This window comes from Variovorax sp. SPNA7 (assembly GCF_033807855.1).
GTDB lineage: Bacteria > Pseudomonadota > Gammaproteobacteria > Burkholderiales > Burkholderiaceae_C > Variovorax > Variovorax beijingensis.
The window spans coordinates 676,833-731,185 of the sequence record NZ_CP138514.1; the positions used below are offsets into that span (position 1 = coordinate 676,833).

The window sequence follows — 54,353 nt, forward strand, 5'->3', positions numbered from 1 at the left end:
CAACGACAACAACCTGCGCTACTGCGAGCACATCGAGGCGACCAACCCCTGCGGCGAGCAGCCGCTGCCGCCCTACGGATGCTGCGACCTCGGGCCGATCGTGCTGACGCGCTTCGTGGACCATCCCTTCGGCATCGGCGGTGCGGCGCACTTCGATCTCGCGCGCTTCGGCGAAGCCGTGGCGCTGCAGGTGCGTGCGCTCGACAACGTGCTGGACCTCACCTTCTGGCCCCTGCCCCAGCAGCGCGCCGAGGCCATGGCCAAGCGCCGCATCGGCGTGGGCTTCACGGGACTGGGCGACACGCTCACCATGCTGTGCCTGCGCTACGACCAGCCCGAGGGCCGGGCCATGGCGGTGCGCATCGCGCGCTGCCTGCGGGATGCCGCCTATGCCGCCTCGGTGGCGCTGGCGCGCGAGAAAGGCGCGTTCCCGCTGTTCGACGCGGAGCGCTACCTGGCGCACGGCACCTTCGCGAGCCGCCTGGACCCTGCGCTGCAGGAGCAGATCCGCATGCACGGCATCCGCAACAGCCACCTGGTCTCGATCGCGCCCACGGGCACGGTGAGCCTGGCCTTCGCCGACAACGCCTCCAACGGCATCGAGCCCGCGTTCTCGTGGAGCTACCGGCGCAAGAAGCGCGAGGCCGACGGCAGCACCACCGAGTACGACGTGGAGGACCACGCCTGGCGCCTGTACCGCTTCCTGGGCGGCGACACCGACCGGCTGCCGCCGTACTTCGTCTCGGCCCTGTCGATGCCCGCGGCCGGGCACCTGGCGATGATGGAAGCGGTGCAGCCCTTCGTCGACACCGCCATCTCGAAGACAGTGAACGTGCCCGCCGACTATCCCTACGAGGACTTCAAGGGCCTCTACCTGCAGGCCTGGACCGCCCGCCTCAAGGGCCTGGCCACCTACCGGCCCAACGGCATCCTGGGCGCCGTGCTGGAGGTCGCGCCGGCGGTGCAGCCGGAGACCCGCATCGCCGCCGATCCGATGCGCGCGATGATCGAGAGCCGCCCGAAGGGCGCGCTGGATGCCGTCGCCGAGAAGATCGAGTACTGGACGCAGCAGGGCCGGCAGACGCTCTACCTGGTGGTGTCCTTCCTGCCGCTGGCCGACGGCCGCGAGCGGGCGGTGGAATTCTTCATGCCGGTGGGCCAGAGCGGCGAGTCGCAGCAATGGATCACCGCGAGCATGCGGCTGCTGTCGCTGGCCGCGCGCGGCGGTTTTCTCGAACGCGCGCTCGCCGACATGCGCAAGGTCGCCTGGGACCGCGGGCCGGTGCGCCTGGGCCACCACCTGAAGGCCGACGGCACCCAGGTGCCGATGTGGCACGACTCCGAAGTGGGCGCCATCGCCTATGCGATCCAGCAGCTGATCGCGCGCCGCGCGGGCCAGGCGCCCGCGGCACCGGACGTGCCGGCAGCGCCGGTGGCCGCGGCGGCCCCGATGGCGGGCGCCAAGTGCCCCGAATGCGGCGCCCACGCCATGATCCGCAAGGACGGCTGCGACTACTGCACGCAGTGCGGACACCTCGGGAGCTGCGGATGAATGCGGTGGCCCATGCTGCGGCCGAGCCGCCCGCGAGCGCGCGGCAACTGGCCGCGCTGATGGAGGCGCGCCGCACCGTGCTGCCCAAACGGCTCGGCGCGCCGGGGCCCGATCGTGCCGAGTTCGAACAGATCCTCGGCTCAGCAGCCTCGGCGCCGGACCACGGCGGCCTGGTGCCCTGGCGCTTCGTCGTCGTGCCGCCGCCGCAGCGCGGGCGCCTCGCCGATGTGTTCGCGCAGGCGCTGCTGCAGCGCGACGACGCCGCCACGCCCGAGCAGCAGGGCCAGGCGCGCGAGAAGGCCTTCCGCGCGCCGCTGCTGATGCTCGCGATCGTTCGGATGGGCCCCGGCAGCGAGGAGATCCCGGCCACCGAGCGCATCCTGTCGGCCGGATGCGCCATCCAGAACATGCTGCTGGCCGCGACCGCCCTGGGCTACGGCTCGGCGCTGACCAGCGGCAAGGCGCTGCAGTCGGACGCGCTGCGCGCCCTGTTCGCACTGGACCGGCACGACGAGCCGCTGTGCTTCGTCAGCGTGGGTTCGGTGACGGCGCCGAAGGCCGGTCCTGCGCGGCCCGCGCCCAGCCGCTACACGCGCGAACTGGGCGGCGCGCCGGAGCTTTCGCCATGCGGCTGATGCCTGCCGTGCGCGGTGCACTCAACACGCTGCTGCTCGGCCTGAACACGCTGCTCGCGTTCGCGCTGATGGTGCCGCCGGCGCTGGTCAAGCTGCTGGTGCCGGCCGACCGCGTGCGCGCCGGCTGCGACCGGTTGCTGAACGGGCTGGCCGGCGGCTGGGTCGCGGTCAACAACGCATGGATCGCGAGCGCGTGCCCCACGCCATGGCAGGTGCGCGGCGTCGAGGGCCTGAACCCGCGCGGCTGGTACCTGGTGTCGAGCAACCACCAGAGCTGGGTCGACATCCTGGTGCTGCAGCGCATCTTCCACGGGCGCATTCCCTTCCTCAAGTTCTTCCTCAAGCGCGAGCTCGTCTGGGTGCCGGTCATCGGGCTGGCGTGGTGGGCGCTCGACTTTCCTTTCATGAAGCGCGGCCGCGGCACCGGTCGCAGCGACCTTGCGACCACGCGGCGTTCGTGCGAGAAGTTCAAGCGCGTGCCGACGGCCGTCATCAACTTCGTCGAGGGCACGCGCTTCACCGCAGCCAAGCATGCCGCGCAGAACAGCAGCTACCGCCATCTGCTCGAGCCCCGGACGGGCGGCCTTGGCGTGGCGCTGGCCACCATGGGCGGGCAGTTCGAGGCGATGCTCGACGTGACCATCGTCTACCCCGAAGGGACGCCGAGCTTCTGGGCGCTCTTGTGCGGCGACGTGCGGGCCGTGGCGGTCGATGTCCGCCAGCGCGCCATACCACCCCATCTGCTAGGCACGGATCCGCCGGGCGACAAGGCGCGCCGCGCGCACACCCGCAAGTGGATCGAAGCCCAGTGGCAGGACAAGGACCGCCTGATCCAGGAGCGGCTGGCGGCGCGCCGCGGCGTTCGAAAGTAGCCGGGGCGCCTCAGCCGAACCGCACCGCCCGGCCCTCGGTGTCGAGCGCGAGATAGCCGCCGAAGGACCCGCTTCGCACGCCCTCGACCATCGCCTCGAGCGCGCTGTCGATGCGTTCGGCCGAAGGCGGCTGGCCGTTGGCGCCGGACAGGCCGGCCGCGAACATCACGCGCCAGGGCAGGCTGGCGCGGCGCGATTCGGCCACCAGCGCGGCAAAGCTGCTGAGCTCCGGCAGGCTTTTTTCCACGCAGGCCACGGGCGTCAGCGCGCCGCCCTCCCCCGCCTCGAAACGCGCGCGCTGCACCGCATCGGCATCGCCGGGCAATTCGGCTTCGGCGAACACGAACAGCAGGCGCTGCGGCTCGGGCTGGGCCGCCGCGGCCTGCAGCAGCTGATCGAAAAGAGAGGATGAAGAAGAGGAAGGCATGCCGCGAGCGTCGCCGCTGCCTTCGCTCTTGTTGTTGATGCAGATCAAGCGGTGCCGCACGCGCCTTCCTAGCATAGGTGCATTCGAAATACACCTTTCAGATCCCTTCGCTCCCACCGAGGAAAACCCATGAAATCCGCACCCTCCTCCGTCATCGATGTCCGCAGGCTCGAGCCGCGCTTTCGCCACGCGCACATCTTCTCCACCTTTGCCGCCCTCGACGTCGGCAGCGCCATCGAACTGGTGAACGACCACGATCCCCGGCCGCTGTATGCGCAGTTCCAGTCGCAATGGCCCGACCGGTTCGCATGGAACTACCTCGAGGAGGGCCCCTCGGTCTGGCGCGTGGCCATCACCAAGGTGCCGGCTTTCGACGCGCACGCGAGCGGCGGCTGCTGCGGTGGATGCGGCGGCGCCGAGCGCCGCTGATGCTGCCTCATTGAATCAAGGACATGTCATGAGCAACAACAACCGGCTGTGGCGCTGGCTCGCCTTCATCTTCGTGCTGTCGTTCGGCGCGCTCGGCTACCTGGGCGTGCAGATCTACCTGACCGCGCCGCCGATTCCGAGCGCGGTCATCAGCTCCGACGGCGAGCCGATCTTCACCGGCGAGCAGATCCGGCGCGGCCAGCAGGTCTGGCTTTCCACCGGCGGGCAGCAGCTGGGCTCTGTGTGGGGCCACGGCAGCTACGTGGCGCCCGACTGGTCCGCCGACTGGCTGCACCGCGAGGCCGTGGCACTGCGCAACCGCCACGCCCAGGCCTTTCGCAAGGACTTCGACTCGCTGAGCCCGGCGGACCGCGGCGCGCTCGCGGCCACGGTGGTCGAGCAGATGCGGCGCAACACCTACGACGCCGCCAGCGGCGTGATCACCGTGCCGGCCGACCGCGCGCAAGCGATCCGGGAAGTGGCGGCGCACTACGACGCGCTGTTCGGCGACAGCAGCTCGCACGCCACGCTGCGCGGCCAGTACGCGATGACGCCGGGCACGCTGCCCGACCGCGCCGACCGCCAGGCGCTCACCGCCTTCTTCTTCTGGACCTCCTGGGCCGCGGCCACCGACCGGCCCGGGGAAACGGGCCTCAGCTACACCAGCAACTGGCCGCACGAGCCGCTGGTGGGCAACACCATGACCAGCTCGGCCGCGGTCTGGTCGATGGTCAGCATCTGCCTGCTGCTGGCGGCCATTGCGGCCATGCTGTGGCTGCACGGCAGCCGCAAGCACGAAGCCGAGGCGCAGCCGCCCCAGGCAGACCCGCTGCTGGGCGCCGTGGCAACGCCCTCGATGAAGGCCACGCGCAAGTACTTCTTTGCGGTGATCGGCCTCATGCTGCTGCAGATCGCGATGGGCATCGTCACGGCGCACTACGCGGTCGAGGGCGATTCGTTCTTCGGCCTTCCGCTGGCCGAGCTGCTGCCCTACGTGGTGAGCCGCACGGTGCACACGCAGGTCGGCATCTTCTGGATCGCCACCGCATGGCTGGCCACGGGCCTGTACATCGCGCCGCTGCTGTCCGGCCGCGAGCCCCGGCTGCAGAAGCTCGGGGTCGACGTGCTGTTCTGGGCGCTGATCGCCATCGTGGTCGGCTCCACGCTGACCGGCTGGCTCGGCACCTTGCAGCACCGCGGCGTCGACTTCAGCTTCTGGCTCGGCAACCAGGGCCTCGAATACACCAGCATGGGCCGCGTCTGGCAGGTGCTGCTGTTCGTGGGCCTGCTGTTCTGGGTCTTCCTGCTGGGCCGCGCGCTGTGGCCCGCGCTGGTCAAGCCTTCGGCCTCGCGCGGCCTGATCGCGATGGTGTTCCTGTCGGCCACCTGCATCGGCGGCTTCTATTCGACCTCGCTGGTCTGGGGGCAGCACACGCACTACTCGATGATCGAGTATTGGCGCTGGTGGCTGGTGCACCTCTGGGTGGAAGGCTTCTTCGAGGTGTTCGCCACCGCCGTGGTCGCGCTGATCTTCACGCGCCTGGGCCTGGTGCGCACCGAAAGCGCCAACCGCGCCATCATCGCCGAGACCATCGTGTTCCTGTTCGGCGGCATCCTGGGCACGCTGCACCACCTCTACTTCACGGGCACGCCGACCTCGGTGATCGCCGTGGGCGCGGTGTTCTCGGCGCTCGAAGTGGTGCCGCTCACGCTGATCGGGCTGGAGGCTCTGCAGACCTGGCGCCGCTCGCAGGCCATGCCCTGGCTCGGCGCCTACAAGTGGATCGTCATGTGCTTCGTGGCCGTCGGCTTCTGGAACACGATCGGCGCCGGCGTGCTCGGCTTCGCGATCAATCCGCCGGCCTCGCTCTACTACGTGCAGGGGCTCAACATGACGGCCGCACACGGCCATGCCGCACTCTTCGGCGTCTACGGCATGCTGGGCATCGGGCTGATGCTGTTCTGCCTGCGCGGCCTCTACGAGCGCCAGCTGCATGCTGACCGGCTGCTCAGGCCGGCGTTCTGGAGCCTCAACATCGGCCTGGCGATGATGGTGTTCCTGTCGCTGCTGCCCGCGGGCATCTACCAGGCCTGGGCCAGCGTCACGCAGGGGCTGTGGTTCGCGCGCTCGGCCGAGGTCGTGCATTCCCGCGTGATGGAGGCGCTGGTGTGGATGCGGGTGCCGGGCGACATCGTCTTTGCGCTGGGCGCGGTGCTGCTCGCGGCCTATGCGCTGCGCCTGCTGCGCCGCCCGGCCGCACAAGCGGCAACGCAAGCCCGGCCGCACGCCAAGGGCCGCCACGGCCTTGCGGTCCAGGCCGGCCATGTGGCCGAGCAGTGACGCGGCGCGATCAAAGCCATGAAGCTCACCGCCTTCACCGACTACAGCCTGCGCGTGCTGATCTACCTGGCCGCGCAGCCGGAGCGCCGCGCCACCATCGGCGAGATCGCCGCCTCCTTCGCGGTGTCGGAGCATCACCTGACGAAGGTGGTGCACTTCCTCGGCAAGCAGGGCTGGCTGGCCAACGTCCGCGGCAAGGGCGGCGGCCTGGCGCTCGCAAAGCCGCCCGAGGCCATCAACATCGGCGACGTGGTGCAGCGCACCGAGGGCGGCGCCCTCGTGGAATGCTTTGGAGAAGGCGGCGGCGCCTGCCGCATCACGGGCCTCTGCCGGCTGCAGGGCATCCTGGGTGAAGCGGTGGCGGCGTTCCATGCGGTGCTGCAGCGCTACACGCTGGCCGACCTCGTGCGCAACCGCGAGGCGCTGGCCACGGTGTTCCTGGCAGGGCGCATCGGCGCGGCGCACACCGAACGGGAGGAAGCGTGAGCTCGCCCGCGGACACGGCCGCCTTCCCGTACGAAGGGCCCGAGCCGCTGCGCGAGCCGCTGGCAGCAGCGCTCGCGCGCGTGGTCGATCCGGAAATCTCGATGAACATCGTCGACGTGGGCCTGGTCTACGGCGTCACGGTGGATGCCGCCACGGCGCATGTGCGGCTCACGATGACCTCCGCGGCCTGCCCGGTGATCGATCTCATCATGGACGAGGCGGAAGCCGAACTCGACAAGGTGGTGCCGCCCGAGCTCGTGATCCGCCTCGAGCTGGTGTGGGAGCCGCCCTGGAGCCCGGAGCGCATGAGTGCCGGCGCCAGAAAGTTCATGGGATGGTAGGCACTGCAAGCCCCGTCGCCCGCAGGGGACGGCCAGCGAGCACATCGCCGGTGCGCGGCCGGGTTCTCGCGCGTGTGCTGTTCGGCGCGCTGGCCGGCGCGTCGCTGGTGGGCGGCATCGCGGGCGGGCTCTGGCGGCTCGGCGTCGCGCTGCCGGACCCGCTCTCGTTCGCCGCGGCGAGCCAGCTGCTGCTGGCGCATGCCGCATTGATGATCTGCGGTTTCCTGGGCACGGCCATCGGCATCGAGCGCGCCGTGGCCGTCAAGCATCGCTGGGCATTCGCGGCGCCGCTGGCATCGGGCACCGGCGCGCTGTGCCTGGCCTTCGGGCAGCAGGCCGCCGGCGCGTGGCTCGGCGTGGCGGCGGCGGTGTTCTTCCTGGCGGTCAACGCGGTGGTCGTGTGGCGCCAGCGCGCGGCGCACACGCTGCTGCTCGCGGCCGCCGCGGCGGCGTGGGTGGCCGGCAATCTGTTGTTCGCGTTCGGCCGCGACGGCGGCGCCGTGTTCCCGTGGTGGTTCGCCTTCCTGGTCATGACGATCGCGGCCGAGCGGCTCGAGATGACGCGGCTCATGCGCCGGCGTCCTGCGGCCAGCCTGACGCTGCAGGCGGTGCTGGCGCTGCTGCTGGCCGGCGCCGCATGGTCGGGCACGGCCCCGCGCGCCGGCGGACTGGTCTACGGCGCGGCGCTCGTGCTGCTGGCCGCGTGGCTCGCGGTGTTCGACATCGCGCGGCGCACGGTGGCCACGCACGGCATCAGCCGCTACATGGCGGTCTGCCTGCTGGGCGGCTATGCCTGGCTCGGCGTCGCCGGCGTGGCCTGGGCCGCGGCCGCGCTCGGCGGGCCGACCCGCGACATCGCGCTGCACGCGCTGGGGCTGGGCTTCGTCGTCAGCATGGTGATGGGGCATGCGCCCGTCGTGCTGCCGGCCATCGCGCGCATCAAGCTGCGCTTCGGCGCCTTCTTCTACCTGCCGCTGGCCGCGCTGCACCTGTCGCTGGTCGTGCGGCTGGTGCTGGGGAGCTTCAGCGATCCGCTGCGCGCCGCCGGCGCTTCGCTCAATGCGGCCGCGATCGTCTTCTTTGCCGTCACGGTGGCCGGCGCGGCCGTCGCGTGGCGCATCCAACATGGCGCCGAGGGCGCCCGAAAGGCCTGACCGTGGCATCCTTCATTCCGCTCGAACCTGCACAGCCTCCATCCACGCGGGCGCCGGCGTTTGCGCTGTGGCAGCTCGGCTTTCGCCCCTTCTACCTGCTGGCCAGCGGCTTCGCCGCGCTGTCCATCGCGCTGTGGGCGATGCAGTTCGCCGGCTGGCTGCCCACCGCCTACCTGCAGGGGCCGATGTGGCATGCGCACGAGATGCTGTTCGGCTTCACGCTGGCGGTGATCGTCGGCTTCCTCTTCACCGCGGGGCGCAACTGGTCGGGCCAGCCCACGCCCACGGGCCTGCCGCTGGCGGCGCTGGCGGTGCTCTGGGTGGCGGGCCGCGTGCTCGTGCTCACGCCCTTCGCGTGGACCGCCGCGGTGGCCAACGCGGCGTTCCCGCTGGCCTGCGCGCTGGCGCTGGCGCGCCCGCTGGTGGCCGCGCGCAACCGGCGCAACTACTTCTTCGTCGGCCTGCTGCTGCTGCTCTCGGGCGCCGCATTCGCCTTTCACCTGTCGGCGCTCGGCGTGATCGAGGTGCCGGCATGGCTGGGCATCCAGCTGGCGCTGGACGTGCTGCTGTTCATCATGGCCGTGATGGCGGGCCGGGTGGTGCCGATGTTCACCAACAACGGCATCTCGGGCGCCGGTGCCACGCGGCACGCCCTGGTCGAAAAGGCCGCGCTGGGGCTGGTGCTCGCGCTGCTGCTGGCCGACGCCGCGGGCCTGCCACCGATGGCCGGGACGGCCGTCGCGCTGGCGGCGGCACTTGCGCATCTCGCGCGCTGGCTGCTCTGGCGGCCCTGGAAGGCGCCCGCCAACACGCTGGTGCTGGTGCTGCACGTGGCCTATGCGTGGATTCCGGTGCACCTGGCGCTGCGGGCGCTCGCGCTGCACGGCGCGGTGGCGGCATCGCTCGCCACCCATGCGCTGACCGTGGGCGCCGCAGGCGGGCTCATCATCGGCATGATGGTGCGCACGGCGCGCGGCCACACCGGCCGGGTGCTGCGCGCCGACCAGTTCGACACCGCCTGCTTCGTGCTGGTGCTGCTCGCCGCGCTGGTGCGGATTCTCGTGCCGCTGGCAGCGCCGGCCCACACGGTCGCCGCAGTCCTTTTTTCTGCCGCATTCTGGAGCCTGGGCTTCGGCCTGTTTGCCGTGCGCTACTGGCCCGTGCTGACCCGGGCACGGGCGGACGGCAAGCCCGGCTGAGCACGCCGTCGAGGCGGGCGCTTGATCCATCGCAATGCGGCCCGCCCGCCTCGCGTGCAGGATGCCTGCCGTGGCGCTCCAGCCAGGAGAGAGAACCGGATGTCGAACAACCTTGGAATCCTCGACCGCACCCTGCGCATCGCATCGGGCATGCTGCTGCTTTCGCTTGCCGCGCCGGGCACCATCGGGTCCTGGGGCTACGTGGGGGTGCTGGGATTGCTCACGGGAGTGGCCGGCGGCTGCCCGCTCTATTCGCTGCTCGGCCTGGACACCCGTTGACACGGCCGGCAAGCGCGTCCGCCGGACGCGTGGTGAACGCTCGACCCGCCGTCCAAGAAAGCCGGCGGAGCGACGGCTTCGCTGCGAGTCAGGTCTTCGCGCGCCAGCGCGCCTCGAGCGAGGCGATGTCCACCGCGTCCTCGGTGAAGACCTCGATGGCCAGCGCGCGCTCGTCGGCCTCCAGCGGCTCGTGCGCCGCAAGCTGGCGCGCCAGCACCTCCAGGCTGGCCTCCGACGCGTCCGTGCCCGAAGCCCCGCGCTCGGCCACGCGGTGGCGCAGCACGGGTTCGGCGGCACGGCAGTCCAGGATCGCGAAAGGCAGGCCGAGCTCCGCCGCCAGCACCTGGAAGCTGCGCCGCTCCGCGCGGCGCAGGAAGGCCGCATCCACGATCACCGGATACCCCGCCAGCAACGCGTCGCGCGCGCAGGCGCGCAGGCGCTCGAAGGTCTGCCGCGTAGCCTGCGCGCCGTAGATGGCCAGACCCTGCTCGACGGAGCGGGCGAGCGGAGCGAGGCCGAACAGGCGCTTGCGCTCCACGTCGGAACGGATGCGCACCGCGCCCGCGGCGCACAGCAGCTGCGAGGCGATGGTCGACTTGCCGGAACCCGAGAACCCGTGCGTGATCAGCAGGCGCGCGCGCCCTCGCGGGCTTTGCGCCAGCTGCGCGGCGCACGCCAGGTAGTCGGGCTTCGATGCGCCGGCCGGAGCCGCCGCGGCCTGCGGTCCCAGGCCCGCGGCCATGGCCCGCACCAGCGCCCGGTACACCTCGTAGAAGCCGAGCACCTGCAGGCCCGCATGGTCGCCGCTGTGCTGCAGCCACGCATCCAGGAAGCGGAACGCGAGGTCGGCGCGGCCATGGGCCTTCAGGTCCATGGTGAGGAATGCGATGTCGCTCATCACGTCGATCCGGCGCATCATGGGATCGAACTCGATGCAGTCGAAGGCGGTGAGTTCGCCGTCCACCATGACGATATTGGCCATGTGCAGGTCGCCGTGGCATTCGCGCACTGCGCCACCCTGCTGGCGCACGATCCAGGCCATCTGCAGCGCCAGCGCCCGTTCGCGCACCCATTCGGCCAGTGCCGCGAGGCGGCCGTCGCTGCGCTGCTCGAGCAACTGGCTCACGACGTCGACGGCTGCGCGAACGATGGCGTCTGGCGCACCGAAAGCCGAGGGCGGCACCACGCGCGCGGCCGCGCCCTGCAGCGCCGCGAGTTGCTGTGCGAAGCGGTCGAGCCGGACCGGCTCCAGCCGGCCGTCCGCCAGCAGGTTGCGCAGCAGCGACGACTCCGGAAAGCGCCGCATGCGGACCACGTGGTCGATCGGAACGCCGTCGCCGCCGAGCCGCGGCGCCTCGGGCGCGCCGCACACCGGCACCACGTCCAGGTACAGCGACGGCGCGAAGCGCCGGTTCAGGCGCAGTTCTTCCTCGCAGAAATGCCTGCGGGCCGCGATGCTTGAGAAGTCGACGAAAGGAAAGCGCACCGGCTTCTTGAGCTTGTAGGCGAGCGTGGCCGTCAGCAGCACCCACGAGATGTGCGTCTCGACCAGCTCGACGCGCGCGCCGGTTTCGCGTTGCAGCGCGTCGCGCAGTGCCTGAACCAGTGTCGTGTCCATCTGTCCTCAGGGCCCGGCCTCGATGCGAACGACCGGCAGCTGCGAGCGCACGAAGCTCAGGGCGTACTGCAGCTCGCCGAGGCTTTCGGCATGCAAGGTGAAGAGCGGCTGGCCGCGATCGACGCGGTCCTGCACGCGCACATGCATCGAGGCGCCTGCCGCCGGATCGCGCGGCGCACCGGCGAGCTTGGCCATGCGCGCCACCAGGCGGGTGTCGATGCCCGACACCACCCCGGCCGCAGGCGCGGTCACGCAGTGCGTGTGGGCCGCCTTGGGCGGCACGCGCAGCCCACCCTGCGCCTCGCAGATCGCAATGAAGCGGGCCAGCGCGCGCCCGTCGTCCAGCACCGCGCGCGCCAGCGCATTGCCGGTGCCTGGCGCCGCCTTGCCCGCCAGTTCGAGCAGCAGCCCGGCCAGCAGGAGCGCGCGCTCGCGCAGGTCCGGCGGCGCGTCGGCGGTGCGTTCGAGCACTGCCATCACGTCCATCGCCTCGAGCGCGGGACCGACGCCGCGGCCGACCGGCTGGCTGCCGTCGGTGAACACTGTCTGCACCTGCAGGCCCAGCGCCGCGCCCACCGCGACCAGGCTGCGCGAGAGCTGGCCGCTGGCGGCATCGCTGCGCACCTTGGCCAGCGCACCGACCGGAATGTCGATCAGCACGCGCTGCGAACCCATGGCCGCCTTCTTCGACAGGATCGACGCCACCATGAGACCTTCGCTGTCGATGCCCAGCGGCCGCTCCACGCGGATCAGCACGTCGTCGGCGGGGCTCACGCGCATGGCGCTGCCCCAGACGACGCATCCCCCTTCGCGCTCGACCACGCGGCGCATGGCCGCCAGGTCGAGGTCGACCGGCGCGAGCGTTTCCATCACGTCGGCCGAGCCGGCCGCCGAGGTGATGGCGCGCGACGAGGTCTTGGGCATCACCAGGCCGCAGGCCGCGATGATCGGCACCACCAGCAGCGTGGTCCGGTTGCCCGGCAAGCCGCCGATGCAGTGCTTGTCCATCACGGGCGAAGTGCCCCAGTCGATGCGCTCTCCGACGTCGACCATGGCGCGGGTCAGCGCCACGGTCTCGTCCAGGTCCAGGCCGCGGCCGGCGCAGACGGTCACGAAGGACGCCATGTGGATGTCGGAAAGGCGCCCGCGGCTCACGTCTTCCATCAGCGCGCGCAGCGGCACGTAGTCCAGCCGGCCGCCATGCACCTTGCTGCGCAGGTGCGCCAGCGAATCGAGCAGCGGCGGATGGCGCACCACCAGTTCCTCGCCCTCGGCGGCGCCCATCAGGGTCCAGGCTGCCTCCGACAGCGCGATCTCGTCGCCGCGCAGCCAGTCGCTGTTCACCTGGTGCAGGATCGCGAACAGATGGCGCCCGTTGGCGATCACCTCGACCTGCGCCTGCGACTGGAAGCCCTCGGCCCGGCACACGGCGCAGTCGCTGCGCATGTAGACCACAGGCTGCTGGTAGGTGTCGATGCCGGCGCGGCGGGCCAGCAGGCGGTTGGGTGACGACATGGGCGCTCCTTGTCGGGATGGAGCTTGGCATGCGCCGCGCAGCCGGGGCTTGATGCCCGTCAAGCCCGCGGCTCCGCGGTCAGCCGGCGGCGGTGTGGCGAACCGGCAGCGCGTTGAGCGGAATGCGCAGGTAGGACACGCCGTTGCCATCGGGCGGCGGCAGCCGGCCGGCGCGCACGTTGACCTGGATCGACGGCAGGATCAGCGTCGGCACTTCGAGCGTGGCGTCGCGCGCGCGCCGCATGGCCACGAACTCGTCCTCGGTGATGCCGTCGCGCACGTGGATGTTGCGGGCGCGCTGCTCGGCCACCGTGGTCTGCCATTGCGCCGGCCGCGATGCCGGCGGGTAGTCGTGGCAGACATACACCGGCGTCTCGGGCGGCAGGTCCAGCAGCCGGCGCATCGATGCGTACAGCTGGCGCGCATCGCCTCCGGGGAAGTCGGCCCGCGCGCTGCCGAGGTCCGGCATGAAGAGCGTGTCGCCGACGAACACCGCGTCGCCGATCAGGTAGGCCATGTCGGCGGGCGTGTGGCCGGGCACCAGGAGGGCGGTGGCCTCGATGGCGCCGATGCGGAAGGTCTCGCCGTCCTTGAACAGGTGGTCGAACTGGCTGCCGTCGGGCAGGAAGCCGCGCTCCAGGTTGAAGAGCGTCTTGAAGGTGGCCTGCACCGTGCGGATGTGCTCGCCGATGGCAATGCGCCCGCCGAGCCGCTCCTGCAGATGGCTGGCCGCCGAGAGGTGGTCGGCATGGGCATGGGTCTCCAGGATCCAGTCGACCTGCAGCCCGTGCTCGGCCACGCAGGCCAGCACCCGGTCCATGGACGCGGTGCCGGTGTGGCCCGACTTGAAGTCGTAGTCCAGCACCGGGTCGATCACGGCGGCGCGCAGGCTGCCCGGGTCCCACACGAGGTAGGAGACGGTGCCGGTCTGGGCGTCGAAGAAGGCCTGGATGGAAGCTTGGGTGTTGTTCATGGAGAGCTCGCAGGGTCGACCAATGATCTATGGATTAATAATATATATGTTTGTATAATGTAGTCAACCATGAAATCACTCCGCCACCCCGTCTTCGATCCCGAGATCCTGCGCGGCGCCGCTGCGCGCGCGGTCGGCATGCTGAAGGTATTGGCCAACGAGGACCGCATGCTGCTGCTGTGCCAGCTGTCCCAGGGCGAGATGTGCGTGAGCGAGCTCGAAGCGCAACTCGACATCCGCCAGCCGACGCTGTCCCAGCAGCTCGGCGTGCTGCGCAACGAGGGCGTGGTCGCCACGCGCCGCCAGGGCAAGAACGTCTTCTACGCCGTGGCGGACCCCGCGCTGCTCGAGATCCTCGCCCTGCTCTACCGGATCTACTGCCCGAAGGAAAAATGATGATGACGATCGACTGGCCTGCATTCACTCCATGGGCCGCCCTGGCGGGCGGCGTGCTCGTCGGCGCGGCCGCCGCGATGTTCGTGCTGCTCAACGGCCGCATCGCCGGCATCAGCGGCATCGTCGGCGGGCTGCTGCGGCCCGTGCGCGGCGACGTGGCCTGGCGCCTGGCGTTCGTGGCCGGGCTGGTCGCGGCGCCGATGGCCCATGCGGTTTTCGCGCCGTGGCCCCAGCCCCAGATCGATGCCGGCTACGTTGCGCTCGTTGCGGCCGGCCTGCTGGTCGGCGTGGGCACGCGCTACGCATCGGGGTGCACGAGCGGCCACGGCGTGTGCGGCCTGTCCCGGCTATCGCCGCGCTCGCTGGCGGCGACCGCGATCTTCATGGGTGCCGGCTTCCTGACCGTGTTCCTGATGCGCCATCTGCTCGGTCTTTGAGGAGAACCCATCGTGACCGTCTTCACTTCGTTTCTTGCCGGCCTGGTGTTCGGCCTGGGCCTGATCGTCTCCGGCATGGCCAACCCCGCCAAGGTACTCGGCTTCCTGGATCTGGGCGGGCGCTGGGACCCGTCGCTTGCCTTTGTGATGGGCGGCGCGATCGCCGTCGGCGCCGTCGCGTTCGCGCTGGCCAGGCGGCGCACGCGCTCCTTGCTCGGCGCGGCCATGCGGCTGCCAGCCGCGCGCGCGATCGATCGCCGCCTGGTCGCCGGCAGCGTGCTGTTCGGCATCGGCTGGGGCGTGGCGGGCTTCTGCCCGGGCCCGGGCCTGGTGGCCGCCGGCATGGGGGAGGCCAAGGCGCTGGTCTTCGTCGCCGCGATGCTCGCGGGCATGGTGGGGTACGAGCTGATCGAGCGGCGAAGATCCGCCGCTGCGGAGCTGCCGGGCGCTCCGGTGGACACCGCGCGATGAGCGCGGCGGCGGCCTGGCTGGCGATCCTGGCGACCGTCGCGGTGCTCGCCGCCTACGAAGGCGCGCGCGCATGGGCGCAGCACCGGGACCCGCACGGCATGGCGCGCAGCGCGCATGCCTTGCTGCGCGAAGAGTGGTTCGACGCCGTATCGCAGCAACGGGGTTCGGAGATTCTCTCGGTCCAGACGCTGCGCAATTCCCTGATGTCCGCGACGATGACGGCATCGACCGCCGCACTGGGACTGGTCGGCACCGCGACGCTGACCGCACCTTCGTTGCGCGAAGGTCTCGGCGGCGCCGGATGGCTGCATCTCACGCCCCGGCTCGCGTCCGAACTCCTGCTCCTTGCCCTGCTGCTTGCGTCGCTCGTGTGCTCCGCCATGGCTGTGCGCTACTACACGCACCTGGGCTTCATCAGCGGCATGCCGGTGGAATGCGCGGCACGGCAGCGGTGGAACCCGAAGGGCACTGCCTACGCGCGCCGCGCAGGCACGCTGTACGGCTGGGGGCTGCGTCACCTGATCCTCGTGGCCCCCGTTCTCGCCGCACTGCTGCATCCGCTCGCGGGACCGGTGGCGGCGTTGGGGGTCACGGCCGTACTTTGGGGGTTCGATCGGGTCGATGGGGAGTGACGCGGGGTCATCCGCGGGGCGCGCTGCCCGGTCGAGAGATGCGTATCAGCGCCTGGCAGCCAGGGCCCCGACGATGATCGCGGGCGTGCATCGGGCACGCATCGCCCATGCTAGGCAGGTCCGCATCCGCCGGATTGACGCAGGTCAAGGGAACCCGGCAATGCAGCGCGCCGGTGCCGGCCAGCCCGCCACCTCGAGTTCGTTCACCACGCTCGATATGCCGGGGGCCGACCGCGCCGCTCCCTCGGCGGCCTCCCGGGCGGCCCGGGAACGCACCGTGCCGCGCAGGATGGCGCTGCTGCCGCTGATGAGCACCTCGATACGGCCGGATTCGTCCCGGGCCTGGCGCTCGAGCGCTTCGCGGATGGGCGTTCCGATGTCGGCGGGGATCAGGTGCGCGCTCAGCGCGATGCAGCTGCGGACCTCCACGACGCCGGCGAGCGGCTCCACCGCGCGCACGGCGGCGTTGCGCTGGTACACCCAGTCGAGATGGCCCGTCAGCGTCACCACGCCGTCCTTCACCGCCACCCCGACATTCGCGGCGTGGACGGCGAGCTCCCATTCCAGCGCGCGGATGACGTCATTCCTCAGCTGTGCATCCGACGTCATGGTTCACCCTGGAGACCAGCGGGTGGCGGCGAAGGCCGCGATGAAACGCGCCAGGTCGCCGGTGCCGAGGCTGTCGATGCCGGCGGCGCGTGCACGCCCGGCGCCCCCGAAGCGGCTGCACAGCGCATGGGCACCGTGGGGGTGCACCAACGGCGCACGCACGCTGACGACATGGCCTTCACCGGCTGGTCTCAGCACGGCATGCGCGAGGTCCGGCGCTTCGCCGGCCAGCCGGTTCGCGAAGCAGCCGAGCACGCGCCGGCTCCAAGGCGCGTCGGGCAGCATGCGCACGCTGCCCGTGGGGCCCTGCCAGAGCACCGCCGCGCCCGCCGCCTGCCGCAGGTCGCTGCGCCGCATGCCGTCGATGTCCTCGACGATGGGTTCGTGCGCCATCATGTCGCGCGGGTCCGCATAGCGCGCCATGAGCGGGTACAGCAGGCGGGGCGGGATGCACACGTTGCGTTCGTCTTCGGCGTAGGCGTTGTAGTTGATCAGCTCGCCCAGGCGCCGCAGTGCCGCGCAGTCGCCCGGCTCGAAGCCGGCGCCCGAAGCCAGCCGGTCGGCGACCGACGCCATGTTGTCGCCATAGGCGCCGACGAGTGCCCAGGCCCGGTGGGCACCACCCAGATGAGCATCCACCAGCAGGCTGGTGCAGGCATCGCTCGCCTCGTCGACATGGGGTTCCAGGCCGGGATGGGAAGGGACTCCACCGGTCGCATGATGATCGAAGTAGCGCACGTGCACGCCCTGGCCGAGCAGCCGCAGCAGGTCGGCGCGGTTGCGCAGCATGGACAGGTCGAACACGTTGACCTGGTCGCCCGCCTGGACATCGACGACGCGGGCGAGCAACGCGATCTCGCGCTTCAGTCCCGTCACGAGTTCCGCCGGCCGGGTGTCCTCGAGACGCCATTGGACAACGGCGCAGAGGCCGTCGGCATCACCGTTGCAGACGTCGAGGCATCGGGTCATGGTGCATTGTTCCCGCTTCGGGGGGGCGCTGTCGACCCCCAACGGACCCGCGGCCGCGCACCGCTCACTGCAGCATGGCGGGCGCCGGCGCGAGGCAGCGCTGCACGAAGGCCGACAAGGCGCCCACGTCGGGGATCTGCACGTCGCGGCGGCCCTTTTCCACGAACTCGATCACCTTGTCGCGCGCCAGGCGGGACAGCGCCCGGCTCACGCTCTCGAGCGTCATGCCCAGGTAGTTGCCGATCTCGGCGCGCGTCATGCGCAGCGTGATCTGGTCGGTGCGCATGCCGCGCTCGGCCAGCGATTCGGCCCAGTAGCGCAGGAAGTCCGCCACCCGCGCGTCGGCCGGCAGCGTGCACACCGACATCAGCGAATCGCGGTCATGGGCGATCTCGCGGCTCATGGCGGTGTGGAACACCTGCAGCAAGGCAGGCTCCGCGAGGCAGGCGGCCAGCAGCGCTTCGTAGGAGACGATCCAGACCTCGCCCGTGTCCATGGCCACGGCGTCGCAGGCATAGTGGTTGGCGGCGATGCCGTCGAAGCCGAGCCAGTCGCCGCGGAACTTCAGGCCCACCACCTGTTCACGCCCGTCCGCAGACAGGTTCACGATCTTGAAGAAGCCCGAGTTCAGGATGTAGAGATTGCCGAACTGCTCGCCGGCCTGGTAGATCACGTCGCCGGCATGCACCACGCGGCGCTGCGGGGCCAGGCGCTCCTTCAGCAGCTGCTGCGTCTCCACCAGCTTCTGGCTGGCCCGCGCATGGACCGCCAGGCTGGCCTGCGGCACCGCGCGTGCGGCGAGGAATCCATTCATCGCGGGTGCGGCAGCTTGGGTCAGGGACGGGTTGAACATTTGAAGAGCTCCTGGTGGTGTGTGGTCGCGGGTCGATGGACGAATGCTAGGAAGCGCCCGGCAACACAGTGACAACGGCGGGAATCGGTGGGTAACGCTCGGTGAACGGTTTGTGTCCGGCGTGTATCAGCGCCGGCGCGGCCGGACTTGATCTGCATCAAGGCCGGCGCGCCCTCCGGAGGTAGCCTTTCGCGCTCACATCCAGGGGGCCCATGCTCTTTCCCTTCGAGGACCACAATTTCTCGGCCTTCCACGCGCTGTCGCCCCAGGACGAGACGGCCCTGCTGAGCCGCGCGCGCCTGCTGCAGGCGGCCTCGCTGCGGGGCGCTCCTTCGCTGCAACTCAAGGGCAAGAAGCTCGGCATCCTCTGCGACGAAGGCGACGACGGCAGCGAGAGCCGGCTGCTGTTCCAGCACGCGGCCGAGGAAATGGGCGCGCATGTGGCGATCATCCGCCCCGCGCTCTCGAACCTCGGCAGCCCCGGCGAGGTCGAGCACACCGCGCGCGTGCTCGGCCGCTTCTACGATGCGCTCGAATGCCAGGGCATGGCGCGCGAAGTGGTGCGGCAGATCGGCCGGCATGCGGGCATTCCCGTCTACGACGGCCTTGCCTGCGCGGGCCACTCGAGCGCCCGGCTTGCCGCGCTGCTCGACGAGCGGACCTCGCCGGCGGACAACCGGCGCTTCGTGCTGCAGGCGCTGCTGTCGGGCAGCATCGCCTGAGGTGCAGTGCGCGGATTGATCCAGCGCAATACCACCGGCGCGCAGCCTTCCTACAGTGGATCCACGGTCGCAGGCGGCTTTTCGCGGGACCGTTCCATCTCCATTCACTGCAAGGAAACCCTCCATGAAAACCGATGCCCAATTGCGGGACGACATCCAGGCGGAACTGGCCTGGGATCCGTCGTTCAAGGCCTCCGATGTCGGCGTGATCGTCAAGGACGGCGTGGTCACGCTGACCGGCCACCTGGCGAGCTTTGCCGAGAAATACGCCGTCGAACGCGCGGTGCAGCGCGTGCACGGCGTGAAGGCCGTGGCCGTCGAGATCTCGGTCAAGCTGGCGTTCGACCACGAGCGCACCGATGCCGACATTGCGGCGGCCGCCGAGCGCGCCCTCGAATGGAATGTGCTGGTGCCGGACGGCAAGATCCACCCGATGGTGGAAAAGGGCTGGCTCACGCTCACCGGCGAGGTCGAGTGGGAATACCAGCGCCGTGCCGCGGAAAGCGCCGTGCGCAACCTGATGGGCGTGCGCGGCGTGTCCAACCTGGTCACGGTCACGCCCAAGGTCAGTCCCGCCGACGTCGAGAAGAAGATCCACGATGCGCTCGCGCGCCAGGCCGAGCGCGAGGCCAAGCACCTGGCGATCACGGTGACCGGCTCGCAGGTCACGCTGCGCGGCAAGGTCCACTCCTGGGCCGAGCGCAATGCGGTGCAGGGCGCGGCATGGGCGGCGCCGGGCGTTTCGCTGGTCGTGAACGATCTCGCGGTGGACAATTGACACGCGTCGCGCTGGTCACCGGCGGGACCTCCGGCATCGGCGCGGCCACGGCCGAGGCGCTGCAGTCCGCCGGCTATCGCGTGGCGGTCAACCACGGCAGCCGCTCCAAGGTTGCCGAAGCGTTCACCGCGCGCACCGGCATTGCCGCCTTTGCCTGGAACGTGGCCGATGCGCCCGCCTGCACGGCGGGCGTGGCGCGCGTCGAGGCGGCGCTCGGCCCGGTGGAGGTGCTCGTCAACAATGCGGGCATCACGCGCGATGCGATGCTGCACAAGATGAGCTTCGAGCAATGGAAAGAGGTGCTCGACGTCAACCTCGGCGGCTGCTTCAACATGTGCCGCGCGGTCATCGGCGGCATGCGCGAGCGGCGCTTCGGGCGCATCGTGAACATCGGCTCGGTCAACGGCTTGTCCGGACAGCTGGGCCAGACCAACTACGCAGCGACCAAGGCCGGGCTGACCGGTTTCACGAAGTCGCTGGCGCTCGAAGGCGCCGCGCGCAACATCACGGCCAACGTGGTGGCCCCGGGCTACACCGACACCGCCATGGTCGAGGCGGTCGATGCCGAGGTGATGGCGCGCATCCTGGCAGGCATCCCCGCCGGCCGGCTGGCCACGCCGGCCGAGATTGCGCGCGGTGTCGTGTTCCTTGCCTCCGACGACGCAGGGTTCATCACCGGCACCACGCTGTCGATCGACGGCGGCAAGTACATGGCCTGAACCATGCACGCCATGGTACTGAGCGCGGCGATGCTGCCGCTCGAATTGCAGCGGCGCAAGACACCGGTCCCCGGTGCGGGCGAACTGCGCCTGCGCGTGCTGGCCTGCGCGGTCTGCCGCACCGACCTGCACATCGCCGATGGCGACCTGCCGCTGCCCGTGCTGCCGATCGTGCCCGGGCACGAGATCGTCGGCGTCGTGGAGGCGCTCGGCCCCGGCGTGGAGGGCTACCGCATCGGCGATCGCGTGGGTGTGCCATGGCTGGGCCACAGCTGCGGCTGCTGCGACTTCTGCATCGACGGCCGCGAGAACCTGTGCGATGCGCCGCGCTTCACCGGCTACCACCGCGATGGCGGCTTCGCGAGCCACGTGATCGCCGAGGCGGCGTTCTGCCTGCCGCTGACCCTGCCCGAAGCGGATGCTGCGCGCATCGCCCCGCTGCTGTGCGCCGGCCTGATCGGCTGGCGCAGCCTGAAGGCGGCCGGCGAAGGCGCGCGCCGGCTGGGGCTCTTCGGCTTTGGCGCCGCGGCGCACCTGGTGACGCAGGCGGCCGTGGCCCAGGGCCGCGAGGTCCATGCATTCACCCGGCCCGGCGACCTCGAGGCGCAGGCTTTCGCGCGCAGCCTCGGCGCCCGCTGGGCGGGCGGCTCGAACGCATGCCCGCCCCAGCCGCTGGACGCGGCCATCATCTTTGCGCCTGCCGGCGAGCTGGTGCCGGCGGCGTTGCGAGCCGTGCACAAGGGCGGCCGGGTGGTGTGCGGCGGCATCCACATGAGCGACATCCCGGCCTTTCCCTATCGCTGGCTCTGGGAAGAACGCAGCATCGTATCGGTGGCCGACCTCACCCGCGCCGACGCCCGCGAGTTCCTGGCCTTCGCGCAGGCGCATCCGCTGCAGGTGCACGTCAAGACCTATCCGTTGATGCAGGCCAACGAGGCACTGGCCGACCTGCGCGCCGGCCGGATCGAAGGGGCCGCGGTCCTGGTGCCCTGAACGGGCGCCGCAGCTGCCCTCGCCCGGGGCCTGCGGCCTCAATGCGCCATCAGCACCGGAATGCAGGCGCGGGCCAGCACATCGCGCGTGACGCCGCCGAGAAGGCGCTCGCGCGGCCTGGCGTGGCCATAGCCCCCCATCACGATCAGATCGGCGGCGGCCATCGAGGCGCACCCGAGCAAGGCGGCGGCAAAATCAGTGCAGCCTGCGCGTTGTTCTACCGCGGCTTCGATGCCGTGCCGCTGCAGCCAGCTCCCGGCTTCACGGCAGCACCGCGCAGCCGCGGCATCATTGGCATGCGCCACCGACACGAGCGTGACCTGCGAAGCCCGGCGCAGCAACGGCAGCGCGCCGCGCACCGAGAACGCCGCCTCGCGGCCTCCGTCCCAGGCGACCAGCACCTTGTCTCCAACCGCATCGAAGCGGCCTGTGCGAGGCAGGATGAGCACGGATCCCCCGGCATGCAGCATCACTTCTTCCGGCAGGCGGCGCGCCGAGTCCTCCACGGCCGCCGGCCCGTCGGGCTGGCCGACGATGAGCAGGTCGCCGGCGTGGCATTGCGCGACGACCGCGTCCGCCGGTTCGCCGTCCACCAGGCGCACGTCGAAGGACAGCGGATCCAGGCCGCGGAGCCGGTCGAGAAAGACATGCGCGACGGTTTCGGCGCGCCTGCGCAGGTGGAGCGATGTCAAGACCATGGCCGGCTGCCCGTCTGCCGCGTACCGCGGCGGCATGCCCGCTTCCTTGCGCACGCCCGTGGGCACGATCCCGCGCAGGTGGCTGCCATGGCGCTTCGCCAGCCGGGCCGCCAGCAGGGCACGGGCCTCGCAGCGCTCCGTATGGTCGAGATGGACCGTGATGGTCGAGAGCGTCATGCCTTGGCCCGGGAAGCTTCGGCCCGGCCTTTGCGGGGATGCCGGACCGGGCGTGCCGCATTCAGCGCGGCGTTGAGCGTGCGCAGCGCGTCCTGCACCACGGCATCGCGCGAGGGCGCGGTATCTGCCGCGCGGTGTTCCGTGGTGACCGCAGGCTTCGGACGATCCGGCGCACCGGAGGTGCGCCAGAACGCATTCGCCGCCGCGATGGCCAGCGCCTGCCAGTCGCCCGCGCGCGAGACGGCCTCCGAATCGGCGCGGCATTGTGCGCTGCGGTCCTGCAGCATGTGCGCGCCCAGCGAGAGGCCCTCTGCGCCGCAGGTCTCGAGCATGGCGAGCGTGTGCAGGCCGACGCTCCACTGCGCCTTGCAAAACGCCAGCGGGAAGGTGAGGTCGCCGTGCATGGTCGGAGTCGGTGCGCCGTCCTACCGCGCAGGCGATTGGAGGCGTTCCCGGTCCTGCATCATCTGCATGGTCATGTCCTTCATGGCCATGCAGCGCTTCATCATGTCATCGGACGGAGCGCCGGACTGCGGGGCCGGCGCGGCGCCCATCTGGCACATCATCGACATCCCGCCCTGCATGGCCTTCATGTGATCGGCCATCAGCGCCTGGCGTTCCTGGGGGGTCTTGGCGGCCATCATCTTCCGGTGCATCTCGCGCATCTGCGCCATCTGCTGGTCCGGCTTCATCGCCGCGGGCGCGGTCGCTGCAGGCGGATGGTGCAGCAGATGATCCTTGTCCTTCTTGCCGTCCGCCGAAGTCAGCGCGGTGCAGCCGGCCAGGAAGACCAGTGCAGCCGATCCGAGTATGCGAAGTGTGTTCATGGTGATTCTCCTGTGTTCAACGCACCAGCAGCACGGGCACCGTGCAGCGGGCCAGCACCTTCATCGCCACCGACCCCAGCACGAGGTTCGTCAGCGCGCCCTGCCCGCGCGATCCCATGATCACGAGGTCGAACTTTCCGTGCTCCGCAAAGTTGGCGATCTCGTCGGCGGGATGGCCGACCTTGTGGGCGAACGCCGCCTCGATGCCGTGCCGGGCAAGCGCGGCGCGCACCGGCTCCAGGACGACGCGCGCCTCGTCTTCGTAGTAGGTGTGCACGAGGTCCGGCCCCGCGAAGGCCGCTGCGCGATGGGGCACCGGCAGCACCGCGTTGAAGACCGTGAAGGCATGGCCTGCGTTCGACCACTCCTTGTGCGCAGCCAGGTAGTCGAGCATGCGAGCCGTGTATTCGCTGCCATCCACGGCGAGAAGGATTTTCATGATGTTCCTTTGTTGGCTCTTTGGAGATGAGCGGATGTTCGCCGCCGGCCGGCAGCCGCGCCTTGTTCCAGATCAAGGCAGCCGCGTCTCGCGCGGCCTACATTGATTGCTCCATGAACACACACCAAGGGTGAGCCATGAACAAGATCCTCGTGGTCGTCTACTCCTACACGGGAACCTCCCGCAAGGTGGCGCAGCTGCTGTGCAGCCAGCAGGGCTGGCCCATGGCCGAGATCGCCGAAACCCGGCCGCGCGCCGGCGCCTTCGGCGGCTTTCGCTGCCTGCTCGACTCGCTCCTTGGCCGGCACCCGGCGATCCGCTACGACGGTCCGAAGGCGAAGGACTTCGACGCCGTGGTGCTGGTGTCGCCGATCTGGGGACAGCGCCTTGCCGGACCGATGCGCAGCTTCGTCGGCACGCGGCGCCATCACCTGCCCGACGTGGCGGTGATCTCGGTCATGGGGGGAAGCGGCGCGCCCCATGCCGTGGCAGAGATCAGCCGCCTGATCGGACGCGCGCCGATCCTCGATACGGCGTTCACCACGCGCGAAGTCGACGAAGGCAGCTTCGCCACGCGGCTGCAGGCCTTCGGCACGGCCGTGCGCAGTGCCGCGGGCACGCAGTCGGCGGTCCGGCCCGCCGTGCTGTCGCCCCAGGCCGCGTGACCGGGCCTGCCGTGCGGCCGCTCCAGCGCTTCATGCTTGCCACCGTTTGCGGCGGCCTGCTCGCGGTCCTCGCGGCCTGCGCCACCGCACCGGTCGCGGCGCCGCCATCGGGCGCCGGCCCGTCGTCCGCGCCGGCCTTTTCCTCGCTGGTCGCAAGCCGCAGCGCCTCGGTCGTCGACATCAGCACGCTGCGCATCGGGCGCGACCAGAACCCGGAAGACATCGAGCTGGAGATCGCACCCGAGCGCGACTTTGCCGATCGCCTCGCCTGGCCGCTGCCGGCCAGCGTGCGCATCAGCCAGATCCGCGACCTGGCCTCCGGCGTGATCGTCGGCAGCGACGGCCTGATCCTCACCAGCGCGCACGTGGTCGCGAATATCGACGAGGCGCAGGTCCGGCTCGCCGACGGCCGGCGCTTCATGGCACGCGTGGTCGGCGCCGACAGGCGCACCGATGTCGGCCTGCTCAAGATCGACGCCACCGGCCTGTCCGCCGCCGTCATCGGGGACTCCTCGCGGCTCGCGCCGGGCGACTGGGTGGCAGCCATCAGCGCGCCGTTCGGATTCCACGGCAGCGTCACGGCAGGCGTGGTCAGCGCCGTGGACCGCCTCGTGGGCGGCGCCGGCGACGTTCCCTTCATCCAGACCGACGTCGCCATCAACCCGGGCAGTTCCGGCAGCCCGCTGTTCGACAGCCGCGGCGAGGTCGTCGGCATGAATTCGATGATCTACAGCGGCAGCGGCGGCTACATGGGCCTGTCGTTCGCGGTGCCGATCAACCTGGCGATGCGGATCGCGACGCAGCTGCGCGCGCGCGGCAGCGTCCGGCGCGCCCACCTGGGCGCGGAGTTCCAGGAGATGACGCCCGAGCTGGCCCAGTCGTTCGCGCTGCCGGCAGCCGCCGGTGCGCTCGTGGTCCGCATCGAAGCGGACAGCCCGGCACATGCGGCCGGCCTCATGCAGGGAGACATCGTGACGGCCTTCGACGGCCTTCCGGTCTCGCACCTGACCGCGCTGCTGCGCCAGATCGAGGACCGCGTCCCGGGCAACCGCAGCCGCATGGAGGTCTGGCGGCACGGCGCGCAGCGCACCGCCTGGATCACGCCCTCGGAGCAGCCGGCGGCCAGGACCGCCCTGCTGCCTGCCGCCGCGCCTGAATGGAACGACGGCCTGGGCCTGAGCCTTGGCGAAGTGTCCGCGGCGCAGAAGGCGCAGCTGCGCATCGACAGCGGCCTGCTGGTGCGCGACGCCACCGGGCTCGCACGCAGCGAAGGCATCCGCGCCGGCGATTTCATCGTGGCCCTCAACGACATGCGCCTCGACCGCGTCGACCAGTTCAGGCAAGCCCTGTCGCGCGCGCCGGCCGGCCGGCCGATCGCGCTGCTGGTGCTGCGCGACGGGCGCCTGGCATATGTCGCGGTGCGCATGCCGGAACAGCGGGCCGCCGCGGCCACACCTCTTCTTCGAACGCCGACATCCACGAGAACGCAATGAAACATCTGAACGCCACCGACCGCGACATGCTGGCCCGGCAACTCGAGCTCATGAAGAGCCAGGTCCTGCAGGAGCTGCGCGAAAGCACCCCGGGCCTCCAGCCAGGCACGGCCGACGATGCACACGAGGTACGAAGCCATGCCGACGAGGCCGAGAGCGAGCGGCAGGACGACGTGCGCTTCGCGGAGATCGAGGTCGACCGCCTGCGATTGAGCGAGATCGAGCAGGCGCAGCAGCGCATCGCCGAAGGCCGCTACGGCCTCTGCATCGATTGCGGCGAGGACATTCCGCGCGAGCGCCTGCTGGCGCAGCCCATGGCCATCCGCTGCGCCGCCTGCCAGGCGCTGGCGGAGGCGGGCCACCGCCGCTGACCGCCGCCGGCATCGCCGAGCCGGGCAAAGGCCGACCCATCCGGAGATCCCCTTGAGCATCCGCCATCTCGATCGCCTGCTGTCGCCGGCCTCGGTCGCCGTATTCGGCGCTTCGGCGCGGCTCGGCAGCGTTGGCGCCACGGTGTGGCGCAACCTGCGCGCCGGCGCCTTTTCCGGACCGGTCTACGGGGTGAACCCGAAGCACGCCATGCTGGACGGCGTGCCGGTGTACGCCCGGGCCTCGCAGCTGCCCGCGGCGCCGGACCTCGCGCTGATCTGCACGCCGCCGCACACGGTGGCCGGGTTGGTCGGGGAACTCGGCGCACTCGGTACCCGCGCCGTGGTCATCGTGACCGCGGGCCTGAGCGCCGAGCAGAAGCAGGCGGCGCTCGATGCCGCGCGTGCGCACACGGTCCGGCTGCTGGGACCCAACTGCATCGGGCTGCTGAACCCGCACATCGGCCTCAACGCCAGCTTTGCCCATTGCGATGCGCTGGCCGGAGACATCGCCTTCGTGTCGCAGTCGGGCGCGCTCGCGACCGCGGTGCTCGACTGGACGCGCAGCCGTGGCGTCGGGCTGTCGCACCTGGTTTCCCTGGGCGACCATTGCGACGTCGACTTCGGCGACCTGCTCGACCACCTGGCCAACGACGCACGGACGCGGTCGATACTGCTCTACGTCGAAGCGATCGAGTCGCCGCGCAAGTTCATGTCGGCTGCGCGGGCGGCTGCGCGCAACAAGCCCGTCATCGTGGTGAAGGCCGGACGGGCCGGCAACGGCGTGAAGGCCGCCGCATCGCACACCGGCGCGCTGGCCGGCTCGGACACGGTGTACGACGCTGCCATCCGGCGCGCCGGGATGCTGCGCGTGGACACCCTGCAGGAGCTGTTCCTTGCCGCCGAGACGCTGGCGCGCTTTCGCACCAACCGCAGCACCGGCCTCACCGTCATGACCAATGGCGGCGGCGCCGGCGTCATGGCGGCCGACGCGGCCGCGCGCGCCGGCATCGCACTGCCCGAACCCGGCGCGGCACTGCTGGCACGGCTCGATGCCTTGCTGCCGGCGAACTGGTCGCATGCCAATCCGATCGACATCATCGGCGACGCGCCGGTGGAGCGCTATGCCGAAACCCTTTCGGCCCTGCTGGCGGAGCCCGCCACCGGTGCCGTGCTCTTCGTCCACGCGCCCACGGCCATCGTGCGCAGCGAAGACATCGCACGCGCCTGCCTGCCGCTGGTGCGCAGCCACGCCTCGCGCGTGATGAGCGCATGGCTCGGCGACGCGGCCGTCGCGCAGGCGCGCAAGCTCTTCGAGGACGCCGGGGTGGCCGACTACGCCACGCCGGAAGAGGCGGTGCATGCCTTTGCGATGCTGCAGACCTACAGGCGCAACCAGGAAATCCTGACCGAGACGCCCGATGCCAGCCGCAATCCCCTGCCCGATGCAACCGCCGCGCTCGGCCTGCTGGAAAGCGCCCTGGCCGAAGGCCGCGAATGGCTGCACGAACACGAAGCCAAGGCCCTGCTGAAGGCCTACGGCATCGACACCGTGCCCACCGTCGCGGTGGCCGATTCGGCCGACGCCGCGGTGGCGGCCGCGCGCGAACTCGGCTACCCGGTGGCGCTGAAGATCCTGTCGCGCGACATCACGCACAAATCGGACGTGGGCGGCGTGCGGCTGTCACTGGCCGACGACGCGGCGCTGCGGGACGCGGTCGCGGCGATGCGCGGCGCCGTCGCCGCCGCCCGGCCCGGCGCGCGCATCGACGGCTTCACGGTGCAGCCCACCGTGCACCGGCCGCATGCGCAGGAGGTCATCGTCGGCGCCAGCATCGACAGCGTCTTCGGTCCGGTGATCCTGTGCGGACAAGGCGGCACCGCGGTGGAAGTCGTCGCCGACAGCGCCATTGCGCTGCCGCCGCTCAATCGGGCGCTGGCGGGCGAACTGGTCTCGCGCACCCGCGTCTCGCGCCTGCTGGCCGGCTACCGCGACCATCCGCCGGCCAGGCTCGATGCGCTGCACGATGTGCTGATGGCGGTGTCGCAGATGCTGGCCGATCTGCCGCAGCTGGCCGAACTCGACATCAACCCGCTGTGGGTCGACGAGCACGGCGCACTGGCACTCGATGCGCGCGTCCGGCTGTCGAAGACGCCGGTGGGCGGCGCCGAACGCTTTGCCATCCTGCCCTATCCCACGCAATGGGTTCGCACGCAGCAATGGAACGGCCGCCCGATCGTGGTGCGGCCGATCCGCCCCGAAGACGAGTCGCAGCACCGGCGCTTCATCGAATCGCTCGACCCGCAGGACATCCGCATGCGCGTCTTCCACAGCCGCAGCGAGCTGCCGCGCAGCGAACTCGCGCGGCTGACCCAGATCGACTACGACCGCGAGATGGCCTTCATCGCCGAGACCCGGGCCGCGGACGGTACGGCCGAGACACTGGGCGTGGCCCGCACCGTGAGCGACCCCGACAACGTGGAGGCCGAGTTCGCGATCATCGTGCGCTCCGACCTCAAGGGCCAGGGGCTCGGCACGCTGCTTTTCGACCGGCTCATCGAGCACGCCCGGCATCGCGGCATCGCGCGGCTGGTCGGCCTGGTGCTGCGCGAGAACACCCGCATGCTGGCGCTGTCGCGCGCGATGGGCTTCGAGGCCGACCCCGCCGAGCCCGCGGACTCGGGGCAGCGGCGCATGGTGCTGAACCTGGCCGACCGCGCCTTGCCGCTGGCTTGACATGGCGCAAGTCCGCACCCGCGGCCCGGCCGAAGAATCGAAGCGTTCGCCGATCGGCCGGCGGCGGACCTCCCTTCAGCCCGGCCCAAAGGAAGACAGCGCCATGTACCACCGCATTCTTGTTCCCATCGACGGCAGCCCCACCGCGGAACGCGGGTTGCGCGAGGCCATCCGCCTGGCGGCCGAGCAAAAGGGAAAACTGCGCCTGCTGCACGTCATCGACGACTTTCCGATGCTGATGGAGATGTCGACCATCTCCAGCTTCGAGGCCAGCCTGCAGAAGATGCGGGAATACGGCCAATCCGTGCTGGCGGCCGGCAAGGCCGCGGCAACGCAGTCGGAAGTCGAAGTCGACACCATCCTGCGCGAGGTCACGCGGGGGCGGATTGCCGACGTCGTGATCGAGGAGGCCAAGAAAGCCGCCTGCGACCTGGTCGTGATGGGCACGCATGGCCGGCGCGGCTTCAGCCGCCTTGCGCTCGGCAGCGACGCCGATCTCGTCGTGCGCGGCAGTCCGGTGCCCGTGCTGCTGGTGCGGCAGGAAGCGGGCGGCTGACCCAAGGGCGCAGCAATACCCATCAAGGAACAGGAATCCAATGAAATCCGACACCCAGCTCAGGGCAGACATCCAGGCCGAACTCGAATGGGATCCGGCCGTCGCTTCGACCCATGTGGGCGTCATCGTCGACCACGGCGTGGTCACGCTGACGGGCCATCTCGGCAGCTATGCGGAGAAGCTCGCGGTGGAACAGGCCGTGCAGCGCATCAGCGGCGTGAAGGCGCTGGCGATCGAGACCTCGGTGAAGCTGGCCGCCGGCCTGGAACGCACCGATGCCGACATCGCACAGGCCGTCGGGCACGCGCTCGAATGGAACGTGCAGGTGCCGCGCGGCGCGGTCCGGCCGATGGTCGAGGGCGGATGGGTCACGCTGACCGGCGAAGTCGAGTGGGACTACCAGCGCCAGGCCGCGGAATCGACGGTTCGCAACCTGCTGGGTGTCACCGGCATCACGAACCTGGTGAGGATCAGGCTGCAGCTGTGTTCCGCGGACGTGGAACGGCAGGTGCAGGACGCGCTCATCCGCGTGTTCCACGACGCGCCGCGGCAGGTGGCGGTCGACGTGAACGGCTCGCAGGTCGTGCTGCGCGGCAAGGTGCGTTCCTGGGCGGAGCTGAACGCGGTGCGCGGCGCCGCCTGGTCCGCGCCGGGGGTGGTTTCGGTGATCAACGAACTGGCCGTCGAGGCCTGAGGAACAAGGCACCATGCAAACCATGAAGGCTGCCGTCGTACGGGAATTCGGCCGGCCCCTGCAGATCGAGGAAGTCGCCATTCCGGAGGTCGCGCCCGGCCAGGTGCTCGTGAAGGTGGTCGCATCGGGCGTGTGCCACACCGACCTGCACGCCGCCGATGGCGACTGGCCCGTGAAGCCTTCGCTGCCCTTCATTCCGGGGCACGAGGGCGTGGGCTTCGTCGCGGCCATCGGTGCCGGCGTCAAGGGCGTGAAGGAAGGCGACCGCGTGGGCGTGCCCTGGCTCCACACGGCCTGCGGCCACTGCGAACATTGCATCACCGGCTGGGAAACGCTGTGCGACGAGCAGCAGATGACCGGCTACACCGTCAACGGCGGCTACGCCGAATACGTGCTGGCTGACCCGGGCTACATCGGGCGGCTGCCCGCCAACGTGGGCTTCACCGAGATCGCTCCCGTGCTGTGCGCCGGTGTCACGGTCTACAAGGGCCTGAAGATGCTCGACTGCAAGCCGGGCGACTGGGTGGTGGTCTCGGGCGTCGGCGGTCTCGGCCATCTGGCCGTGCAGTACGCAAAGGCCATGGGCTTTCACGTGGTGGGCGTCGACATCCACGACGGCCAGCTCGAGCTGGCGAAGGCGCTCGGCGCGGACATGGTCATCAATGCCGCCACGCAGGATCCCGTGAAGGAGCTGCAGCGCAGCTTGCGCGGCGCGCACGGCGTGCTGGTCACGGCGGTGTCGCGCAGCGCCTTCGGCCAGGCGCTGGGCATGCTGCACAAGCGCGGCACGATGGCGCTGGTGGGCCTGCCGCCCGGCGACTTTGCACTGCCGATCTTCGACATGGTGCTCAACGCCAAGACGGTGCGGGGCTCGATCGTCGGCACGCGCAAGGACCTGCAGGAGGCGCTGGAATTCGCCGGCGAGGGCAAGGTGCGAACCGTCTGCACCGAAGACAGCCTGGACAACATCAACACCGTGCTCGACCGCATGCGCCAGGGCCGGGTCGAGGGCCGCGTCGTGATGCGCATCGCGGACGGCGGACAAGGGGCGCAGGCGAATCCGTGAGCGCGTTGCGGACACCGGGCACGCTGGCCTCGCGCGCGCGAAAATGGCGTGCCGCGCACAAGGTGTGCGTGCTACGCTTGTACGGTTCTTAACAATGCTGTGACATTCGGCCTCGAATCCACGCTTCCCGGATGAAATCCGCCTCCCACATCGCGGTGCTCGACGACGAGATCGACATCACGCAGCTGCTGGCCAACTACCTCCAAAGCCACGGCTTTCGCGTGACCCAGCTGCACAACGGCCCTTCCTTGATGGCGCTGATGGACAGCGATCCGGCCGACCTCGTGCTGCTCGACCTCGGGCTGCCCGGCGAGGACGGCTTTTCCATTGCCCGGCGCATGCGCGAGAACTGGCGCTGCGGCCTGGTCATCGTCACCGGCCGCGGCGATGCGGTGGACAAGGTCGTCGGCCTGGAAGTGGGCGCGGACGACTACGTGACGAAGCCCTTCGACCTGCGCGAACTGGTGGCGCGGGTCAAGGCCGTGCTCAGGCGCCTGGCGCCGGGCGATGTCCCTGCCGTCCCGGCAGCTGCGCCGGCATCCTTCGCCCCAGGGACTTCCGACCGGCTGCGCTTTGCCGGCTGGCAGCTCGACCTCGCGGCGCGCAGCCTGACGAACCCGCAGGGACAGAACGTACCGCTCACCGGCGGCGAATTCGACCTGCTCTGCGCTTTTGCGCGCCACCCCGGGCGCGTGCTCTCGCGCGACTTCCTGCTCGAGCAGACCCGCGGGCGCGAAGCCGCCCCGTTCGACCGCACCATCGACGTGCAGGTCGGCCGGCTGCGCAAGAAGATCGAGGCCGATCCGGACGATCCGCAGATCGTCAAGTCGGTGCGGGGCGCGGGCTACATCCTGGTTCCGCCCGTCACCCAGGGCTGAGCCGATGAACCCGCCCTCTTCCCCGATCGCCCCCACCCTGCCGGGACTGCCTTCGGGCGTCGAAGAGAGCAGCGTCTTCCGTTCGCTCTTCATCTCCTATCCCGACTCGTTGCTGCTGGTCGACCAGGCCGGCCGCATCGTGCTGGCCAACCCCGCGGCGGCCAGCCTGCTGGGCTACGCGGTCGACGAACTGGTGGGCCTGAACGTCGACGCGCTGGTGCCCGACAGCATCCGCCCGCGCCACGCGTCCTACCGCGAGGCCTACGGCCGCGCGCCGCGCCCCCGGCCCATGGGCACGCAGATGGAGCTGGTCGCCAAGCGCAAGGACGGCAGCGAGGTGATGGTCGAGATCGCCCTCAGCCCGCTGCAGAGCCAGGGCCTGCCGTTCGTGGTGGCCGCCATCCGCGACATCGGCGCCTATCCCCGCGTGAAGCAGGCGCTGCAGCGGGCGCGCTACAGCGACTACCTCGCGCAGCTGGGCCGCCTGGCCGTGGACACCCGCGACCTGCAGGTGGTGCTCGACCACGTGCCCGCCATGGCCGCCGAAGCGCTCGAGGTCGAAGTGGCCATGGTGCTGCTGCTGGAAAACAGCCGCCTCGAATTCCGCGTGGCGAGCGGCGTGGGCCTGGTGCCCGGAGAAGAAATCGGCGTGCGCATTGCCAGCCACGCGAACACGCCTCCGGGCTTCGTCTTTGCCGAGGGCAAGCCGGTGGTGGTGCCCGACTACGCCCAGGAGCGGCGCTTCGCCGTGCCGCAGGCCTACCTCGATGCCGGGCTGGTCAGCGCGCTGGCCGTGCCCTTCTACGACCGGGGCCGCTTCATCGGCGTCCTGACCGTGCGGTCGCGCGAGGCCAAGCGCTTCGGCGACGAGGAGCTGCGCTTCCTCGAATCGCTTTCCAACCTGCTGGCCACCAGCCTGCAGCGGGTGCAGACCGAAGAGGCGCTCAGCCACGCCCAGCGGCTCGAAAGCGTCGGCCAGCTCACGGGCGGCATCGCGCACGACTTCAACAACCTGCTCACCATCATCCAGGGCAACCTGCAGGTGCTCGAAGAGCTGCCCGCCATTGCACAGGACGGCTACGCCCAGCAGCTGGTGGGAGCCGCGGCGCGGGCCTCGCGGCGCGGCGCCGAGCTCACGGGCAAGCTGCTGGCGTTTTCGCGCCGGCAGATGCTGCAGCCCAACGCGGTGGACACGCATGCGATGCTGCATTCGCTGGCCGACATGCTGCGGCGCACGCTCGACCAGCGCATCGGCATCGCGATCGACGCCGCGCCGGGCTGCCCGCCGGTGCTCGCCGACCCCGGCCAACTCGAATCGGCATTGCTGAACATTGCCATCAACGCGCGCGACGCCATGCCCGAGGGCGGCACGCTGCACTTTCGCGCCGAGGCCTGCGGCGCGCTGCCGCCGGAGGTGCACAACGAGCTCAGCGACCACGATGCGCACGGCAGCTTCGTTGCCATTTCGGTGGCCGACAGCGGCACCGGCATGACCGAGGAAGTGAAGGAGCGCGCCTTCGAGCCTTTCTTCACGACCAAGGAAGCCGGCCGCGGCACCGGCCTGGGCCTGAGCACGGTGTACGGCTTCGTGAAGCAGTCCAAGGGCGCCGTGGCCATCGCCACGCAGCCGGGCGCGGGAACGACCGTGACGCTCTTCCTTCCCCAGCTGTACGACCCGGTCCCTGCGGCCGTGGAGGAAGAAGACGGCGAGCAGGCGATTCCCGCCGGCCTGCGGGTCATGCTGGTCGAGGACGACGCCGAAGTGCGCCGGGTCGTCCATACCTTTCTCGTGACGCTCGGCTGCAGCGTGGTGACCGCGGCCAATGCCGAGCAGGCGCTGCTGAGCATGGAAACGGATGCGGATTCCTTCGACGTGCTGCTCAGCGACATCGCGCTCGGGCCCGGCATGCGCGGAACCCGGCTCGCCGCCGAGGCGCAGCAGCGCTTTCCGCAACTCGCCATTCTCCTGATGTCCGGCTTCTCGTCGGAGTTGCTCGACGCCGACCGCGACGTGCCGCAAAGCTGGGAGCTGCTGCGCAAGCCCTACACGCGCGGCGAACTCGCGTGCGCCCTGGCCAGGGTGCTGGCGGCCGCACGGCCTTAGCGGGCAGGCGCGGCCCCTTCACAGCTCCCGCGATTCGCGGTATTCCGGAACGGTGCAGGGCCAGCCGTAGCGCTCCTCGACGGCCAGCCTCAGCGCGTCGGCGGCCACGGGTTCGCCGTGCGTCACGAACACGCGGCGCGGTGTCTTCTGGGACGAGAGCCAGGCCAGCAGCTGCTCGCGGTCGGCATGGGCGGACAGGGTCTCGAGGTTCGCCACCTCGGCACGCACCGGCACGTAGGTGCCGTGGATCTTCACCGCGTCCGCGCCGCCCACCAGCGTCGCGCCGCGCGTGCCCGCGGCCTGGAAGCCCGCGAACAGGATCGTGTTGCGCGCATCGGGTGCGTAGGCCTTCAGGTGATGCAGCACGCGGCCGCCCGTGGCCATGCCGCTGGCCGACACGATGATCGACGGATAGCTCAACCTGTTCAGGCGCTTGGACTCTTCCAGCGTGTTGACGATGATGGTCTTCCCGCTCATGTCGGCGCATTGCTCTGCGCTCATGCGGTGCTCGTCCAGGTGCGCCTTGTAGAGGCGCGTGGCATCCGCGGCCATCGGACTGTTGAGGTAGACCGGCATGTCCGGAATGCGGCCTTCGCGCTTGAGCAGCTGGATGCCGTACAGCAGCGTTTGCGCGCGGCCCACCGCAAAGGCCGGCACCACCAGCACCCCGCCGCGCGCGGCCGTGCGGTTGATCACGCCCGCCAGCTCGCCGAGGGTGTCGGCGTCCAGGTGCCGCCGGTTGCCGTAGGTGGACTCCACCACCACGTAGTCGGCCGGCGCGGCCTCCTGCGGCGGCCGCATCACCAGGTCGTCGCTGCGGCCCAGGTCGCCCGAGAACAGGATGCTGCCCTCCTTCCATTCGACGCGCAGGCTGCCCGCGCCGAGGATGTGGCCGGCCCGCACCACCCGCCATGACCAGCCGGGCCAGGGCGAGCATTCCTCGTCGAAGGAGATGCACTCGAACCGCTTCAGCGCGGTGCGCGCCTCCTGCTCGGTGTAGAGCGGCAGCGCGGGCTTGTGCTTCGAATGCCCGTGCCGGTTGGAAAAATCGGCCTCCTCCTCCTGCAGCCGGCCGGAATCGGGCAGCAGCAGTTCGCACAGTTCGCGGGTGGCGGCCGTGCAGTACACCTTCCCCTTGAAGCCGAGCTTCACGAGCCGCGGCACGAAGCCGCTGTGATCGATGTGGGCATGCGTCAGCAGCACCGCATCGATGGCCGACGCGTCGAAGGACAGCGCGTCCCAGTTGCGCAGCCGCAGCTGCTTGAGCCCCTGGAACAGCCCGCAGTCCACCAGCAGCCGCCGGCCCTCGTGCGTGAGCAGATACTTGGAACCGGTCACGGTGCCGGTCCCGCCCAGAAAATCGATGCGCATGGCTGCTCCTGCGTTCCTGCGTATTGAGGGGGCGGTTCGTCGTCAGTGCGACATCAGCACCGGCAGCGTCATCGACTCGAGCATCGTGCGCGTGGCACCGCCCAGGATCCATTCGCGCGCCCGGCTGTGGCCGTAGCAGCCCATCACGAGCAGGTCCGCGCCCAGATCCGCGGCCATCGACAGCAGCCGGTTGCCGGCATCCCCTTCTCCGGTGCCGTCTGCGTGCGGCGAGACATCGGCAATTCCCTGGGCGGCAAGATAGCGCTGCAGCTGCTTCAGGGATGCTTCGGCGCCTTCGCCATAGCTGGCCGCATGCACCTTCGAGGCGGCACGCAGCCAGGGCAGCGCGGCCGTCACCGCGCGCGCGGCCTCGGGGGTTTCCTTCCATGCCAGCAGCACGGTGCCGGGTGCCGCAACCAGCGCACCCGCATAGGGCAGCACCAGCGCGGGCCGTCCGCTTTCCACCAGCAGGTGCGGCAGGAAGTCGCCAGGCAGTTCGGAGGCCATGGGATCTTCGGGATTGCGCTGGCCCAGGATCACCAGGTCGGCGTAGAGCGCACGGCGGGCGAAACCCCACGGCGCGTCGCTCTCCTGCTCGGTCCAGTGCATGCGGGGCGAGCCGGCGGCCTGGGCCGTGAAGCTCGCGTACATCCTGTCGCGCGCGGCCTCGTCGCCCTCGCGCATGATCGCAATGGCCTCCGCGGCGCCTTCCAGCGCGAACGGATAGCGCATGAGCGCGGACAGGGTGCACGGCGCACCGGTCACTTGCGCGTCGAAGGCGTCGGCCAGGCTGCGCGCGAAGGCGATGCGTTCCGCCGTGCGGGTCGAACCGTCGAGGTGCAGGAGGATCGATTTCGGGGTCTGCATGGCGGGAGCTCCTTCGGAAATGCGGCCCATGTGGGGGCGTATTCGCAGACCTTAGGCCCCGCGGACGGCGCCGGCCTTGCGCCATATCAATCCGGGCGACGGCGGCGTCGTCTGGCTTGCCGGAAAATGGCTTCTTCCAGGCCTTTTGTCCATTTTTGCTATTTTTGCCATAATGGCACCAAAGGAGCACACCATGGCCGCCATCCTGCCCAACCTCGACGAACTGCCGCGCCAGAACGCATCCCACGTCAAGAACCGCTGGGGCGACGTGGTCCGCCAGGTCCAGAAGACCGGCAGCCTGGCCGTGACCAACCATTCGACGGTGGAGATGGTGCTGCTGACCGCGGCCACCTACAACCAGCTGGTGGAAGACGCGCAGGCGCTCAAGGCGCGCGAGCAGTCGGTGCTCGACGAACTCGGGCGCCGCTTCGACGTGCGGCTGGGCGTGCTGCAGCAGCCCGAGGCGGCCACGCAGATGGGCAAGCTGTTCGCCGCCAAGGGCAAGCTCGGGCACCGTCCCAAGGCGGGCGACACCTTCTGATGGCGGCGGCCGCGCGCCCCTTCATCCTGGTGCTGGCCGGCGTCAACGGGGCGGGCAAGAGCTCGGTCGGCGGCGCCCTGCTCGCCGAGCACGGCCTGACCTGGTTCAACCCGGACACCTGCGCGCGGGAGCTCATCGCGCAGCTCGGGCTCGCGCCCGAAGAGGCGAACGCCCGCGCATGGAACCTTGGCCGCGAACGGCTGGAGGCCGCGATCTCGCAGCGTACCAACTACGCCTTCGAGACCACGCTGGGCGCGAGCACCATTCCCGCGCTGCTCGCGCGTGCCGCGTCGAGCCACGACGTGGTCATGATCTTCTGCGGGCTGTCCTCGCCCGAGCAGCACATCGCCCGCGTGCGGGCGCGCGTGGCGCGCGGCGGCCACGACATCCCGGAGGCCAAGATCCGCGAGCGCTGGATCGCCTCGCGCGCCAACCTCATCCAGCTGCTGCCGAAGCTCACCCGGCTGCAGGTCTTCGACAACAGCACGGAAGCGCCGCCCGGCGGCGACATTGCAGACCCGGTGCTGGTGCTCGAACTGAGCGCGGGCGAGCCCGTCTTTCCGCAGCCGGGCGACCTGGCCGCGCTCGCGGCCACGCCGGCCTGGGCGCGGCCCATTGTCCAGGCGGCGATCGAGTTGCTGGGCTGACAGATCGCCAAGGCCTGTGTACGGACCCCGAGGCCGTGGGCGACGCAGATCTTGCGCAACATCGGCCTGGAAGACGCTAAAGGAAATCCCGAGTCGGCCCATCGCTTGCTGCGCCCGACACTCGCTCGTGCTTGACGTAGGTACGCGCGACCTCTAGAAGCCTCGCGGGGTTCTCGACCTGGAGTTCGAGCAAGCGGATGCCCGAGCGCTTTGGCGCCCAGCATCGCCAGGTCAGACAGACCGCCGCAGGATCGGAGGTCAGATCCACATGGACGCCGTCGAGCATCAGTTCCAGGCGGTCCGTGCCTCCATCCTGCCGATAGGCGGTGGCGGACAGTTGCACGCCCGGCAACCAGACCTGGATGTGTGCGTGGTCCGGGTGCATGTGCAGGAGCTGCAGTTCCTCATCGCCATTCAGGCGTGCGTGATGAACAAGGTCCGGCGCTGCGTACTGATAGAAGCGATAGTCGAAGTCGTCGGGTAGCAGCGGATGTTTTTCGGCGAGCCAGGCGTCATCGTAGGTGCCTGCATACTGCTGCCGGAAACGCCAGACCGGCGGGAGCGGAGCAAGACCCTGGGGTACGTGGTCGCGGCGGCGCCAGTCGAGAATCGGATCGGCAGGATCCTCGATGCAGGGCGCGGGAATGTCGACATCCGAAGGACTGTGTTGCGCATCGACGATGCCGCAGCCGATGGGATTGAAGCGATGCGCGTCGACCGGCGTTTCGCCCTCCCCGGTTCCAGGAATCGGTCCGCCGAAGGCCTTGCGCCAGTCGAGAGCGACGGCCCTGGCGGGACGAGCTTCCGAGAGGCTCCAATCCTTGCCGGTCGCCCTGCCTTTGTCCTGCTGCGTGGTGTCCGGGCGCCAGACTCTCGGTCCATGCACCCGCAGGATCTTCTCGAGCTTGCCCAGGCGCACGCCGGTGATCCACGAGCGGGCCGCCACGCCTTGCGGCGCCCAGCTCGCGCCCACGATGGTCAGGTCGGCCGCCAGCTTGAAGGGCACGATATCGCAGGGCCGCACCAGCAGGCCGTGTGCGGGATCGCCCTCGTAGCGGTCAGCGAGCTCGACTTCGTCCTGCCGAGGCGCGAGCACCAGCGGCGCGCCCGGCACGACATGGAAGGTGCCGCGCACCGACAGCACGGCCATGTCGGTGCCGTCGCGGTGGAATTGCGAGAAGGCAAGGGCCGAGAAGGGCGTGCGGTTCTCAAGCGTGGGAGCCATGCCGGGTCCTGCGCGGTCGAAGTGGAAGGCTGCAAGGCAATGCCGTCATTGGCGCAGCAGGGTGAAGATGACGCGATCGTCTTCGCGGCGAATGGCAAAGAGCTGGGCCGGGAGCCAGCCCAAGGCCTGCTGGACATTGGCGAGTGCCGAGGGGTCGTCCGTCACGAGGACGATCACCTGCCCCGGCATGCTGCGGCCAACGGCCTTGCGCAGCCGCAGGATGGGCACCGGACAGCGTGTGCCGCGGGCATCGACATGAACGGGGTCGCCGGCACCCGGCGCCTTCGGGACCGGCCGGGCCGGCAGGAAGGGCGTGCCCGACGGATGCGGGAGCGGGCTCGTCACGGAACGTCCAGCGTGCGGAAGTCGGGCATCGCGACGATGCGCTGCAGGTGCAGGTTCTCGATGCCCTCCAGCGAAGCCTTGAAGCCGACGCCGACCACGCGCCCGTCGGGCAGATAGTGAACGATGCGCCGATTGCCGTCGCGGAAATCGACCGGGCGGCCGAAGGCCGTGTCGTTCGAGAGCTTGCGCCTCGCGCCATGCGGTGTCTCGCGGCCGGAATCGAGGCCGAAGGGCAGCGGGAGCCTCGACGCATCGATCTCGAGCTCGCCGAGCACCCACCCCTGCGCATCGGCGCACGCGGCCCGGCCGGCGAACGGATAGTGCAGCGTCATCTTCACGCCACGCGACAGGCTGGCGTAGTCGGCCTTGCGGGCAGGCCGCGCCGGCGGGCACTCGGTGGGCGTCAGCTCGGCCCAGGCGGCGAACTCCGGCAGCCATGCGGCCAGGCCGCAACAGCCGATGCGCCGGGCCGCCTCGCCCACCCAGTCCACGTCACGCTTCCACAAGGCCATCGGGCCTACACGATCGGCGGATTGCCGGGGAACGGAATGCGTTCCCACACCTGTCCGTCGTAGCGCGCGATGTCCGCATAGCCGATGGACCACAGCACGCCGTCGACCACCTGCAGCACATGGCCGTCGCGGTACTCGGGCACCAGGCCGGTCACGACGGGTTCGATGGCATCGTTCTCGCGGACGAACAATCCTTCGGGGGCCGCCAGGTAGACCTTGCCCGCATAGACCGTCACGTCGCTGTAGTCCCTGACGTCTTCGGTTCCGGAGACGTCGATGAACCCCGTCTCTCGATTTCCGCGCAGCAGGGTTCCGTCCTTGCCGCAGACCCAGACGGTCTCGCGGTCTTCGACGCACAGGCCGTTGAGTTCGGCCGTTTCCAGCTGGATCTTTTTCCAGGCATCGTCCTCGCGAAAGAAAAGCAGCCCCGCATCGGCCTTCGAGTCCCAGCCCGCGGCATGGATATCGCGCGCTCCCGCGCCATCGACGGCGTTGATGAAGACGTTGTGCACGCCGTCCGGTTTCTGCAGAAGGCCATCGTCCATGTGCTGCCACGTGCCGTCGTCCGCACGCCGGTAGATCTGGCCTCCCGCCCCGTAGACATACAGGTGCTCACCGACCTGGCGCGCACCCGTCAGGTAGCCCCAGCCTTCGGAATCGTCGTTCCACAGGCCGGAGCCCGCGACACGTTCCATGACCGGCCTTCCATCGAGCGGCAGGCGAAAGACGTCGCCGTCCTCCGCCACCAGGACCAGCGACGCGGCCGTTGCAGCAGCAGGGTGGTACGCAGCGCTGGCGAGGATGGTCAGGGGAAGATCGAAGTAATGCCATGGCACCTGCGCACCGGCATTGAACACGCAGACGCGGGAAAAGCCTTCGAAACGGTCTTCCTTCTTCGAACAGGAAATGATCAGGAAATCCTTCGTCGCCGCAACGCCGGTTTCAATCCTGAGTTCTGGTTTCTCGGGTGGGGAATCGAATTGCTCCATGGGTGATGCGCCTATTTGGGTGGATTGAGGGGGCGGAGTTTTTCCCACGCCGATTCCAATGTCTGCAGAGCCTTGTCCTTGATCGCTTTCGGGGCTGTCTTGAAGGCACGAGCCAACGCGTCCTCGGGGACATTCTTGAAGTATTCGTCGGTCGCCGCTTCGAATTTTCCCTTGCAGTCCTTTTTCGCTTCTCCCAGCGCTTCGTACGCGATCTGTTTGGCCTTCTCGAAGGAAACCGTTCCGGCATCCCCGCCGGCGGCCTTGATTGCACCATCCATCAGCTGATGCACACGCGCATGCTCCTTCTCGGTCAGGCAGATCGCGGGGCCGTCGTTGAGCGAGGGAGCGCCCGGCAGACGCACACCCGGCTCCTTGCGGGTTCCGAGCCGCATGATGTAGTCCGCAATGATGTGATGGGAGTCCTCGCCGGGCGGGCAGTTGTTCTTGCCATGGGCCCCGGGGTTGCAAGGATCGGGCTGGCCCTCGACACGCACGCCGGCCTCCGGATCCGGATTCGCCGCAGCCTGGGGCTGCGAAGCCTGCGCCTGTTGCTGCTGCTGTGCACGCGTGCGCTGTTCGGCGATCTGGTCTTCGACAGCTTTGCGCACTTCCGCGTCGTACTTGTCGGCGCCCGTGGGCCACCAGGAGTCGTACACGCCGGCCCTGTATTCGGCGAGATGGTCCAGGGCCTGGTCGTAGATGGCCTGCTCCTGCGGCGTCTGCGGATCGATGCCCTCCAGGACGCTCTTCGCGGCCGCCCTGCCGAGGATGAGGTTTTCGCCCGGCATCGGCGCCCCCTGGACGATCCAGAGGACGAACAACAGCTTGCCTGCCACGCTGGCCTTGCCGGCCAGCCCTGTACCCCCGCCAGGGCGAGGCATGCCCGCGGGCGGCCGGAAGTTGTTGTCGTTGGCCGCGGGGCCGGGCTGGAACGTCGGTGTCGGCCGGGTCTGCGGGATCGCGCCGGCGCGTGCGTCGCTGGCCGTGGCGTTGGGCATCGGCTGCAACTGGGCGTGCGCCAGCAGGATCGGCTTTTCGCCCATCGCCGTACGCACCAGGCTCGCGTAGTCGGCCATGCCCGTCGCGGGGATGAGGCGGGCCTTGCCGGTCTTTTCCTGGTCCGTCTCGTAAGTCTCGATGATGGCGCCGTCGGCCTGCGCCCGCGCGAGCAGCGCCTCGGCCTCGCTGTCGTCGATGGCCGCAGCGTCGTCGGGCGGCCAGTACTTGCCGCGGTCCTTCTTGTAGATCAGCTCGCCGACGGTGTTGCGCTTGTTCATCCAGAAGGTGTCGCCATCGCGCACCAGCCACTGGCCGTTGACGCGAACGACGGTGGACGCCGTCTTCGGCTCCGCGATGTCGCCGACCGTGCCCGACTTGATGCCCTTGGCCGAGCCCGGCTCGTCGCCCTTGACGTTGGTGACGACGCTGTCGAACTTGAAGGCCTTGAGTCCGGTGAGAAACACGTTCTGCGACGTGTTGGCGTCGTCGCCGAGCCTGCCGGTGATCTGGTAGGGAATGGGCGGCGTCGACGAACCGATGGGCGTCTTGCAGACATCGGGCGCGGTGCACACCACGATCGCCTGGCCCACGTCGCGGCCGCCTTCAGGCGGTGCCTCGCTCGCAGGCGTCTTCGGTGCCGGCTTGCCCACGATCACCGCGACGCGCGCGATCCGGCCCGCTCCCAAGCTGCCCGAGAGCACCCCGCCCGGCGCTCCGAGCGAAGACGCCGCCGATGAAGTGGCCTTGGGATCCAGCGCCATGAGCGAAGTCTTGCCTCGGTCCAGGCCTCAGCAAAGATCGATGACCTTGCCGTTGATCCGCACCGCGCCGGTGGCGCGGAAGTCGAACCGGGCGCCGGTGAGCGTGACCTCGCCATCCTTCGTCATTTCGAGCCGGCTCTTGCCGACCGTGATCACGAGCGTCTCGCCGACAGTGAGCGAGAAGTCCTCGCCGATGCGCTCGTTCTTGCTCTTGCCTACGGCCACCGTCTGCGTGAGGCCGACCAGCGAGGTCTTGGCGATGCCGACCTCCTCGGACGAGGTGAGCGCCACGAAGCGGTTCATGTTCTGCAGCACGGTCAGCAGTTCGTTGGCCTTGATCGTCTCCATGCGGTTGTTGCCGATGGTGATGGTCTCGTCGTGGTCCACTGTCTCGGTGCGGTCGTGCCTGACGTGCGTGGTTTCGTCATGGTCGATGGTCTTGGTGCGGTCGTTGCCCACCCAGTGCGTCTCGTCGTGCTCGACCTCGATGTCCTGGTTGCGCTCCGCATGCAGCCACAGCTGCTCCTGGCCCTTCTTGTCCTCGAAGCGCAGCGCGTTCGCATTGGTGCCGTTGCCGCCTTCGGAGCTGCGCGTGAGCAGGCCGCTTTGCGTGGCGTTGTCCGGCAGGGTCCACGGCGGCATGTTGTCGGCGTTGTAGACGCGTCCCGTGACGATGGGCCGGTCGGGGTCGCCGTTCTCGAAGTCGACGATCACCTCCTGGCCGATGCGCGGAATCTGGATGCCGCCGAAATTGGTGCCGGCCCAGGGCGAGGACACGCGCACCCAGCACGAGCTGTTCTCGTCCTTGGTGCAGTAGCGGTTCCAGTGGAAGCTCAGCTTCACGCGGCCGTATTCGTCGGTCCAGATCTCGCGGCCGGCCGGGCCGGTGACGATCGCCGTCTGCGGGCCGGTGGTGCGCGGCCTGGGCACCGGCGGCGCCGGCGCGCGGAACACCTTGCTCGCCGGGATCACCTCGAAATCGACGCGGCACTCGAATTCCTGCTGCGCACTGGCATCGCCCACGTCCTGCAGCCGCAGGCGGGCGTCCGTCACCAGGTACTGGCGGTTGGACTCGTTCTGGGGATGGCGCTCCAGCGTGACGAGGCAACCCGGCACCACTGCGCGCAGGTTGCCCGAGCCGCTGGCGCGCTCGCCCTGGCTGCCGGTCTCTTCCATGCGCGTGCGCACCAGCTGCTCGCCTTCGGACTCCACCACGTAGTCGCCCGGCCAGCCATAGCGCTCCCAGCTGGCTTGCGCCGTCTTGCGCGGCATGGCGCTGACCTGCTGCAGCTCGGCCTTGGGGCGCTTGAAGTCGAAATCGCTGGTCACCCAGCGGCCGCTTTGCAGCGCCTCGCAGGCATTGAAGCGGTCGCAGTGCTCCTCGCGCACGGTGGCTTCCGCTGCATGGAAAGGAATGCGCTGGTAGCCCGCATGGGCGAAGGGCTGGTGCGACGCCATGTCGTCGACGATGACCAGCCTGTGGCTGCTCTCTTCGTGCTCGAAAAAGAAGTACAGGCCCCACTCGTGCAGCAGCCGTGCGACGAAGTCGTGGTCGCTCTCGCCGTACTGCACCTGGAATTCGCGCGGCGGATAGCTGCGCGTCGCACGCACGTCGAAGGGCAGCCCGTATCTGCCGAGCACCTCGCGCACGATGTCCAGCACGTTCTGGTTCTGGAAGATGCGGTAGTCGCTGGTGCGCGTGGCCAGCGTGAGCCAGGGCTCGATCACGGCTTCGTACAGCGCGCGCCGGTTTTCCAGGCGCAGGAAGCGCACGCGCGTCACGAGGCCCGAGAGATGGCGCTGCTGCGGCCCCGAGCCCGGCCGCCCGTCGAGCACGATGTGCGCGGTGAGCGCCTCGCCCACCAGCTGCTTGATGGCCACGTTGGCGGCCTGGCGCTCGTTGTAGCCGGGCTGCTCGGGGGTGGCCAGGGTCAGGGTGTAATGGAACAGCCTGCTGAGCCCTTCGTCGCCTTCGACGGCGATGGGCTCCAGGGCCGGCTCGCCGCCCAGCGTGGGTATTGCGGGCGAAGAAATGCTGAGAACACGCGCCAGCTGCGCGGAAGCCGTGGGCATGGGATCCGGATCAGGATTCCCGGTTTTCCTTGATGTTCCAGGCCAGCACGGTCTCGGCGCCCTTGCCGCCCTTGTCGGTCTGCTCCCAGTACTGCTGCTTCACCTTGGCCGCCTGAAACGCGAACTGCACCAGCACCGCATCCCCGCCCTGCTCGGCCGTGTACTGCACCGAGGTGACCAGCACCTCTTCCAGCGTCACGCGCGTGTATTCGATCTGCGAGCCCCCGGCCTTGCACACCGACACTTCCACCTTGCTCAGGTGCTTGCCGCTCGCGCAGTTCTTCATCACCGACGGCGCCGCCTTGTCGATGCGCGCGAGCACCTGCAGGTCGTTGAAGCTCGCCTTGCCCACACCGCCACCGCCGCCGCTGACCATGTTGCCGGGCTGCGTTGCTCCCCATGCGAACGACTTGATATCCGTCCAGTCCTTGTGGTTCGAGTCCTTGGATTCGCCGTTCGCGCCCTCGACGCGCATGAACATGTCTACTGCCATGGTGATTTCTCCTGAAGTCATTGAGAGTCGTTGGTCAGCCGTGACTCTAGTAAGAGTCCGTTACTCGTGCATGACCAAAAACTGCCATCGAATTTTTTTAGAACTCGTTCGTGAATTTTTTCCGTCAGCAATACGAAGTAATTTCCGGCTCGATATTGCTTTCGAATTATTTTTTCAACGCCTTCATTCATGCGAATTGCAGGATCGCCTCAGCTCGTCGTAGCCCTTCTGCGTGATGGTCAGCACCTGTGCGGCTTTCTCGATGCCGGAGAGAGTCAACGGGCGCGAGGGTGCAGGAACGAATGCAACCACCAGCCCGGCCGCTCTCAGGATCCTGACCCTGTCGATGTCTTCGGGCGAGGTGATCGACTTGGGCAGGCGGGTCGATGCGATGCTTCGGAGCAGGTCCATGGTCATGGCAATCTCCTTGTTCAGTGATCGCTTGGGTCTGCGATCGATGAAGAGAGGATGCCGCCGGCCTCGAGGACCCGCACTGCAGGCGGGCGCCAAAGGCAACCTCTACCAGCGCCGGCGAGCATCCCTTGCAGTATTGCTCCCCGACGTGAAGGGCAGATGACTTTGCGATGGCCGGCCGCGCCCCGCGGAGTAACCGAGCGAAACTCATCCGCCCGGCTGGCGCGTGCGTTTCTTCACGCGTTGCGCATCCATCCAGCTGCATGCATTGCTACTTTCGGGTGCTGAGGCGGCGGCGTGCGATAAAGCGAGGCCCGACGATCGGTTCGTGCCAATTGCTGGCGCGCATTTCCTCCCTCATTCTTCAACTCATGAGCTCCAAGCAAATCATCACCGACCACGACCTCTGGCGCAAAGGCACGGGAGGCGCGCCCGCCGGACTGGTCGGGCAGGCCGACAGCTTTGCCTATGCCGGCCTCGATCTCAACCTGGCCCAGTTCGTCAATTCCACTTTCAATGGCAGCAGCTTCGCAGCCACCACCTTCAAGCAGGCGGTCTGGCGCGCCTGCGGGTTCACGGGCTGCAACTTCACCGGCTGCGACTTCGAGAGCATCGCCCTCACCGACTGCGTCTTCACCCACTGCGTGTTCTCCCAATCCCAGTTTCGGCAGAGCCGGCTCAGCGGTTGCCGATTCAGCAACTGCCAGTGGGAAGGACTGAATTTCGACGGCAGCCACTGGACCCGGGTTGCCGTCCTGGGCTGCACCGGAACCACCGTGCAGGCCGATGGCCTGTTTGGCGAGCAGGTCGACTTCACGGGCAGCAACTTCGAGCAACTGGAATTCCGCAACGCCCGGATCAACTGACGCGCCTTCTTCCCTCCTGGGTGCAGGGCGCTATATTGCGAACAGCCCGCTCCCCCGCTCACGGGACAAGACCATTCGCTCCAAGACCCCGGCGCCACGCGTCGAACAAGAGCAAAACCAGGAGATGTTTTTGGATCTGCGCGACCTGCAGTACTTCGAGGTCATTGCCGAACTCGAGCACATGGGCCGCGCCTCCGAGCGGCTGCACCGCACCCAGCCCGCGCTGACGAGCTGCGTCAAGCGCCTGGAGGAAGCCTGCGGCGCGGCCCTGTTCGAGCGAACGGGCCGCGGCATCCGCCTCACGGCCGCCGGCAAGGCCTTGCTCAAGTGGGCGCAGCGCACACGCTTCGACGTGGAAAGCGCGCGCCGCGAGATCGGCGACATCGGCCGCGGCCTGGCGGGCAACATCCGCATCGGCATCGTGCCCACAGCCGCGCAGTTCCTGCTTCCGCCGGCGGCGCGGGAGCTGATGAGCGAGGCACCGGGCATCACGCTTCGCACGACAGTCGCGCTGGGCGACATCCTGACGCCGCTGCTGCGGGCCGGCGAGATCGACCTGATGGTCGGCACGGAGGGCACGCAGGAGCCGGGCTTCACCTCGAAGCTGCTTGCCGAAGACCCGATCGTGGTTGCCGCGACCAGCTCGCACGAGATCTTCAAGAAGACGAGGCCGACGCTCAAGGACCTGGCCGGCTACCGCTGGGTGCTGCAGCCGCCCGGCGCGCCGACGCGCGACTGGCTGGACCAGACCTTCGATCGCAGCCATCTGCCGCGGCCCCAGGTGCAGGTGGAAAGCACGATGCTGCTGATGCTGCCGAGCCTGATCGACGAGACCGGCCTGCTGAGCTTCATCTCGCGGCTGCACCTGCAGGAAGGCCGCTCGGGCGCGGCGCTGCGCGAGGTGAAGGTCCGGGGCGTGACGATGCGCCGGCGCATGGTCGTGACCTACCGAGAGAGCGGATACCTCTCGCCGGCAGCGCAGCGCCTGGTGGTGCTGCTGGCCAACCACGGGCGTTTCCGATCGCGCTGATACCCCAAGCCGCATTTATCGGTTCCAAGAAATTATCGATTGGACCGCTAGAGAACCAGCGCGAATACTTGCCTCCATCGAACGCACCGGACCCGCTTCACAGGGCCGGGCAGTTCGGCCACTGGAGACAAGTTCATGCCCTCATTCCCGCTTCGTGCCGGCGCTTCGCGCCGTCGTCTCGCCATCGCCGCCACCGCCCTCGCTGCCGGCGCCACCCTCCTCGCACCTGCGGGCGTTTTTGCGCAGGCCTCCTATCCGTCGCGGCCGATCCGGCTGATCGTGCCGTTCCCGGCCGGCGGCGGCACCGACCTGATTGCGCGTGAGGTTGCCAACAAGGTCGCCACCAGCAACGGCTGGTCGATCGTCATCGACAACAAGCCCGGCTCGGGCGGCAACCTCGGGGTCGATGCGGCCGCCAAGGCAGCGCCCGACGGCTACACGCTGGTGCTCGGCCAGACCAGCAACTTGGCGATCAATCCCACGCTCTACGCCAGGCTGCCGTACAACCCGGAAAAGGATCTGACGCCGATCGGCCTCGTTGCCAGCGCGCCGCTGGTGCTGGTGGTGGCGGCCGACTCGCCGTACAAGACATTGACCGACGTGGTGGCCGCAGCCAAGGCCAGGCCCGACGCGCTCAACTACGCGAGCTCGGGCAGCGGCACGGTGGCGCACCTGGCGACCGAGCTCTTCCAGAAGACCGCCAATATCAGGTTCACCCACGTGCCGTACAAGGGCGCCGCGCAGGGATCGACCGACCTGATCGGCGGCCAGGTGCAGATGTACATGTCGTCGGTGCCCACGCTGATCGGGCACATCAAGAACGGCAAGATGCGCCCGATCGTCGTCACCTCGCGCAAGCGCACCACCGACCTGCCGGATGCGCCGACGGTGGACGAGTCGGGCTACAAGGGCTTCGAGGCCGCAACATGGTTCGGCGTTGCGGGCCCGGCCGGCTTGCCGAAGGACGTGGTCACCAAGCTCAACGCGGCGTTCAACAAGGCGCTGCAGGACCCCGAGGTCAAGCGCAAGCTCGCGAGCCAGGGCGCCGAGGTGAAGGGCAGCACGCCGGAGGAGTTCGGCGCCTACATCCGCGAAGAAACGGTGCGCTGGGGCAAGGTCGTCAAGGAATCCGGCGCCAAGGTCGACTGAGGCAAACGGCGCACTCACTCCCCTCTTCATTCCTCCAAGAGAAACCATGTCCTCCAACCCTCCCGACATCATTCGCAATTTCGAGCGCGTGCCCGCGCACATCGTGGCGCAGGCCGCCGAACTGCAGCCCGCCATCCTGGCCGACGTGGCCGGCCGCCGAGGCGCGATGCATGGCCGCATCAAGGCGCTGCGCCCACGCATGAAACTGGCCGGCCCCGCCTTCACGGTGGAAGTGCGCCCCGGCGACAACCTGATGATCCACGCCGCCATCGCGATGGCCAGGCCCGGCGACGTGCTGGTGATCGACGGCAAGGGCGACCAGGGCTCGGCGCTCATGGGCACCATCATGATGACGGCCTGCCAGAAGCTCGGCATCGCGGGCGTGGTGATGGACGGCGCCTGCCGCGACAGCCTTGAGATCGACGAGATGAACTACCCCGTGTTCTGCGTGGGCACCAACCCGAACGGCCCGACCAAGAACATCGCCGGGCGCATCGGCCATCCGGTTTCGGTCGGCGACGTCACGGTGCGCGCGGGCGACTTCGTGATCGCCGATGGCGACGGCGTGGTGGTGGTCGAGCGCGAGAAGATCGAGGCGCTGCTGCCCGCGGCGGCCCGCAAGGTCAGCGACGAGGCCGCTCGCATTGCCGCCATCAAGGAAGGCGACACCGCGGCCAAGTGGCTGAACAGCGCACTGCGCACGGCCGGCGTGCTCAAGGAAGGAGAGACCCTGTGAGCACCATCGTGGTGACCGGCGCCGACCTGGCGCCGCAGGCCATCGCGCTGCTCGAGGGCCATGAGATCGTCTACGCCGGAAAGACGCCGACCGAAGACGACCTGGTGGCGCTGTGCCGCGCGCACGACCCCGTCGCCATCATCGTGCGCTACGGCAAGGTCGGCGCCACGGTGATGGATGCGGCGCCCTCGCTGCGCGTGATCTCCAAGCACGGCAGCGGCACCGACACCATCGACAAGGCCGCGGCCCAGGCGCGCGGCATCGAGGTGGTCGCGGCCGTGGGCGCGAATGCCGCCGCGGTGGCCGAGCAGGCGCTGGCTCTGCTGCTGGCCTGCGCCAAGTCGGTGGTGGCGCTGGACGCGCGCATGCATGCCGGCCACTGGGACAAGGCCACGCACAAGAGCCTCGAACTCGGCGGCCGCACCATCGGGCTGATCGGCCTGGGTGCGATCGGACTGCGCTTTGCCCGCATGGCCGATGCGCTGGGCATGCGCGTGATCGGCTTCGATCCCTATGCCGCGAATCTTCCGCCCCATGTGACGGCCGTCGACCTGCCGACGATCTGGCGCGAGTCCGATGCGATCTCGCTGCACTGCCCGCTGACGGAAGACAACCGCGGCCTGGTCAACGCCGGCACGCTGGCCCGGTGCAAGCGTGGCGTGATCCTGGTGAACACCGCGCGCGGCGGCCTCGTCGACGAGGCGGCGCTGCTGGCCGCGGTGCGCTCGGGCCAGGTCGGCATGGCGGGCCTCGACAGCTTCGCGGTCGAGCCCATGGCCGCCGGCCATCCGTTCCAGGGCGAGAAGAACTTCGTGCTGAGTCCGCACATCGGCGGCGTGACCGGCGATGCCTATGTGAACATGGGCGTTGGGGCGGCCAGGAACCTGCTGCAGGTGCTCGCACGCCAGCCGGCCACGACCTGAGCGCCGGTCCACGACGCGCCGCGCTGCCAACGCCTGTCCGGCAGGCCGCGCAAGGCACGCGAATGCAACAACGAGAGACGGATCCATGAAGACAGTCATCCAGCGCATGCTTGCCGCATGCCTTCTTGCCGCGGCATCCACGCACGCGGCATTTCCGGAGCGGCCCATCACGCTCGTCGTCCCCTACGCGCCCGGCGGCTCGGCCGATGCGCTGGCGCGCGTGCTCGCCGTGCGCATGGGCGTGAAGCTGGGCACCAGCGTGATCGTCGACAACCGCCCCGGCGCGAGCGGGACCATCGGCGCGAGCTTTGCCGCCAAGGCCCCGGCCGACGGCTACACCGTGCTCTACGACGCCACGCCCTACTCCATCAATCCGCACCTGTTTCCGCGCATGCCGTATGCGGCCAATGCGCTGCAGCCGCTGGCGCTGGTCTCGCTGGCGCCGAACATCCTCATCGTCAAGGCCGAGTCGCCGATCAGGGACGTGAAGGACCTGGTCGCCAAGGCCAAGGCCGCACCGGGCAAGCTGAACTTCGCCTCCGGCGGCAGCGGCACCGTGCAGCGGCTGGCGGCGGAGCTGTTGCGCCAGCGGCTCGACCTCGACATGGTGCACGTCGGCTACAAGAGCGGCGGACCCGCCATCGTCGACGTGACCGGCGGCCAGGTCGACTTCATGTTCAGCACCATCGCGGCGTCCTATCCGCTGGTGGCTTCGGGCAAGCTGCGGGCTCTCGCGGTGTCGTCGCCCGAGCGCTCCAGGCGCCTGCCGGACGTGCCGACGGTGGCCGAATCGGTCGTGCCGGGCTACGAAGCCTTCGAGTGGAACGGCCTGCTGCTGCCGGCCGGCACGCCCGAACCCGTCGCCGCGAAGCTGCACAAGGCGCTGGTCGAGGTGCTGAAGGAAGACGAGGTGAAGCAGCGCTTCACCGACGTCGGCGTGCAGGCCGTCGGCTCCACGCCGGCCGAGTTCGCGGCCTTCCTGAAGAAGGAAGACGCGAAGTGGGCCGAGGTGATCCGCAAGGGCAGCATCAAGCTCGACTGACGCGCCGATGGCCGATCTTCCGCTCAGGCATCCCGTGCCGCATTCGGTCGGGCTCGATCGCCCGTCGCGCAGGCTGCCTGCCAACGCCTGCGACAGCCACATGCACATCTTCGATCCGCGGTTCGCGCCCTCGCGGCACTGGAAGCGGCAGCCGCCCCGCGCCGAGGTCGCCGCCTATCGCCAACTCCAGCAGCGGCTGGGCACATCGCGCACGGTGGTCGTGAACCCGTCGACCTATGGCACCGACAACGCCTGCCTGCTCGACGCGCTGGCACAGCTCGGGACGCGCGCGCGCGGCGTCGCGGTGGTCGGCGCCGAGGTGGACGATACGCAGCTCGAGCGCCTCGCGGCGCAGCGCGTGTGCGGATTGCGCGTGAACTTCGTGACGCCGCAATCCTGGGGCGCCACCACGCCGGAATTGCTGGCGGCGCTCGCGCGCAAGGCGGCGCGCCTGGGATGGCACATCCAGGTCTTCGTCCACCCCGGGCAGCTGGTCGAACTGGCGCCGTTGCTCGAGGCCTTGCCGACCTCGCTCGTGATCGACCACATGGCGCGCATCGATCCCGCCGAAGGGCCGGCCGGCGCCGCCTTCGCCACGCTGCGCCGGCTGCTCGACAGGGGCAACACCTGGGTGAAGCTGTCCGGCGTCTACATGCGCTCGCGAGAGGGTGCGCCGGCCTATGGCGACACCCATGCGCTGGGGCGTACGCTGGTGCAGGCCGCACCGGAGCGCATGCTCTGGGGCAGCGACTGGCCCCACACCACCGAGGCACCGGGCACGGTCGACGACGCCGGCCTGGTGAACGTGCTGCGCGCCTGGTGCGGTGACGACGGCGTGATGGACCGTATCCTCGTCGACAACCCGGCACGGCTCTACGGCTTCGGCGAGGCCTGACCGCCACCAACACGCCGCATCTTCCTTCACACCCTGCGGCGCCGGCGCCGCGACGGAGACACCCTTGTTCCTTCTGCAGCCCCCCGAAGTCCGAGAACTCGAAGTGTTCACGCGCATGCCCGACGCCCTGCGCCGGCGCGAGCCCAGCGCCTGGGCCGACGCCAACCGCGGCGGCCAGGCCACCGACTCCTTTCTCGAGGGGCCGGTGTTCGACGAGGCCGGCAACCTCTACGTGGCGGACATCCCGTTCGGCCGCGTCTTCCGCATCGATCCGGCCGGTGCGTGGACCCTGGTGGCCGAATACGACGGCGAGCCGAACGGAATGAAGTTCCTGGACGCGCACACGCTGCTCGTCACCGACTACAAGAACGGCCTGATGCGCATCGACGTGCGCACCGGCGCCGTCACGCCTCACCTGCAGCGGCGCAACACCGAGCGCTTCAAGGGTGTGAACGACCTGGTGCTGGACGCGCAGGGCAACATCTACTTCACCGACCAGGGCCAGACCGGGCTGCACGATCCCACGGGCCGCCTCTACCGGCTGCGGCCGGACGGGCAGCTCGATCTGCTGCTGGGCAACGTGCCCAGCCCGAACGGCGTGGCGCTCTCGCCCGACGGCAAGCTGCTCTACCTGGCGGTGACGCGCGGCAACTGCGTGTGGCGCGTGCCGCTGCTGGCCGATGGCAGCGTCGCCAAGGTGAGCCAGTTCTTCACCTCGTACGGTCCGAGCGGACCCGACGGCCTGGCTGTCGATGCGAAAGGACGCGTGATCGTCGCCAACCCGGGCCTGGGCTATGTCTGGCTGCTGAACGCGCGTGCCGAGCCGGTCGTCGTTCTTCGGGGACCGGCGGGGGCTTCCACGACCAACCTTGCCTTCGGCGGCAAGGACCGCAGCACGCTCTACGTGACCGACTCCACGCACGGAAACATCCTGAAGGCGCAGCTGGATGCGCCGGGATTGATGCTGCACCGCGGACAGCGCGGAGCCTGAGTCCTCCGAAACGTCACGCGGCTTCGTCGAAACGTCGAGAAGACTGCCGCCTTCGACGTTCTGCTCTCTACCGCCTGCCAGCCTTCGCTTCTACATTTTCTCCATGGAGCCGTAGCTCCTTTCTGGAGAAACAAAATGTCGAAGCTGCAAGTCAAGAATGTTCTGGTGCTGGGTGCGGGCAAGGTGGGCAGCACGGTGGCGGACATGATCGCCGAATACCACCGCATCCCGGTGACGCTGGCCGACCAGCGCACCGGCACGCCGTCCAATGATCCGCTGGTGCGGCAGATCACGCTGAACGTGGAGGACGAGGCGGCGCTGGCCGGCGAACTGGCCTCGCACACGGTGGTCATCAACGCGCTGCCGTTCTTCCTGGCCGCGCGCGTGGCCACGCAGGCTGCGCGGCTGGGCGTGCACTACTTCGACCTCACGGAAGACGTGGCGGCCACGCATGCGATCCGCCAGCTTTCCGACGAAGCCACGTCGGTGCTGATGCCGCAAAGCGGCCTCGCGCCTGGCGTGATCGGCATGCTCGGCGGCCACCTGGCGGGGCATTTCGACGAGCTCTACGACCTGCGCCTGCGCGTGGGCGCACTCACGCGCAATGCCACCAACAGCCTTCGCTACAACTTCACCTGGAGCATCGACGGCGTCATCAACGAATACTGCAACGCCTGCGATGCGATCGTGAACGGCCAGCTCGTGTCGGTGCAGGCGCTCGAGGGCCACGAGACCTTCACGCTCGACGCGGAGGCTTTCGAAGCCTTCAATACATCCGGCGGGCTGGGCACGCTGTGCGAGACGCTGCGCGGCAAGGTGCGCAACCTCGACTACAAGACCATCCGCTATCCAGGCCACCGCGATGCGATGAACTTCCTCTTGCACGACCTGCGCCTGATCGAGCGCCGCGACCTGCTGCGCCAGGTGCTCGAGCATGCGGTGCCGCACAGCCGCGAAGACGTGGTGATCGTGTTCGCGTCGGCCTCGGGCATGCGCGGCGGCCGCTTCGAGCAGGAAACCCGCCTGGGCCGCGTGTTCGGCGCCAGGCTTCGCGGCAAGGACCGCACTGCCATCGAGCTCACCACGGCGGCCGGCGTGGTCGGCGTGTTCGAGCTGCTGCAGCAGGGCAAGCTGCCCCGCGCCGGCTTCGTCGGGCAGGAGCAGGTGCCGCTCGAGGCCTTTCTCTCGACGCGCGTGGGCCACTACTACCAAGGGCTTGGCGTGAGCGCCCCCAGCCCTTCGCAGCAGGAGCTCGCCGAAGCCTGAGCGCTTCGCGGCGCCACGGGCGCCATGATCGGGCAGCCTCGTGCGCGCAGTGCTTTAGCATGCCGCACGATTCCCAATTTCACGAGGCTGCCCGATGGATGGAAGACTTGACGACC

At 69.5% G+C, this 54,353-nt stretch carries 60 protein-coding genes (2 of these 60 cut by a window edge); 39 read left to right on the forward strand and 21 right to left on the reverse strand.

The annotated features are described in order from the left end of the window. The 3 genes in view from RZE77_RS30855 to RZE77_RS30865 are tightly spaced (each overlapping or abutting the next) and all read left to right on the forward strand, a layout consistent with a single transcriptional unit that may run on beyond the window. Positions 1–1,552 carry the 3' portion of an adenosylcobalamin-dependent ribonucleoside-diphosphate reductase gene (locus RZE77_RS30855; protein WP_319442490.1) on the forward strand. Its footprint begins 839 nt before the window's first position, so the window shows 1,552 of its 2,391 coding nt (coding positions 840–2,391); its start codon lies off the left edge, out of view; the stop codon is at positions 1,550–1,552. Continuing rightward, positions 1,549–2,187 (forward strand): nitroreductase family protein, encoded by a 639-nt coding sequence (locus tag RZE77_RS30860; protein WP_319442491.1) that lies wholly within the window; start codon positions 1,549–1,551, stop codon positions 2,185–2,187. Before RZE77_RS30855 ends, RZE77_RS30860 begins: the two co-directional genes overlap by 4 nt. Further along, positions 2,178–3,059, forward strand: coding sequence for an acyltransferase (locus RZE77_RS30865; RefSeq protein ID WP_319442492.1), 882 nt, complete (start codon positions 2,178–2,180; stop codon positions 3,057–3,059). Before RZE77_RS30860 ends, RZE77_RS30865 begins: the two co-directional genes overlap by 10 nt. Positions 3,060–3,069: 10 nt before the next feature. Here RZE77_RS30865 and RZE77_RS30870 read toward each other — a convergent pair whose 3' ends face one another. After that, positions 3,070–3,486 (reverse strand): ribonucleotide reductase subunit alpha, encoded by a 417-nt coding sequence (locus tag RZE77_RS30870; RefSeq protein ID WP_319443445.1) that lies wholly within the window; start codon positions 3,484–3,486, stop codon positions 3,070–3,072. A gap of 129 nt (positions 3,487–3,615) precedes the next feature. Between RZE77_RS30870 and RZE77_RS30875 the strand changes: the two genes are divergently transcribed. From RZE77_RS30875 to RZE77_RS30905, 7 genes are all read left to right on the forward strand, one after another. Beyond that, positions 3,616–3,915, forward strand: coding sequence for a DUF2249 domain-containing protein (locus tag RZE77_RS30875; protein WP_319442493.1), 300 nt, complete (start codon positions 3,616–3,618; stop codon positions 3,913–3,915). A gap of 28 nt (positions 3,916–3,943) precedes the next feature. Then, entirely contained in the window at positions 3,944–6,256 is a 2,313-nt protein-coding gene (locus tag RZE77_RS30880; RefSeq protein ID WP_319442494.1) for a nitric-oxide reductase large subunit, read from the forward strand. An 18-nt stretch (positions 6,257–6,274) separates the two neighbouring features. Next, positions 6,275–6,742 carry an Rrf2 family transcriptional regulator gene (locus tag RZE77_RS30885; RefSeq protein ID WP_319442495.1) on the forward strand — a complete coding sequence of 156 codons (468 nt, stop codon included), beginning with the start codon at positions 6,275–6,277 and terminating at the stop codon, positions 6,740–6,742. Next, positions 6,739–7,083 (forward strand): metal-sulfur cluster assembly factor, encoded by a 345-nt coding sequence (locus RZE77_RS30890; protein WP_319442496.1) that lies wholly within the window; start codon positions 6,739–6,741, stop codon positions 7,081–7,083. The genes RZE77_RS30885 and RZE77_RS30890 overlap by 4 nt, the downstream gene beginning before the upstream one ends. A 50-nt stretch (positions 7,084–7,133) precedes the next feature. After that, positions 7,134–8,237: a hypothetical protein gene (locus tag RZE77_RS30895; RefSeq protein ID WP_319442497.1), complete on the forward strand. Its 1,104-nt coding sequence runs from the start codon at positions 7,134–7,136 to the stop codon at positions 8,235–8,237. 2 nt (positions 8,238–8,239) lie between these two features. Further along, entirely contained in the window at positions 8,240–9,436 is a 1,197-nt protein-coding gene (locus RZE77_RS30900) for an NnrS family protein (RefSeq protein WP_319442498.1), read from the forward strand. A 99-nt stretch (positions 9,437–9,535) separates the two neighbouring features. Continuing rightward, a complete protein-coding gene (locus RZE77_RS30905; protein WP_319442499.1) occupies positions 9,536–9,715 on the forward strand; it encodes a YgaP family membrane protein in 180 nt (59 codons plus the stop codon). An 88-nt stretch (positions 9,716–9,803) separates the two neighbouring features. Here the strand turns inward: RZE77_RS30905 and RZE77_RS30910 are convergent, their stop codons facing one another. The 3 genes from RZE77_RS30910 to RZE77_RS30920 form a co-directional block, all read right to left on the reverse strand. Then, a complete protein-coding gene (locus tag RZE77_RS30910; RefSeq protein WP_319442500.1) occupies positions 9,804–11,333 on the reverse strand; it encodes a bifunctional aminoglycoside phosphotransferase/ATP-binding protein in 1,530 nt (509 codons plus the stop codon). Between the two features lie 6 nt (positions 11,334–11,339). Next, positions 11,340–12,848 (reverse strand): thymidine phosphorylase family protein, encoded by a 1,509-nt coding sequence (locus RZE77_RS30915; RefSeq protein WP_319442501.1) that lies wholly within the window; start codon positions 12,846–12,848, stop codon positions 11,340–11,342. A 79-nt stretch (positions 12,849–12,927) separates the two neighbouring features. Next, entirely contained in the window at positions 12,928–13,821 is an 894-nt protein-coding gene (locus tag RZE77_RS30920) for an MBL fold metallo-hydrolase (protein WP_319442502.1), read from the reverse strand. 69 nt (positions 13,822–13,890) lie between these two features. Here RZE77_RS30920 and RZE77_RS30925 point away from each other — a divergent pair, with 69 nt between their 5' ends. Genes RZE77_RS30925 through RZE77_RS30940 form a run of 4 tightly spaced genes read left to right on the forward strand, consistent with a single transcriptional unit; the run spans position 13,891 to position 15,757 of the window. Then, entirely contained in the window at positions 13,891–14,217 is a 327-nt protein-coding gene (locus RZE77_RS30925) for an ArsR/SmtB family transcription factor (RefSeq protein WP_319442503.1), read from the forward strand. Between the two features lie 2 nt (positions 14,218–14,219). Next, positions 14,220–14,654: a YeeE/YedE family protein gene (locus RZE77_RS30930; protein WP_319442504.1), complete on the forward strand. Its 435-nt coding sequence runs from the start codon at positions 14,220–14,222 to the stop codon at positions 14,652–14,654. A 12-nt stretch (positions 14,655–14,666) separates the two neighbouring features. Further along, entirely contained in the window at positions 14,667–15,125 is a 459-nt protein-coding gene (locus tag RZE77_RS30935; protein ID WP_319442505.1) for a YeeE/YedE family protein, read from the forward strand. Then, positions 15,122–15,757, forward strand: a complete 636-nt coding sequence (locus RZE77_RS30940; protein WP_319442506.1) for a DUF599 domain-containing protein — start codon at positions 15,122–15,124, stop codon at positions 15,755–15,757. The genes RZE77_RS30935 and RZE77_RS30940 overlap by 4 nt, the downstream gene beginning before the upstream one ends. 144 nt (positions 15,758–15,901) lie before the next feature. Here RZE77_RS30940 and RZE77_RS30945 read toward each other — a convergent pair whose 3' ends face one another. From RZE77_RS30945 to RZE77_RS30955, 3 genes are all read right to left on the reverse strand, one after another. Then, a complete protein-coding gene (locus RZE77_RS30945) occupies positions 15,902–16,366 on the reverse strand; it encodes a BON domain-containing protein (protein WP_319442507.1) in 465 nt (154 codons plus the stop codon). A gap of 3 nt (positions 16,367–16,369) precedes the next feature. Next, positions 16,370–17,335 carry a hypothetical protein gene (locus RZE77_RS30950; protein ID WP_319442508.1) on the reverse strand — a complete coding sequence of 322 codons (966 nt, stop codon included), beginning with the start codon at positions 17,333–17,335 and terminating at the stop codon, positions 16,370–16,372. A 64-nt stretch (positions 17,336–17,399) separates the two neighbouring features. Beyond that, positions 17,400–18,188: a Crp/Fnr family transcriptional regulator gene (locus RZE77_RS30955; RefSeq protein WP_319442509.1), complete on the reverse strand. Its 789-nt coding sequence runs from the start codon at positions 18,186–18,188 to the stop codon at positions 17,400–17,402. Between the two features lie 212 nt (positions 18,189–18,400). On the opposite strand from RZE77_RS30955, the gene RZE77_RS30960 reads away from it, so the two are divergent. The 4 genes from RZE77_RS30960 (at position 18,401) to RZE77_RS30975 (ending at position 21,400) form a co-directional block, all read left to right on the forward strand. Further along, complete coding sequence (locus RZE77_RS30960) at positions 18,401–18,910, forward strand: Rossmann-fold NAD(P)-binding domain-containing protein (RefSeq protein WP_319442510.1); 510 nt, start codon at positions 18,401–18,403, stop codon at positions 18,908–18,910. A 124-nt stretch (positions 18,911–19,034) separates the two neighbouring features. Continuing rightward, complete coding sequence (locus tag RZE77_RS30965; RefSeq protein ID WP_319442511.1) at positions 19,035–19,688, forward strand: BON domain-containing protein; 654 nt, start codon at positions 19,035–19,037, stop codon at positions 19,686–19,688. Then, the gene (locus RZE77_RS30970) at positions 19,685–20,407 is read left to right on the forward strand and encodes a beta-ketoacyl-ACP reductase (protein ID WP_319442512.1); all 723 of its coding nucleotides are present in this window, start codon (positions 19,685–19,687) and stop codon (positions 20,405–20,407) included. Before RZE77_RS30965 ends, RZE77_RS30970 begins: the two co-directional genes overlap by 4 nt. A gap of 3 nt (positions 20,408–20,410) precedes the next feature. Then, on the forward strand, positions 20,411–21,400 hold the full coding sequence (locus tag RZE77_RS30975; RefSeq protein ID WP_319442513.1) for a zinc-dependent alcohol dehydrogenase family protein: 990 nt from the start codon (positions 20,411–20,413) through the stop codon (positions 21,398–21,400). Between the two features lie 38 nt (positions 21,401–21,438). Here RZE77_RS30975 and RZE77_RS30980 read toward each other — a convergent pair whose 3' ends face one another. From RZE77_RS30980 to RZE77_RS30995, 4 genes are read right to left on the reverse strand one after another with little or no spacing between them, the layout of a single operon-like run. Further along, the gene (locus tag RZE77_RS30980; protein ID WP_319442514.1) at positions 21,439–22,275 is read right to left on the reverse strand and encodes a universal stress protein; all 837 of its coding nucleotides are present in this window, start codon (positions 22,273–22,275) and stop codon (positions 21,439–21,441) included. Then, on the reverse strand, positions 22,272–22,679 hold the full coding sequence (locus tag RZE77_RS30985; protein WP_319442515.1) for a hypothetical protein: 408 nt from the start codon (positions 22,677–22,679) through the stop codon (positions 22,272–22,274). The genes RZE77_RS30980 and RZE77_RS30985 overlap by 4 nt, the downstream gene beginning before the upstream one ends. Positions 22,680–22,700: 21 nt before the next feature. Continuing rightward, entirely contained in the window at positions 22,701–23,102 is a 402-nt protein-coding gene (locus RZE77_RS30990) for a hypothetical protein (RefSeq protein ID WP_319442516.1), read from the reverse strand. 16 nt (positions 23,103–23,118) lie between these two features. Then, complete coding sequence (locus tag RZE77_RS30995; RefSeq protein WP_319442517.1) at positions 23,119–23,541, reverse strand: universal stress protein; 423 nt, start codon at positions 23,539–23,541, stop codon at positions 23,119–23,121. A gap of 137 nt (positions 23,542–23,678) precedes the next feature. On the opposite strand from RZE77_RS30995, the gene RZE77_RS31000 reads away from it, so the two are divergent. The 9 genes from RZE77_RS31000 (at position 23,679) to RZE77_RS31040 (ending at position 34,102) form a co-directional block, all read left to right on the forward strand. After that, positions 23,679–24,206, forward strand: a complete 528-nt coding sequence (locus RZE77_RS31000; RefSeq protein WP_319442518.1) for a flavodoxin family protein — start codon at positions 23,679–23,681, stop codon at positions 24,204–24,206. 32 nt (positions 24,207–24,238) lie between these two features. Then, the gene (locus RZE77_RS31005; RefSeq protein WP_319442519.1) at positions 24,239–25,699 is read left to right on the forward strand and encodes a trypsin-like peptidase domain-containing protein; all 1,461 of its coding nucleotides are present in this window, start codon (positions 24,239–24,241) and stop codon (positions 25,697–25,699) included. Next, the gene (locus RZE77_RS31010) at positions 25,696–26,070 is read left to right on the forward strand and encodes a TraR/DksA family transcriptional regulator (protein ID WP_319442520.1); all 375 of its coding nucleotides are present in this window, start codon (positions 25,696–25,698) and stop codon (positions 26,068–26,070) included. The genes RZE77_RS31005 and RZE77_RS31010 overlap by 4 nt, the downstream gene beginning before the upstream one ends. 52 nt (positions 26,071–26,122) lie before the next feature. Further along, positions 26,123–28,804: a bifunctional acetate--CoA ligase family protein/GNAT family N-acetyltransferase gene (locus tag RZE77_RS31015; protein WP_319442521.1), complete on the forward strand. Its 2,682-nt coding sequence runs from the start codon at positions 26,123–26,125 to the stop codon at positions 28,802–28,804. Between the two features lie 103 nt (positions 28,805–28,907). Beyond that, positions 28,908–29,360 carry a universal stress protein gene (locus tag RZE77_RS31020; RefSeq protein WP_319442522.1) on the forward strand — a complete coding sequence of 151 codons (453 nt, stop codon included), beginning with the start codon at positions 28,908–28,910 and terminating at the stop codon, positions 29,358–29,360. A 40-nt stretch (positions 29,361–29,400) separates the two neighbouring features. Next, positions 29,401–30,054, forward strand: coding sequence for a BON domain-containing protein (locus RZE77_RS31025; RefSeq protein ID WP_319442523.1), 654 nt, complete (start codon positions 29,401–29,403; stop codon positions 30,052–30,054). Positions 30,055–30,067: 13 nt separating this feature from the next. After that, the gene (gene adhP / locus RZE77_RS31030) at positions 30,068–31,120 is read left to right on the forward strand and encodes an alcohol dehydrogenase AdhP (protein ID WP_319442524.1); all 1,053 of its coding nucleotides are present in this window, start codon (positions 30,068–30,070) and stop codon (positions 31,118–31,120) included. A gap of 131 nt (positions 31,121–31,251) precedes the next feature. Then, positions 31,252–31,998 (forward strand): response regulator transcription factor, encoded by a 747-nt coding sequence (locus tag RZE77_RS31035; protein ID WP_319442525.1) that lies wholly within the window; start codon positions 31,252–31,254, stop codon positions 31,996–31,998. A 4-nt stretch (positions 31,999–32,002) separates the two neighbouring features. Continuing rightward, on the forward strand, positions 32,003–34,102 hold the full coding sequence (locus RZE77_RS31040) for a PAS domain S-box protein (protein ID WP_319442526.1): 2,100 nt from the start codon (positions 32,003–32,005) through the stop codon (positions 34,100–34,102). 18 nt (positions 34,103–34,120) lie between these two features. Here the strand turns inward: RZE77_RS31040 and RZE77_RS31045 are convergent, their stop codons facing one another. Together RZE77_RS31045 and RZE77_RS31050 are read right to left on the reverse strand one after the other, a co-directional pair. Further along, complete coding sequence (locus tag RZE77_RS31045) at positions 34,121–35,473, reverse strand: MBL fold metallo-hydrolase (protein WP_319442527.1); 1,353 nt, start codon at positions 35,471–35,473, stop codon at positions 34,121–34,123. A gap of 42 nt (positions 35,474–35,515) precedes the next feature. Beyond that, positions 35,516–36,340, reverse strand: a complete 825-nt coding sequence (locus RZE77_RS31050; RefSeq protein WP_319442528.1) for a universal stress protein — start codon at positions 36,338–36,340, stop codon at positions 35,516–35,518. Between the two features lie 193 nt (positions 36,341–36,533). On the opposite strand from RZE77_RS31050, the gene RZE77_RS31055 reads away from it, so the two are divergent. Beyond that, positions 36,534–36,881 (forward strand): type II toxin-antitoxin system prevent-host-death family antitoxin, encoded by a 348-nt coding sequence (locus RZE77_RS31055; protein WP_319442529.1) that lies wholly within the window; start codon positions 36,534–36,536, stop codon positions 36,879–36,881. Beyond that, positions 36,881–37,528: an ATPase gene (locus RZE77_RS31060; protein WP_319442530.1), complete on the forward strand. Its 648-nt coding sequence runs from the start codon at positions 36,881–36,883 to the stop codon at positions 37,526–37,528. Before RZE77_RS31055 ends, RZE77_RS31060 begins: the two co-directional genes overlap by 1 nt. Positions 37,529–37,604: 76 nt before the next feature. Here RZE77_RS31060 and RZE77_RS31065 read toward each other — a convergent pair whose 3' ends face one another. The 8 genes from RZE77_RS31065 to RZE77_RS31100 all read right to left on the reverse strand — a co-directional run bounded on the left by RZE77_RS31065 (position 37,605) and on the right by RZE77_RS31100 (position 45,342). Further along, positions 37,605–38,753, reverse strand: coding sequence for a DUF2169 family type VI secretion system accessory protein (locus RZE77_RS31065; RefSeq protein ID WP_319442531.1), 1,149 nt, complete (start codon positions 38,751–38,753; stop codon positions 37,605–37,607). A gap of 45 nt (positions 38,754–38,798) precedes the next feature. Further along, on the reverse strand, positions 38,799–39,098 hold the full coding sequence (locus RZE77_RS31070) for a sulfurtransferase TusA family protein (RefSeq protein ID WP_319442532.1): 300 nt from the start codon (positions 39,096–39,098) through the stop codon (positions 38,799–38,801). Continuing rightward, positions 39,095–39,610, reverse strand: coding sequence for a hypothetical protein (locus RZE77_RS31075; RefSeq protein WP_319442533.1), 516 nt, complete (start codon positions 39,608–39,610; stop codon positions 39,095–39,097). Before RZE77_RS31075 ends, RZE77_RS31070 begins: the two co-directional genes overlap by 4 nt. Before the next feature lie 5 nt (positions 39,611–39,615). Then, a complete protein-coding gene (locus RZE77_RS31080) occupies positions 39,616–40,599 on the reverse strand; it encodes a beta propeller repeat protein (RefSeq protein WP_319442534.1) in 984 nt (327 codons plus the stop codon). Between the two features lie 11 nt (positions 40,600–40,610). Beyond that, positions 40,611–42,188 (reverse strand): DUF4150 domain-containing protein, encoded by a 1,578-nt coding sequence (locus RZE77_RS31085; protein WP_319442535.1) that lies wholly within the window; start codon positions 42,186–42,188, stop codon positions 40,611–40,613. A gap of 198 nt (positions 42,189–42,386) precedes the next feature. Next, a complete protein-coding gene (locus tag RZE77_RS31090; RefSeq protein ID WP_319442536.1) occupies positions 42,387–44,432 on the reverse strand; it encodes a type VI secretion system Vgr family protein in 2,046 nt (681 codons plus the stop codon). A gap of 10 nt (positions 44,433–44,442) precedes the next feature. After that, positions 44,443–44,925 (reverse strand): Hcp family type VI secretion system effector, encoded by a 483-nt coding sequence (locus tag RZE77_RS31095; RefSeq protein WP_319427133.1) that lies wholly within the window; start codon positions 44,923–44,925, stop codon positions 44,443–44,445. Positions 44,926–45,108: 183 nt separating this feature from the next. Next, a complete protein-coding gene (locus tag RZE77_RS31100) occupies positions 45,109–45,342 on the reverse strand; it encodes a hypothetical protein (RefSeq protein ID WP_062364917.1) in 234 nt (77 codons plus the stop codon). Positions 45,343–45,710: 368 nt separating this feature from the next. On the opposite strand from RZE77_RS31100, the gene RZE77_RS31105 reads away from it, so the two are divergent. The 10 genes from RZE77_RS31105 to RZE77_RS31150 all read left to right on the forward strand — a co-directional run. After that, positions 45,711–46,205 carry a pentapeptide repeat-containing protein gene (locus RZE77_RS31105; protein WP_319442537.1) on the forward strand — a complete coding sequence of 165 codons (495 nt, stop codon included), beginning with the start codon at positions 45,711–45,713 and terminating at the stop codon, positions 46,203–46,205. Between the two features lie 124 nt (positions 46,206–46,329). After that, positions 46,330–47,235, forward strand: coding sequence for a LysR family transcriptional regulator (locus RZE77_RS31110; RefSeq protein WP_319442538.1), 906 nt, complete (start codon positions 46,330–46,332; stop codon positions 47,233–47,235). Between the two features lie 135 nt (positions 47,236–47,370). Further along, a complete protein-coding gene (locus tag RZE77_RS31115; RefSeq protein WP_319442539.1) occupies positions 47,371–48,384 on the forward strand; it encodes a Bug family tripartite tricarboxylate transporter substrate binding protein in 1,014 nt (337 codons plus the stop codon). A 46-nt stretch (positions 48,385–48,430) separates the two neighbouring features. Continuing rightward, positions 48,431–49,120: an RraA family protein gene (locus tag RZE77_RS31120; RefSeq protein ID WP_319442540.1), complete on the forward strand. Its 690-nt coding sequence runs from the start codon at positions 48,431–48,433 to the stop codon at positions 49,118–49,120. Continuing rightward, positions 49,117–50,043, forward strand: coding sequence for an NAD(P)-dependent oxidoreductase (locus RZE77_RS31125; RefSeq protein WP_319442541.1), 927 nt, complete (start codon positions 49,117–49,119; stop codon positions 50,041–50,043). Before RZE77_RS31120 ends, RZE77_RS31125 begins: the two co-directional genes overlap by 4 nt. An 85-nt stretch (positions 50,044–50,128) precedes the next feature. Next, positions 50,129–51,085, forward strand: a complete 957-nt coding sequence (locus tag RZE77_RS31130; protein WP_319442542.1) for a Bug family tripartite tricarboxylate transporter substrate binding protein — start codon at positions 50,129–50,131, stop codon at positions 51,083–51,085. 7 nt (positions 51,086–51,092) lie between these two features. After that, the gene (locus tag RZE77_RS31135) at positions 51,093–51,980 is read left to right on the forward strand and encodes an amidohydrolase family protein (RefSeq protein ID WP_319442543.1); all 888 of its coding nucleotides are present in this window, start codon (positions 51,093–51,095) and stop codon (positions 51,978–51,980) included. 64 nt (positions 51,981–52,044) lie between these two features. Beyond that, positions 52,045–52,971, forward strand: coding sequence for an SMP-30/gluconolactonase/LRE family protein (locus tag RZE77_RS31140; protein WP_319442544.1), 927 nt, complete (start codon positions 52,045–52,047; stop codon positions 52,969–52,971). A 135-nt stretch (positions 52,972–53,106) separates the two neighbouring features. Then, positions 53,107–54,237 (forward strand): saccharopine dehydrogenase family protein, encoded by a 1,131-nt coding sequence (locus tag RZE77_RS31145; protein WP_319442545.1) that lies wholly within the window; start codon positions 53,107–53,109, stop codon positions 54,235–54,237. A 94-nt stretch (positions 54,238–54,331) separates the two neighbouring features. Further along, positions 54,332–54,353, forward strand: partial view of an Lrp/AsnC family transcriptional regulator gene (locus tag RZE77_RS31150; protein ID WP_015865647.1) — the 5' end (the start) only. It continues 440 nt past the right edge of the window; 22 of the gene's 462 nt are visible here — the first part of the coding sequence; the start codon lies at positions 54,332–54,334; its stop codon lies beyond the right edge, outside the window.

Coding starts and splice junctions, on each gene's coding strand:
- RZE77_RS30860 (WP_319442491.1), top strand. CDS start 1,549: ATGAATGCGGTGGCCCATGCTGCGGCCGAGCCGCCCGCGAGCGCGCGG.
- RZE77_RS30865 (WP_319442492.1), top strand. CDS start 2,178: ATGCGGCTGATGCCTGCCGTGCGCGGTGCACTCAACACGCTGCTGCTC.
- RZE77_RS30870 (WP_319443445.1), bottom strand. CDS start 3,486: ATGCCTTCCTCTTCTTCATCCTCTCTTTTCGATCAGCTGCTGCAGGCC.
- RZE77_RS30875 (WP_319442493.1), top strand. CDS start 3,616: ATGAAATCCGCACCCTCCTCCGTCATCGATGTCCGCAGGCTCGAGCCG.
- RZE77_RS30880 (WP_319442494.1), top strand. CDS start 3,944: ATGAGCAACAACAACCGGCTGTGGCGCTGGCTCGCCTTCATCTTCGTG.
- RZE77_RS30885 (WP_319442495.1), top strand. CDS start 6,275: ATGAAGCTCACCGCCTTCACCGACTACAGCCTGCGCGTGCTGATCTAC.
- RZE77_RS30905 (WP_319442499.1), top strand. CDS start 9,536: ATGTCGAACAACCTTGGAATCCTCGACCGCACCCTGCGCATCGCATCG.
- RZE77_RS30910 (WP_319442500.1), bottom strand. CDS start 11,333: ATGGACACGACACTGGTTCAGGCACTGCGCGACGCGCTGCAACGCGAA.
- RZE77_RS30915 (WP_319442501.1), bottom strand. CDS start 12,848: ATGTCGTCACCCAACCGCCTGCTGGCCCGCCGCGCCGGCATCGACACC.
- RZE77_RS30920 (WP_319442502.1), bottom strand. CDS start 13,821: ATGAACAACACCCAAGCTTCCATCCAGGCCTTCTTCGACGCCCAGACC.
- RZE77_RS30925 (WP_319442503.1), top strand. CDS start 13,891: ATGAAATCACTCCGCCACCCCGTCTTCGATCCCGAGATCCTGCGCGGC.
- RZE77_RS30930 (WP_319442504.1), top strand. CDS start 14,220: ATGACGATCGACTGGCCTGCATTCACTCCATGGGCCGCCCTGGCGGGC.
- RZE77_RS30940 (WP_319442506.1), top strand. CDS start 15,122: ATGAGCGCGGCGGCGGCCTGGCTGGCGATCCTGGCGACCGTCGCGGTG.
- RZE77_RS30945 (WP_319442507.1), bottom strand. CDS start 16,366: ATGACGTCGGATGCACAGCTGAGGAATGACGTCATCCGCGCGCTGGAA.
- RZE77_RS30950 (WP_319442508.1), bottom strand. CDS start 17,335: ATGACCCGATGCCTCGACGTCTGCAACGGTGATGCCGACGGCCTCTGC.
- RZE77_RS30955 (WP_319442509.1), bottom strand. CDS start 18,188: ATGTTCAACCCGTCCCTGACCCAAGCTGCCGCACCCGCGATGAATGGA.
- RZE77_RS30960 (WP_319442510.1), top strand. CDS start 18,401: ATGCTCTTTCCCTTCGAGGACCACAATTTCTCGGCCTTCCACGCGCTG.
- RZE77_RS30965 (WP_319442511.1), top strand. CDS start 19,035: ATGAAAACCGATGCCCAATTGCGGGACGACATCCAGGCGGAACTGGCC.
- RZE77_RS30975 (WP_319442513.1), top strand. CDS start 20,411: ATGCACGCCATGGTACTGAGCGCGGCGATGCTGCCGCTCGAATTGCAG.
- RZE77_RS30980 (WP_319442514.1), bottom strand. CDS start 22,275: ATGACGCTCTCGACCATCACGGTCCATCTCGACCATACGGAGCGCTGC.
- RZE77_RS30985 (WP_319442515.1), bottom strand. CDS start 22,679: ATGCACGGCGACCTCACCTTCCCGCTGGCGTTTTGCAAGGCGCAGTGG.
- RZE77_RS30990 (WP_319442516.1), bottom strand. CDS start 23,102: ATGAACACACTTCGCATACTCGGATCGGCTGCACTGGTCTTCCTGGCC.
- RZE77_RS30995 (WP_319442517.1), bottom strand. CDS start 23,541: ATGAAAATCCTTCTCGCCGTGGATGGCAGCGAATACACGGCTCGCATG.
- RZE77_RS31000 (WP_319442518.1), top strand. CDS start 23,679: ATGAACAAGATCCTCGTGGTCGTCTACTCCTACACGGGAACCTCCCGC.
- RZE77_RS31005 (WP_319442519.1), top strand. CDS start 24,239: ATGCTTGCCACCGTTTGCGGCGGCCTGCTCGCGGTCCTCGCGGCCTGC.
- RZE77_RS31010 (WP_319442520.1), top strand. CDS start 25,696: ATGAAACATCTGAACGCCACCGACCGCGACATGCTGGCCCGGCAACTC.
- RZE77_RS31020 (WP_319442522.1), top strand. CDS start 28,908: ATGTACCACCGCATTCTTGTTCCCATCGACGGCAGCCCCACCGCGGAA.
- RZE77_RS31025 (WP_319442523.1), top strand. CDS start 29,401: ATGAAATCCGACACCCAGCTCAGGGCAGACATCCAGGCCGAACTCGAA.
- adhP (WP_319442524.1), top strand. CDS start 30,068: ATGCAAACCATGAAGGCTGCCGTCGTACGGGAATTCGGCCGGCCCCTG.
- RZE77_RS31035 (WP_319442525.1), top strand. CDS start 31,252: ATGAAATCCGCCTCCCACATCGCGGTGCTCGACGACGAGATCGACATC.
- RZE77_RS31040 (WP_319442526.1), top strand. CDS start 32,003: ATGAACCCGCCCTCTTCCCCGATCGCCCCCACCCTGCCGGGACTGCCT.
- RZE77_RS31045 (WP_319442527.1), bottom strand. CDS start 35,473: ATGCGCATCGATTTTCTGGGCGGGACCGGCACCGTGACCGGTTCCAAG.
- RZE77_RS31050 (WP_319442528.1), bottom strand. CDS start 36,340: ATGCAGACCCCGAAATCGATCCTCCTGCACCTCGACGGTTCGACCCGC.
- RZE77_RS31055 (WP_319442529.1), top strand. CDS start 36,534: ATGGCCGCCATCCTGCCCAACCTCGACGAACTGCCGCGCCAGAACGCA.
- RZE77_RS31060 (WP_319442530.1), top strand. CDS start 36,881: ATGGCGGCGGCCGCGCGCCCCTTCATCCTGGTGCTGGCCGGCGTCAAC.
- RZE77_RS31065 (WP_319442531.1), bottom strand. CDS start 38,753: ATGGCTCCCACGCTTGAGAACCGCACGCCCTTCTCGGCCCTTGCCTTC.
- RZE77_RS31075 (WP_319442533.1), bottom strand. CDS start 39,610: ATGGCCTTGTGGAAGCGTGACGTGGACTGGGTGGGCGAGGCGGCCCGG.
- RZE77_RS31080 (WP_319442534.1), bottom strand. CDS start 40,599: ATGGAGCAATTCGATTCCCCACCCGAGAAACCAGAACTCAGGATTGAA.
- RZE77_RS31090 (WP_319442536.1), bottom strand. CDS start 44,432: ATGCCCACGGCTTCCGCGCAGCTGGCGCGTGTTCTCAGCATTTCTTCG.
- RZE77_RS31095 (WP_319427133.1), bottom strand. CDS start 44,925: ATGGCAGTAGACATGTTCATGCGCGTCGAGGGCGCGAACGGCGAATCC.
- RZE77_RS31100 (WP_062364917.1), bottom strand. CDS start 45,342: ATGACCATGGACCTGCTCCGAAGCATCGCATCGACCCGCCTGCCCAAG.
- RZE77_RS31105 (WP_319442537.1), top strand. CDS start 45,711: ATGAGCTCCAAGCAAATCATCACCGACCACGACCTCTGGCGCAAAGGC.
- RZE77_RS31110 (WP_319442538.1), top strand. CDS start 46,330: ATGTTTTTGGATCTGCGCGACCTGCAGTACTTCGAGGTCATTGCCGAA.
- RZE77_RS31115 (WP_319442539.1), top strand. CDS start 47,371: ATGCCCTCATTCCCGCTTCGTGCCGGCGCTTCGCGCCGTCGTCTCGCC.
- RZE77_RS31120 (WP_319442540.1), top strand. CDS start 48,431: ATGTCCTCCAACCCTCCCGACATCATTCGCAATTTCGAGCGCGTGCCC.
- RZE77_RS31130 (WP_319442542.1), top strand. CDS start 50,129: ATGAAGACAGTCATCCAGCGCATGCTTGCCGCATGCCTTCTTGCCGCG.
- RZE77_RS31135 (WP_319442543.1), top strand. CDS start 51,093: ATGGCCGATCTTCCGCTCAGGCATCCCGTGCCGCATTCGGTCGGGCTC.
- RZE77_RS31145 (WP_319442545.1), top strand. CDS start 53,107: ATGTCGAAGCTGCAAGTCAAGAATGTTCTGGTGCTGGGTGCGGGCAAG.